Origin of the sequence: Salifodinibacter halophilus (assembly GCA_012999515.1) — a bacterium.
Taxonomy (GTDB): domain Bacteria; phylum Pseudomonadota; class Gammaproteobacteria; order Nevskiales; family Salinisphaeraceae; genus Salifodinibacter; species Salifodinibacter halophilus.
In genome coordinates, this window is sequence record JABEEB010000001.1 from 114,785 (window position 1) to 172,455 (window position 57,671).

The 57,671-nt window shown below is 59.2% G+C and carries 55 protein-coding genes and 2 tRNA genes (2 of these 57 running past the window's edge); 30 read left to right on the forward strand and 27 right to left on the reverse strand.

The window, feature by feature from the left end; all coding sequences use genetic code 11:
- A protein-coding gene (locus tag HKX41_00525; GenBank protein ID NNC22643.1) for a MurR/RpiR family transcriptional regulator crosses the window boundary here: on the forward strand, positions 1-81 show its end. Its footprint begins 786 nt before the window's first position; the window shows 81 of its 867 coding nt (coding positions 787-867); its start codon lies beyond the left edge, outside the window; it ends in the stop codon at positions 79-81.
- A gap of 88 nt (positions 82-169) precedes the next feature.
- Here the strand turns inward: HKX41_00525 and HKX41_00530 are convergent, their stop codons facing one another.
- The 5 genes from HKX41_00530 to HKX41_00550 form a co-directional block, all read right to left on the reverse strand.
- Positions 170-1,156, reverse strand: coding sequence for an electron transfer flavoprotein subunit alpha/FixB family protein (locus HKX41_00530; protein NNC22644.1), 987 nt, complete (start codon positions 1,154-1,156; stop codon positions 170-172).
- Positions 1,153-1,899 carry an electron transfer flavoprotein subunit beta/FixA family protein gene (locus HKX41_00535; protein ID NNC22645.1) on the reverse strand — a complete coding sequence of 249 codons (747 nt, stop codon included), beginning with the start codon at positions 1,897-1,899 and terminating at the stop codon, positions 1,153-1,155. Before HKX41_00535 ends, HKX41_00530 begins: the two co-directional genes overlap by 4 nt.
- A gap of 54 nt (positions 1,900-1,953) precedes the next feature.
- Positions 1,954-3,567, reverse strand: coding sequence for an electron transfer flavoprotein-ubiquinone oxidoreductase (locus HKX41_00540; GenBank protein ID NNC22646.1), 1,614 nt, complete (start codon positions 3,565-3,567; stop codon positions 1,954-1,956).
- 175 nt (positions 3,568-3,742) lie between these two features.
- A complete protein-coding gene (locus tag HKX41_00545; protein ID NNC22647.1) occupies positions 3,743-3,901 on the reverse strand; it encodes a YqaE/Pmp3 family membrane protein in 159 nt (52 codons plus the stop codon).
- Between the two features lie 207 nt (positions 3,902-4,108).
- Positions 4,109-5,527 (reverse strand): peptidoglycan DD-metalloendopeptidase family protein, encoded by a 1,419-nt coding sequence (locus HKX41_00550; protein NNC22648.1) that lies wholly within the window; start codon positions 5,525-5,527, stop codon positions 4,109-4,111.
- Positions 5,528-6,042: 515 nt separating this feature from the next.
- On the opposite strand from HKX41_00550, the gene HKX41_00555 reads away from it, so the two are divergent.
- The gene (locus tag HKX41_00555; protein NNC22649.1) at positions 6,043-6,945 is read left to right on the forward strand and encodes a hypothetical protein; all 903 of its coding nucleotides are present in this window, start codon (positions 6,043-6,045) and stop codon (positions 6,943-6,945) included.
- 9 nt (positions 6,946-6,954) lie between these two features.
- Here HKX41_00555 and HKX41_00560 read toward each other — a convergent pair whose 3' ends face one another.
- From HKX41_00560 to HKX41_00570, 3 genes are read right to left on the reverse strand one after another with little or no spacing between them, the layout of a single operon-like run.
- A complete protein-coding gene (locus HKX41_00560; GenBank protein ID NNC22650.1) occupies positions 6,955-7,656 on the reverse strand; it encodes an SDR family oxidoreductase in 702 nt (233 codons plus the stop codon).
- 4 nt (positions 7,657-7,660) lie between these two features.
- On the reverse strand, positions 7,661-8,143 hold the full coding sequence (locus tag HKX41_00565) for a peptidylprolyl isomerase (protein ID NNC22651.1): 483 nt from the start codon (positions 8,141-8,143) through the stop codon (positions 7,661-7,663).
- Positions 8,144-8,190: 47 nt separating this feature from the next.
- Positions 8,191-8,616, reverse strand: coding sequence for an OsmC family protein (locus HKX41_00570; protein ID NNC22652.1), 426 nt, complete (start codon positions 8,614-8,616; stop codon positions 8,191-8,193).
- A gap of 239 nt (positions 8,617-8,855) precedes the next feature.
- Between HKX41_00570 and HKX41_00575 the strand changes: the two genes are divergently transcribed.
- From HKX41_00575 to HKX41_00585, 3 genes are all read left to right on the forward strand, one after another.
- Positions 8,856-9,698: a sulfite exporter TauE/SafE family protein gene (locus HKX41_00575; protein ID NNC22653.1), complete on the forward strand. Its 843-nt coding sequence runs from the start codon at positions 8,856-8,858 to the stop codon at positions 9,696-9,698.
- 66 nt (positions 9,699-9,764) lie between these two features.
- Positions 9,765-11,459, forward strand: a complete 1,695-nt coding sequence (locus HKX41_00580) for an NAD-dependent malic enzyme (GenBank protein NNC22654.1) — start codon at positions 9,765-9,767, stop codon at positions 11,457-11,459.
- Positions 11,460-11,532: 73 nt separating this feature from the next.
- Positions 11,533-11,946: a DUF805 domain-containing protein gene (locus HKX41_00585; protein ID NNC22655.1), complete on the forward strand. Its 414-nt coding sequence runs from the start codon at positions 11,533-11,535 to the stop codon at positions 11,944-11,946.
- Positions 11,947-11,954: 8 nt separating this feature from the next.
- Here the strand turns inward: HKX41_00585 and HKX41_00590 are convergent, their stop codons facing one another.
- Together HKX41_00590 and mnmA are read right to left on the reverse strand one after the other, a co-directional pair.
- The gene (locus tag HKX41_00590; GenBank protein NNC22656.1) at positions 11,955-12,590 is read right to left on the reverse strand and encodes a DUF489 family protein; all 636 of its coding nucleotides are present in this window, start codon (positions 12,588-12,590) and stop codon (positions 11,955-11,957) included.
- A complete protein-coding gene (mnmA, locus tag HKX41_00595; GenBank protein ID NNC22657.1) occupies positions 12,587-13,717 on the reverse strand; it encodes a tRNA 2-thiouridine(34) synthase MnmA in 1,131 nt (376 codons plus the stop codon). The genes HKX41_00590 and mnmA overlap by 4 nt, the downstream gene beginning before the upstream one ends.
- Positions 13,718-13,989: 272 nt before the next feature.
- Here mnmA and fabD point away from each other — a divergent pair, with 272 nt between their 5' ends.
- The 13 genes from fabD (at position 13,990) to HKX41_00660 (ending at position 26,623) form a co-directional block, all read left to right on the forward strand.
- Entirely contained in the window at positions 13,990-14,916 is a 927-nt protein-coding gene (gene fabD, locus HKX41_00600) for an ACP S-malonyltransferase (GenBank protein ID NNC22658.1), read from the forward strand.
- 41 nt (positions 14,917-14,957) lie between these two features.
- Entirely contained in the window at positions 14,958-15,704 is a 747-nt protein-coding gene (gene fabG, locus HKX41_00605; protein ID NNC22659.1) for a 3-oxoacyl-ACP reductase FabG, read from the forward strand.
- A 110-nt stretch (positions 15,705-15,814) separates the two neighbouring features.
- On the forward strand, positions 15,815-16,054 hold the full coding sequence (gene acpP, locus HKX41_00610; protein NNC22660.1) for an acyl carrier protein: 240 nt from the start codon (positions 15,815-15,817) through the stop codon (positions 16,052-16,054).
- A gap of 74 nt (positions 16,055-16,128) precedes the next feature.
- A complete protein-coding gene (fabF, locus tag HKX41_00615; protein ID NNC22661.1) occupies positions 16,129-17,370 on the forward strand; it encodes a beta-ketoacyl-ACP synthase II in 1,242 nt (413 codons plus the stop codon).
- A 74-nt stretch (positions 17,371-17,444) separates the two neighbouring features.
- Entirely contained in the window at positions 17,445-18,779 is a 1,335-nt protein-coding gene (locus HKX41_00620) for an aminodeoxychorismate synthase component I (protein ID NNC22662.1), read from the forward strand.
- Positions 18,772-19,623: an aminodeoxychorismate lyase gene (gene pabC / locus HKX41_00625; GenBank protein NNC22663.1), complete on the forward strand. Its 852-nt coding sequence runs from the start codon at positions 18,772-18,774 to the stop codon at positions 19,621-19,623. Before HKX41_00620 ends, pabC begins: the two co-directional genes overlap by 8 nt.
- A complete protein-coding gene (gene mltG, locus HKX41_00630; protein ID NNC22664.1) occupies positions 19,616-20,647 on the forward strand; it encodes an endolytic transglycosylase MltG in 1,032 nt (343 codons plus the stop codon). The genes pabC and mltG overlap by 8 nt, the downstream gene beginning before the upstream one ends.
- Positions 20,644-21,294 carry a dTMP kinase gene (locus tag HKX41_00635; protein ID NNC22665.1) on the forward strand — a complete coding sequence of 217 codons (651 nt, stop codon included), beginning with the start codon at positions 20,644-20,646 and terminating at the stop codon, positions 21,292-21,294. The genes mltG and HKX41_00635 overlap by 4 nt, the downstream gene beginning before the upstream one ends.
- The gene (locus HKX41_00640; GenBank protein NNC22666.1) at positions 21,291-22,274 is read left to right on the forward strand and encodes a hypothetical protein; all 984 of its coding nucleotides are present in this window, start codon (positions 21,291-21,293) and stop codon (positions 22,272-22,274) included. The genes HKX41_00635 and HKX41_00640 overlap by 4 nt, the downstream gene beginning before the upstream one ends.
- A gap of 3 nt (positions 22,275-22,277) precedes the next feature.
- On the forward strand, positions 22,278-22,643 hold the full coding sequence (locus HKX41_00645; protein ID NNC22667.1) for a pilus assembly protein PilZ: 366 nt from the start codon (positions 22,278-22,280) through the stop codon (positions 22,641-22,643).
- A gap of 64 nt (positions 22,644-22,707) precedes the next feature.
- Entirely contained in the window at positions 22,708-24,516 is a 1,809-nt protein-coding gene (gene recQ, locus HKX41_00650; protein ID NNC22668.1) for a DNA helicase RecQ, read from the forward strand.
- A gap of 22 nt (positions 24,517-24,538) precedes the next feature.
- On the forward strand, positions 24,539-25,954 hold the full coding sequence (locus HKX41_00655; GenBank protein NNC22669.1) for an AarF/ABC1/UbiB kinase family protein: 1,416 nt from the start codon (positions 24,539-24,541) through the stop codon (positions 25,952-25,954).
- A 171-nt stretch (positions 25,955-26,125) separates the two neighbouring features.
- A complete protein-coding gene (locus tag HKX41_00660; protein ID NNC22670.1) occupies positions 26,126-26,623 on the forward strand; it encodes a DUF2505 domain-containing protein in 498 nt (165 codons plus the stop codon).
- 138 nt (positions 26,624-26,761) lie between these two features.
- On the opposite strand, the gene mutS is transcribed toward HKX41_00660, so the two are convergent.
- A complete protein-coding gene (gene mutS, locus HKX41_00665) occupies positions 26,762-29,356 on the reverse strand; it encodes a DNA mismatch repair protein MutS (protein ID NNC22671.1) in 2,595 nt (864 codons plus the stop codon).
- 93 nt (positions 29,357-29,449) lie between these two features.
- Here mutS and HKX41_00670 point away from each other — a divergent pair, with 93 nt between their 5' ends.
- The 8 genes from HKX41_00670 (at position 29,450) to HKX41_00705 (ending at position 36,443) form a co-directional block, all read left to right on the forward strand.
- Positions 29,450-29,956, forward strand: coding sequence for a CinA family protein (locus HKX41_00670; protein ID NNC22672.1), 507 nt, complete (start codon positions 29,450-29,452; stop codon positions 29,954-29,956).
- A 34-nt stretch (positions 29,957-29,990) separates the two neighbouring features.
- Positions 29,991-30,521: an RNA 2',3'-cyclic phosphodiesterase gene (gene thpR, locus HKX41_00675; GenBank protein NNC22673.1), complete on the forward strand. Its 531-nt coding sequence runs from the start codon at positions 29,991-29,993 to the stop codon at positions 30,519-30,521.
- Positions 30,522-30,582: 61 nt separating this feature from the next.
- Positions 30,583-31,665 carry a recombinase RecA gene (recA, locus tag HKX41_00680; GenBank protein NNC22674.1) on the forward strand — a complete coding sequence of 361 codons (1,083 nt, stop codon included), beginning with the start codon at positions 30,583-30,585 and terminating at the stop codon, positions 31,663-31,665.
- Entirely contained in the window at positions 31,640-32,128 is a 489-nt protein-coding gene (locus tag HKX41_00685) for a regulatory protein RecX (protein NNC22675.1), read from the forward strand. Before recA ends, HKX41_00685 begins: the two co-directional genes overlap by 26 nt.
- A gap of 93 nt (positions 32,129-32,221) precedes the next feature.
- Positions 32,222-34,831 (forward strand): alanine--tRNA ligase, encoded by a 2,610-nt coding sequence (alaS, locus tag HKX41_00690; GenBank protein NNC22676.1) that lies wholly within the window; start codon positions 32,222-32,224, stop codon positions 34,829-34,831.
- Between the two features lie 18 nt (positions 34,832-34,849).
- Positions 34,850-36,121: an aspartate kinase gene (locus HKX41_00695; protein NNC22677.1), complete on the forward strand. Its 1,272-nt coding sequence runs from the start codon at positions 34,850-34,852 to the stop codon at positions 36,119-36,121.
- Position 36,122: 1 nt separating this feature from the next.
- Entirely contained in the window at positions 36,123-36,308 is a 186-nt protein-coding gene (locus HKX41_00700) for a carbon storage regulator (protein ID NNC22678.1), read from the forward strand.
- A 42-nt stretch (positions 36,309-36,350) separates the two neighbouring features.
- Positions 36,351-36,443: transfer RNA gene (locus HKX41_00705), tRNA-Ser, on the forward strand.
- Positions 36,444-37,120: 677 nt separating this feature from the next.
- On the opposite strand, the gene HKX41_00710 is transcribed toward HKX41_00705, so the two are convergent.
- The 6 genes from HKX41_00710 to HKX41_00735 form a co-directional block, all read right to left on the reverse strand.
- Positions 37,121-37,597 carry a spore coat protein U domain-containing protein gene (locus tag HKX41_00710; GenBank protein ID NNC22679.1) on the reverse strand — a complete coding sequence of 159 codons (477 nt, stop codon included), beginning with the start codon at positions 37,595-37,597 and terminating at the stop codon, positions 37,121-37,123.
- Positions 37,594-38,592, reverse strand: a complete 999-nt coding sequence (locus HKX41_00715; protein NNC22680.1) for a fimbrial biogenesis outer membrane usher protein — start codon at positions 38,590-38,592, stop codon at positions 37,594-37,596. The genes HKX41_00710 and HKX41_00715 overlap by 4 nt, the downstream gene beginning before the upstream one ends.
- Before the next feature lie 102 nt (positions 38,593-38,694).
- A complete protein-coding gene (locus HKX41_00720) occupies positions 38,695-39,966 on the reverse strand; it encodes a fimbrial biogenesis outer membrane usher protein (protein NNC22681.1) in 1,272 nt (423 codons plus the stop codon).
- Positions 39,929-40,642, reverse strand: a complete 714-nt coding sequence (locus HKX41_00725) for a molecular chaperone (protein ID NNC22682.1) — start codon at positions 40,640-40,642, stop codon at positions 39,929-39,931. Before HKX41_00725 ends, HKX41_00720 begins: the two co-directional genes overlap by 38 nt.
- Positions 40,643-40,701: 59 nt before the next feature.
- Complete coding sequence (locus HKX41_00730; protein ID NNC22683.1) at positions 40,702-41,208, reverse strand: spore coat protein U domain-containing protein; 507 nt, start codon at positions 41,206-41,208, stop codon at positions 40,702-40,704.
- 344 nt (positions 41,209-41,552) lie between these two features.
- Positions 41,553-42,059, reverse strand: coding sequence for a fimbrial major subunit CsuA/B family protein (locus tag HKX41_00735; GenBank protein NNC22684.1), 507 nt, complete (start codon positions 42,057-42,059; stop codon positions 41,553-41,555).
- 531 nt (positions 42,060-42,590) lie between these two features.
- On the opposite strand from HKX41_00735, the gene HKX41_00740 reads away from it, so the two are divergent.
- From HKX41_00740 to HKX41_00755, 4 genes are all read left to right on the forward strand, one after another.
- Positions 42,591-42,667 (forward strand) — tRNA-Arg (locus HKX41_00740).
- A gap of 316 nt (positions 42,668-42,983) precedes the next feature.
- Positions 42,984-44,972: an acetoacetate--CoA ligase gene (locus tag HKX41_00745; protein NNC22685.1), complete on the forward strand. Its 1,989-nt coding sequence runs from the start codon at positions 42,984-42,986 to the stop codon at positions 44,970-44,972.
- Positions 44,973-45,317: 345 nt separating this feature from the next.
- The gene (locus HKX41_00750) at positions 45,318-46,265 is read left to right on the forward strand and encodes an ABC transporter substrate-binding protein (protein NNC22686.1); all 948 of its coding nucleotides are present in this window, start codon (positions 45,318-45,320) and stop codon (positions 46,263-46,265) included.
- Between the two features lie 125 nt (positions 46,266-46,390).
- A complete protein-coding gene (locus HKX41_00755; protein NNC22687.1) occupies positions 46,391-47,299 on the forward strand; it encodes a GlxA family transcriptional regulator in 909 nt (302 codons plus the stop codon).
- Here the strand turns inward: HKX41_00755 and HKX41_00760 are convergent.
- The 10 genes from HKX41_00760 to hutU all read right to left on the reverse strand — a co-directional run.
- Positions 47,296-47,748 (reverse strand): hypothetical protein, encoded by a 453-nt coding sequence (locus tag HKX41_00760; protein ID NNC22688.1) that lies wholly within the window; start codon positions 47,746-47,748, stop codon positions 47,296-47,298. The two genes, HKX41_00755 and HKX41_00760, sit on opposite strands and share 4 nt — an antisense overlap.
- A gap of 11 nt (positions 47,749-47,759) precedes the next feature.
- Positions 47,760-48,752: an L-carnitine dehydrogenase gene (locus HKX41_00765; protein NNC22689.1), complete on the reverse strand. Its 993-nt coding sequence runs from the start codon at positions 48,750-48,752 to the stop codon at positions 47,760-47,762.
- Complete coding sequence (locus HKX41_00770; protein ID NNC22690.1) at positions 48,749-49,657, reverse strand: 3-keto-5-aminohexanoate cleavage protein; 909 nt, start codon at positions 49,655-49,657, stop codon at positions 48,749-48,751. The genes HKX41_00765 and HKX41_00770 overlap by 4 nt, the downstream gene beginning before the upstream one ends.
- A gap of 462 nt (positions 49,658-50,119) precedes the next feature.
- A complete protein-coding gene (locus HKX41_00775) occupies positions 50,120-50,779 on the reverse strand; it encodes an amino acid ABC transporter permease (GenBank protein NNC22691.1) in 660 nt (219 codons plus the stop codon).
- A gap of 2 nt (positions 50,780-50,781) precedes the next feature.
- Entirely contained in the window at positions 50,782-51,543 is a 762-nt protein-coding gene (locus HKX41_00780) for an amino acid ABC transporter ATP-binding protein (protein ID NNC22692.1), read from the reverse strand.
- A gap of 14 nt (positions 51,544-51,557) precedes the next feature.
- Complete coding sequence (locus HKX41_00785) at positions 51,558-52,217, reverse strand: amino acid ABC transporter permease (protein NNC22693.1); 660 nt, start codon at positions 52,215-52,217, stop codon at positions 51,558-51,560.
- A 110-nt stretch (positions 52,218-52,327) separates the two neighbouring features.
- Positions 52,328-53,164 carry an amino acid ABC transporter substrate-binding protein gene (locus HKX41_00790; GenBank protein ID NNC22694.1) on the reverse strand — a complete coding sequence of 279 codons (837 nt, stop codon included), beginning with the start codon at positions 53,162-53,164 and terminating at the stop codon, positions 52,328-52,330.
- Positions 53,165-53,234: 70 nt separating this feature from the next.
- Complete coding sequence (hutH, locus tag HKX41_00795) at positions 53,235-54,770, reverse strand: histidine ammonia-lyase (GenBank protein ID NNC22695.1); 1,536 nt, start codon at positions 54,768-54,770, stop codon at positions 53,235-53,237.
- A gap of 203 nt (positions 54,771-54,973) precedes the next feature.
- Entirely contained in the window at positions 54,974-56,317 is a 1,344-nt protein-coding gene (locus HKX41_00800) for a YjiH family protein (GenBank protein NNC22696.1), read from the reverse strand.
- 26 nt (positions 56,318-56,343) lie between these two features.
- Positions 56,344-57,671, reverse strand: partial view of a urocanate hydratase gene (gene hutU / locus HKX41_00805; GenBank protein ID NNC22697.1) — the 3' portion only. It continues 370 nt past the right edge of the window; only the last 1,328 of its 1,698 coding nucleotides appear in the window; its start codon lies beyond the right edge, outside the window — the gene reads right to left on this strand; its stop codon occupies positions 56,344-56,346.

Consider the following 57,671-nt stretch of genomic DNA (forward strand, 5'->3'; position numbering starts at 1 on the left):
ATGTGCTTGGCACAAGCCATCGCCGTCGCCACCGGTTTGCGAATCGAAAGGCGCACCCATCCTGATGCGTCCAATCCGTAAGCCACGCCCGTCGACTGACGTTTGCTTCAAAAGGCTCGGTTAGAAGCCGTAAGTCACGACAAGAGTTCAGGGGCCTATCAGGCGGCCGTTAACCGACTTCGCATTGGGCCGTGGTGGCCGCCCCGAACGCGGTTTGAAGTCGTGGCAGCACTTCGAATAGGTCTGCCACGAGGCCAATATCCGCGATCTCGAAAATCGGTGCGTCAGGGTCGTTGTTGATGGCGACGATGGTGCCGGCGTCCTTGATGCCGGCCAGATGCTGGATGGCACCGGATACACCGAGCCCGATATATAGTGATGGCGCTATGATGCGCCCGGTCTGACCAACCTGGAATTCGTTGGGTGCGTAGTCCGCGTCGACGGCCGCGCGCGAGGCACCGACGGCTGCGCCGATGGCATCGGCGAACTCAAACACCCGTTCGAAGTTGGCGGCGCTACCGAGTCCTCGGCCGCCAACCACTACGCGATCGGCATTTTGCAAATCGGGGCGGTTGCCGCCGCTCGACTGACGCGTCACCACGCGCGCGTGCTCGGGCGGGGCGTTGGTCGGTTCCGGGGCGGCCGAAACACAGCCGGGCTGCTCGGTCGTGCCCGCTTCGGTGAATGACGCCGTGCGGATCGAGGCGACGATGCCGCTCGCTGAGGCGGCGCTGATATGTGCAGTCGCATTGCCGGCGTAGATTGGCCGACTGTAGCGCCAGGTGTCGAAGATTTCAGACAGGTCGGTGACCATCGGTCGCCCGAGGACAGCCGCGAGCCGCGGCAGGACATCCTTGCCGAACGTGGTGTTAGGACCCAGCACGTGGTGGTAGCCGTGCTCATTAACTAGCGGTGTCACGTGTGTGGCAACGCTGGTGGCTGTTGCTTGCTCAGGATCGAGGTCGGCTGTCGTCCAGACCTGCGTGACGCCGGCGAGTTGGGCGGCTTCAGTCGCGGGTGGCGCGTCCGGCGCGGCCGACACCCAGATATGGACAGCATTGGGCGTCAGGTGTGACGCGGCGGCCACTGTCTTGGCTGTGGCCGGATTCAAGTGATGGTGGTCGTGGTCGGCCACGACGAGGCTAGCCTGTGTCATAGCAGTTGGCGGGTTTCGAGTTCCGCGATCAGAGCATCGGTGTTGGCAACGCGCTGGCCGCCGGTGCGTGGGGGTGGGGCAGCCACACGTTCGAGTTCGAGTGCTGGTGCGTCGGCGACATCGAATTCGTCGATATGGCGGTGCTCGATGGCTTGTTTCTTGCCGCGCATGATATCGGGCAGGCGCAGATAACGCGGCTCGGCCAAGCGGAGATCGGCGGTAATCAGCGCGGGCAGATCGACATCCAGGGTTTCCAGTCCGCTGTCGAGTTCGCGTGTCACGCGGGCGTTGGTTGCCGTCAGTTCAATGGCCGAGGCAAAACTGGCCTGGGGCCAGCCGAGTTGTGCTGCGGTCATTGGGCCAGTCTGGCCGCAATCGTCGTCAATCGCCTGTTTGCCCATCAGGACCATGTCGGCGTTTTCAGCTTTGGCAACGGCGCTAATTACACGCGCGGCGGCTGGCGGTTGGACATCGTCTTCCGCGGCGATGTGGATCACGCGCCCGCAGCCGAAGGCCGCGGCGGTTTTTAGTTGTTCCGTGGCCGGCTCACTGCCGATCGTCACAGCAACCACTTCATCGACCTGGCCGTCGTCCTGCCAGCGAATGGCCTGTTCCAGCGCGATCTCGTCGAACGGATTGATGCTGTGTTTGATGCCGTCGGTAACCACGCCGCTACCGTCATCACGGATTTGGACGCGCACGTTGTAGTCGATGGTTCGCTTGAGAGCGACCAGTATTTTCATAATCGAAAACATGTTGACGTCGGTAGCCATCACGGCCCCGACGCGGGTGTTTACCTACAGATTGTAATAGTTAGGGCCAGCCCCGCCTTCGGGGACGACCCAATTGATGATCTGATACGGATCCTTAATGTCGCAGGCCTTGCAATGGACGCAATTAGCGGCGTTGATCTGTAACTGTGGTTGACCATTGTCATTGTCAACTACTTCGTAGACGCCGGCCGGGCAGAACGTCGTACACGGGTTGCCATATTCGTGCCGACAACGGGTCATGCAAATATCTGGCTCGAGGATCTGAAGGTGCACCGGCTGGTCTTCATCATGCTCAGTCTGTGCGTAATAGACCGATGATTCGCGCGTGACCGGTGGCAGTTCGCGCGTGTGATATTCGCGACGTTCGGCCGGCGTTTCGTCGTCGATTTCGGCCAGCGACTGCATTGCCCGCCAGTCGGCGTGGTTGGGCAACGTCCAGGGCGATCGTCCGCCGACCGCGGTTTCCCACGCAGCGTTGGCTAAGCCTGGCCATAGGCCATGCCGAAACCCTGGCCGGATGTTACGTACACTGTAGAGTTCCCGACCGACAGTGGAGTGACGCACGCTCGCGTCGAAGCCGTCGCTACCGACGTCGGCAGCCAGATGATCGCCGGCCAGCATGCCGGTGGTCATAGCAGTGTGCACGCCTTTGATTTTGGGCACATTCAGCGTGCCTGCAGCGTCGCCGATAAGGAGCGCTCCCGGCATCTCAGTGCAAGGCAGGGATTGCCAACCGCCTTCCGCCAGACTGCGATCGCCGGCCGCTACGATTTCGCCGCCGTCCAGCAGCCGTGACACGCTCGGGTGATGCTTGAACTGTTGAAAGAGTTCGAACGGATTGAGCCGCGGGTCGGCGTAATCCAGTCCGGCCACGAAACCCACCGCCACACGATCGTTGTCGAGGTGATAGATAAAACCGCCGCCGTAGGTTTCATTGGCCAACGGCCAGCCGATCGTGTGCACGGATGTCCCGGGTGTCGTACGACCGGTGGGTAATTGCCAGAGCTCCTTGAGACCGAGGCCGTAGGTCTGCGGGTCGGCGTCACGATCTAGCTCGAAGCGCTCGATAAGTTGTTTGCTGCAGTGGCCGCGACAGCCTTCGGCGAACAGGGTTAGTGGCGCGCGAATTTCCACGCCCGGTGCGAAGCCGGGCTTGGGTTGGCCATTTTTGTCCAGCCCCATGTCCGGTGTGCGAATGCCCGCAACCTGGCCGGCATCGTCCAACACGATATCGGCGGCCGGAAAGCCAGGGTAGATCTCCACGCCAAGTTGTTCGGCGCGTGTACCTAGCCAGGCTACGAAGCTGGCCAGTGAGACGATTATGTTGCCGTGATTTTTCTGCTGCGGCGGCGTCGGCAGGGGGATGCTGTGCTCGCGGGTGAGGTAGCGGAACCGATCTTCGGTCGCGTCAACGCAGACCGGCGGCGGGTTATTGCGCCAATCCGGCAGCAGTGTATCCAGCGGTTGGGTTTCGATGACGGCGCCGGATAGGGTATGCCCACCGATTTCGGCGGCCTTTTCCAAGACACAAACTTCTTTGTGCGGCGCGTTTTGCTTGGCGCGAATAGCCGCTGTCAGCCCGGCCGGGCCGGCCCCGACGACTACGGCGTCGTACTCGAGTACATCGCGCTCGCTCATGGGATCGACGGTGCGTTAGCGCTCATCCACCCATTATATCTGGTGCCGGTGTACGTCGATGTGGCGTGATGGCCAGAAAGTGCAACAAAGCCGGTTGAGCCGGCAATCATGTCGACCCTGAGTGGTTTTTCATCGACAAGGCAAGTGGATGCGTGGCGGCTGAGCGATGAACGTATCAGCGTGTGCCGATGATATAGGCAGCGTGTACTACGCCGGGAATATAGCCACAGATCGTCAGCAAAATGTTGATCCAGAACTGAAGGCCGAGGCCGACCTGCAGCAAAACGCCAAGCGGTGGCAGGAGTATCGAGAAAATGATGCGAACGAGGTCCACGACGCACTCAGTTGAAAAACGCGTGCTCAGCGTACCTGATGGTGGGCCTTATCGGGTACCCCGAGTGGCAACAGTGCCTTGGATGGCGTTTATGTCAGCGCTTATCGCAGCCGTGGTTGGAGCGGCTGTTTCGTCAACAGTGTTAACCGAGGCGATGGGCTCATGCAGCCAGCCACAACCGGTTGATCTGGGCACCAGAGACGTTGCTCAGCCACTTGTGCGGCAGAAGAGATTGATCCCAGTTTCGTTGGCGTTTGTAATGGCGGTTGGGTCGACTGAGAGCTGTCGACCGATGCCGACTTGTCGTTGACAGACCGGGCTTCGGTAATCCGTTGACTGCACGGCAACACGTTGATGCTCGGCCTGCTCCAGTTTGGCGACCAGTGGTTTGATGCGCGTTTTAAATTGCGCCAAGCGCGCCGTGGGCAGTTTCCGGCCGCCGGGCAGAGCCATGGTCATCGGATTATGTGGCGTGCCGTTTTTCCGAATTTCGAAGTGCAGGTGCGGCCCGGTTGTTCGGCCCGATTGGCCGACATAGCCGATGATTTGTCCTTGTTTGACGTGTTCGCCTTCCTGCAGACCTTTCGCGAAGCGATGCATGTGGGCATAGCGGGTGCTGTAGCCGCCGAAATCCTTGAGCTGGACGATGCGCCCGTAGCCGTTTTTCCAGCCTTTGTATTTGACCGTGCCATCGGCGGCCGCATGGATCGGTGTGCCAACGGCCGCGGCCATGTCAACGCCGTGATGCGGCTCGCGCTTGCCGGTCACTGGATTGACGCGCGACCGGCTAAACGGCGAGCTGATATGTGTGTAGTCGACAGGATGCCGGGAAATGGAGCGCTGCAATGAGCGCCCGTCGCGAGCGTAATAGCCCGTATCGCCGTCTGGCCCCGTAGCGCGGAATGCTGTTAGTTGATCCCCATTTGTGCGCAGGGTGGCGGCGATAACCGGACCGATGCTGAAGCGTTGACCGGCACTGTAGCGAGCCTGATACATGATGCTGAAGTGGTCGCCCGACTGGATATTTTTAGACAGGTTAAAGCGATGCTTGAAGATCTGTGTAAGCTGGTTAGCTACGCGTGCAGGTACCCGCGCCCGGGCCAGCGAATTGGCAAGTGACTGGCGCACTGTTCCGTGCGCGATCAGACGCCGCTTTGTGACGGGGATTTGCTGGATGCGGGCATTAAGATCGCCGTTCTTGCGTGTCAGTACCAGCGTTTTGTCTGAAGAAAGTTGGTAGCGCAGTCCCATCAGTTTGCCGCTCGAGTCGCGTTCGATGGCGACGCGGTCGCCGGGGTGCAGACGCTTTAAAGCCTTGGCTGCCGATCCGGCTGCCACGACGTCGTGCCATATGCCGCGTTCGAGGCCAGCTTGTTGCAACACGCTGGCAAGTGTGTCGCCTTGTTCGACCTTGATGCGCCGCCAGCGCGGCCCTTTGGCCGGGATCAGGCCGCTTGCCTTGCTAAGACGAAACCCGGAATCGCCAGTTGGGTGATTGTGGCGTTGGTTTTCGGACGTGGATTGGGATGGTGTTTCTGCATTCGTAGTGGCCGGTGCCAGCGAGGTATAAGTAACTGTGCAGCCCAAAAAAAGTAGTGCAAGCGCAGCTCGGCAGGTCGCCACCATGTATCGTCCTTACAAAAGCGCGCCGCGACGAGTGCCGTTGCGCGCCACACACCTGAAACAGCGTAGGAAATTAACATGAAATACGCATAAGGCACATGAATTGCAAGCAAGATGGAAATATTTTGTTATAAAAATAAATTTTTGATGCTTTATAAGGTTTGTCGAGCGCAGAATTGGTCGGGATTTTTTAAAGAAAGCTGGTAGTGGACCAGTGCTGCCTCGCTATGATCGAAAGACGATGAAGCTGGCAATAAGGCAAAGACAGGTATTGGCCACGTCTAGCCGGTTGCGGCGGCTGTATGGAATCGGGCCGAAGCAGTGTGGTTATTTGATAAAATTATTAAACCTTGTAGCTCGTATAACTTTCCGCTAGATATATGTTTCAACGATGCCAGTCTGATCGAGCTGCTGTCGCGGTTATTGTTGCGGCGATTTTGTGCGCCGCCGCTGTGGCAGGGGCAGGGGTTGCTGATACCAAAGAGACACCGGATATAGCCCCTGCCAAAGCCCAAAAGATGCTGGCTCGTATCCAGCCACGCGCCAAAGATGGCCATGCCAACGCGCAGTACAATCTGGGCGTCATGTACGCCAACGGCTATGGCGTGGAACAGAGCTGGGCTAAAGCACGCCAGTGGTACCGGAAAGCGGCTGAACAGCATCAGGCTAGGGCCGAACAGAATCTGGGCGTCATGTATGCCCAAGGGCGAGGCGTTGCGGCCGACAAGGCCGAAGCTGTGCACTGGTTTGGGCGCGCCGCTCGTGACGGCCAAGCGGCAGCGCAGAACAACTTAGCGGTTCTGTATGCCCGCGGCGACGGTGTGGACCAGGACCTTGGTCAAGCTGCGATCTGGGCAGTACGCGCCGTGCGCGGCGGCAACGCCGAGGCGAGCAATAATCTATCCCGTATCGTCGGGCGCTTGCCGCATCGTTATGTCGCCAGCAACGGGACCGCCATGCACTCATCGCCGGACGCTGAGACGCAAGTGAAAATGCGTTTAAAGCGGAATACAGCCGTGGCTAGGCTCGAATCCAAGCCGCGCTGGACGCGGGTGTTACTGCTCGATGGCCACCGGCTTGGCTGGATCAAAGCCAGAGCGCTGCGACAACAAAAAACCACTGAGCAGACTCATTCGGATGAGCTCAGTGCTAACGGCACGCAAGATCAGCAAGGACAACCGGCGCAGCCGAGTGCGGGCAAGCGAGGCCATGCTGTAAGCGGAGCGGCGGCGAAGCAGATCGTGGCGGCCGACTCAGTCAATGTGCATGGCGGGCCGGCACGTAGTGCGCCGGTCAAGTTCCAGGTTAGCGCTGGCGATCACGCCACCGTGAAACGTGCATGGCAGGGTTGGATGCTGGCGACGTTTTCCGGCGGTCGCGAAGGCTGGATTGCTGGCTTTTTGTTACAAAAGCGATCCTGACGGTGTCAGTCAGTTATCGAGCGGCGGTGTCGGACGCAGCAGTATCTCGTTGACGTCGACGTTGGCGGGTTGTGCCAGCGCATATAGCACGCTGTTGGCGACGTCGTCGTCGCTGAGTGCGTGCTCGGGACGGTTATCGAAGAAAGGCGTATCGACCATGCCGGGTTCGATCAGGGTGACGCGTACTCCACTGCCGCGGAGTTCCTCGCGCACACCGTAGCCAATCGCTGAGACAGCCCATTTCGACGCGCTATACATCGAGCCGGGGATAGTCGCGCGGCCGGCGGCCGAGCCCGTGATGAGCAGATGACCGCGGGTGGCTTTCAGCGCAGGGGCTGCCGCCTGAATCGTTAGCCCAACGCCGTAGACGTTGGTCATCAGCATGGTGTGCCACGCTTTGGGATCGGCGCCGCAGAAACCGCCCGGTGAACCACCGACGCCGGCGTTGGCAAACACAGCATCGATGCGGCCGAATGTGTCCTGTGTGGCAGCCACGAACGCGTTGATCGAGGTGGGATCGCTCACATCGCAGGCTTGCGCCAAGGCCACGGATGGCCCGCCGAGCTCGGCGGCCAACGTTTCGACCGCGTCGACGTGTCGGGCGCCGAGCGCGACGCAGTAGCCTTTTGAGACGGCCAGTCGAGCACTGGCCGCCCCAATTCCCGTCGAGCCGCCGGTTATTAGCAGAACCGGCGAATCGGCGGTGGTCAAGGTGTTACTCGCTATCGTTGGCAGCGGCCTCGGCGATATCGCCTTGTTCGATTTCGTCGCTGGTCGCTTGGCGTACGTCCGCCACAGTAACCACGAAGTTGAGGTTTTGGCCGGCAAGAACGTGGTTGCCGTCGACTGTGACCTGTTCGTCGCCGACTTCCTTGATCGTGACGATCATGTTGCCCGCGTCCGACTCAGCACGGAAGCTCATGCCGACTTCCAGGTTGTCGACACCTTCGAACGCGTCACGGCTGACGTTCTGGACCAGGTCCTCGTTGTATTGGCCGTAGCCTTCCTCGGGGGTCACGGTCGTTTCGACTTCGTCACCCGGCTCATGGCCGTCGAGGGATTTTTCCAAGCCCGGAATCAGGTTGCTGTGGCCGTGGAGGTAAGAAAGCGGTTGACCATCGGACTGGTCCACGACTTCACCGTCATCGCCGCGCAAAACATAGTGAATCGTCACGACGCTGTCTTGTTGGATTTCCATAGTTCTCGATATTTCCTTTGTGATTTAGGTAAGTTCGTCTGACGACGTTACGATTCAAGTGTCGCCGACAGCGTGATGGTGGCGCCTTCGAACAGACGGGACACAGGGCATGCATTTTTTGCCTCTTCGGCCAGCCGCATGAACGTGTCGTTGTCGATACCCGGCACTTTGCCACGCGTAGTAAGCGCGACCGTTTCGATGGTTGGCGTACCGCTGGTGGAGAATTCGACGTCGGCGTGTGTGTCGACGGCGTCCGGCGGATAGCCTTCACCGGCTAGCATGGCCGAGAACTGCATTGAATAGCAGCCGGCATGGGCTGCGCCGATAAGCTCTTCGGGATTGGTGCCGGCTCCGTTTTCGAATCGAGTGTCGAACGAGAACTGGCCTTCGAATGCGCCGCTACCAAGGCGCATATTGCCGTTGCCGGATTTTAGATCGCCCTGCCAGCGGGCGTCAGCGGTACGGGTAGGCATGCAGACTCCATTGTCCTTAGAGGATTAAATTGTACGCTATAGCCATCGGCTGCCGATGTATCGATCGACCGCGCTAACTAGGTGTTGGCGTCGAGCTAGCCGTGATTCAATAGGCGCGAAGTAAAACCGGTTATCGTGCGCCAATCGCACTTGTTGTGATGCGCCGCATTTGTCGGCACGCACTCGGGCATGATGGCGGTTATCTTATCTAGACATACGAACTGGGGTGCCGGCGTTCCATGATCATTACTCTCGGCATACTGGTGGGCCTCGCGCTTGGCTTGACCGGCGGTGGCGGTTCGATTTTCGCGGTGCCGCTGCTGGTCTATGTGGTCGGCATGCCTGTTCATGCCGCAATCGCTGTGTCGTTGGCGACCGTGGCTGTGACTTCTTTATTCGGCGCGGCGGAAGGTGTCAGCCGTGGGTTGGTCGAGATCCGCGCCGGTTTGATCGTTGCGGTCGCCGGCATGGTGACCGCGCCACTCGGTATTTTAGCCGGCGATTTCGTCGACGAGCGTTGGCTGCTTACCGCATTTGGGATGCTGACGATTATCGTCGCAGTCCGCATGGGGCGCGCCGCGCTGCGCAGTCCGGAAAACACAAATGCCGTGCGTAGTGCGCTGCAACGCGAGCCTGAAGGGCATGGTCTCGAACCGTGCCAGCGCGCAGACAGCAGCGAAGCCGGCGGTTTGCGGCTGCGGCCGCGCTGTGTCGCGCTGCTGGCCTCGATAGGTGGCGGCGTTGGTGTGATTTCTGGTTTTTTCGGTGTCGGCGGCGGGTTTCTGGTCGTGCCGTTTCTGGTGCGCCTGACACGGCTGGGTATGCATCGTGCTGTTGGCACGTCGCTGCTTGTTATCGGTTGCACCGGGATGTCGGGGCTGTTTTCGGCGCTGGTCGTTGGGCGCTCGCTGGATATGAATATTTTGTATCTGTTTCTCGGCGGCAGCCTTGTGGGTATGTTTCTCGGTCGCCGTGTGGCGCGCTATCTAGCCGGCGCCACGTTGCAACTATTGTTCGCAATCGCGCTCGTGGCGATCGGCGCTTTGATTTTGGTTACACGGGCGCACGGCGCACTCGGCTAAGCGGGTTGTCGGTGCAGAATCGCGATGGGTTATGCTCGCGGTATCTGTCGCAACCAGGCATTGATTATGGCGGATGATCGGTCGGCCGAGCGGCCTCTTTACGTACCTTACGCGGGTCCGACGCTCCTCGAGATGCCCCTTTTGAACAAAGGCAGCGCGTTCACGCACGAGGAACGCGACGATTTCAATCTGGTGGGGCTGCTGCCACAGAACGTCGAGACCATCGAGGAGCAGGTTGATCGCGCCTACCGGCAATATTGTCAGTGCGACTCTGATCTGGATAAGCACATCTATCTGCGCGGCATCCAGGATGACAATGAGACGATGTTTTTCCGGCTTTTGGAAAAACATCTTGAGGAGATGCTGCCGGTTATTTACACGCCCACGGTCGGGCAGGCGTGTCAGCGTTTTTCCGAGATCTATCGCAATCATCGGGGGCTGTTTATTTCTTATCCCGATCGCGAACGCATGGACGACATGATTCGCGCGGCGACCAAGGACAACGTCAAAGTCATTGTCGTCACAGACGGCGAACGTATCCTGGGCCTTGGCGACCAAGGGAGCGGTGGGATGAGTATTCCCATCGGCAAGCTGGCGCTGTACACGGTCTGTGGGGGTATCAGCCCGGCCTACACGCTGCCGATTGTTCTCGATGTCGGTACCGACAACCCCGATCTGCTCGCCGATCCTATGTATATGGGGTGGCGCCATAAACGCATCGACGAGGAACAATACAACGATTTCTTGGATCAGTTTGTGCAGGCTGTTAAGCGCCGTTGGCCCAGCGTGCTGCTTCAGTTCGAGGATTTCGATCAGCGCCACGCGCTTCCCTTGTTGGCGCGCTATCGCGATGAGCTGTGTTGTTTCAACGACGACATCCAGGGAACGGCAGCGGTGTGTGTCAGTTCGCTTCTAGCGGCCTGCAAGGCCAAATGTGCGTCGATCACCGAACAGACGATCGTGTTCGCGGGTGCCGGATCCGCAGGTTGCGGCATCGCCGAGCAAGTAGTCGTGGCCATGATGCGGGCTGGTTTGTCGGATGCTGATGCCCGACGCCGTATCTATATGGTCGACCGCGACGGACTGGTCACCGACGATATGAACGGGCTATCGGCATCACAACGTCGCTTCGCCCGGCCGCGCTCGGAAATCCTGGATTGGTCGCATGAAGTTGACGACGAGTTCCAACAGGTTGTGGCCAACGTCTGGCCGACGGTGCTGATTGGTGTGTCGGGGCAGGGTGGGCTGTTCTCGCAGGCCGTGGTCGAAACCATGGCCGAACACTGTGATGATCCGTTCATCATGCCGCTTTCCAACCCTAATTCGAATTCTGAAGCCGCCCCGGCTGATCTTTTGAACTGGACCGGTGGCCGGGCATTAATCGCGACAGGCAGCCCGTTCGATCCGGTGGAGTTTCAGGGGCGCTGGTTGCCAATAGCACAGTGCAATAATGCCTATATCTTTCCGAGTGTCGGCCTTGGCGTGGCGGCGGCGCGGGCCGGGCGCGTTACCGATAATATGTTGATGGCGGCTGCCGAGGAACTCGCCGAGCAGTCGCCACTCGGCCGTAGCGGCCAGGGGGCGCTGCTGCCGGAGTTGGGTGCGATACAGTCAGTGGCAACGGCGGTGGCCCGTGCCGTTGCCGGCCAAGCGCAAAGCGACGGTGTCGCACTGGCCACCAGCAGCGAGTATTTGGACGCCGAGGTGCGACGTTGTTTTTGGAAGCCGCGTTATCGTGGCTATCGCCGCTCGGCATTTTGAGCCGCATGCGAGCGCTACATCATGCGTTGGCTGCAACGCCTGGCAGCCATGTTTCCGACGGCACGGTCATGACATGAGTACGGCGTCACGCACACCTTGGGCGGCCTACGTTGCGGCCATGTGTCAGTACGGTGAAGTCACAGGCCGTGCCGACCGGCGTCAGTTCTGGGGGTTTGCCCTAATTGTTTTGTTGTGGTGGTTGGGCTTTTCGCTGGTCGGCAGCGCACTTGGTGTCACGCTTGAGTTGCCATTTCGCCCCGAGCCGCCACAAGCGCCGGTGCGTCTCGAGATACTCGGCACGCTTGCGGCGTTGCTCCATGTCGTGCCGTTTTGGTCAATCAGCAGCCGGCGTTTGCACGATGTGGGCCTGAGTGCTTGGTGGCTCATATTGGGGATCTTCCCATTGATTGGGCCGCTGATCCTGGCCGGTTTTTTCCTGTGGCCGGGTGATCGCCGGGAAAACGGCTATGGTTCGGTGCCGGAATGAGCTGGTGACTAACTAAACCGTGTATGGACGCGCTCCAACGCGGCCAGCAGCGCGCGCCGGCGTAGAAATAGACTTGGAAAACGGCCACCGCACTGGCGCCAGAGGATGCCGCAACGCACGGCTGCCAGTAATTGCAGGCGGACATAGGGCAGGATCTCGCTATCGCCGAGATAGTCGCGGTTGCCCTGTAAGACGATGCGTGGCCGCAATGGGCTGATGTTGTTCTGGTATGCCGTGTTGAGGATCGCCGTGGCGTTGGCCGGCGGCGCGACCTTGGCACGGTCGATGGCTACCGATAGATTGCTCAGCGTGCTGTCGTCGTGACGTAGCTTGCTGGCGAGTTTTAGCACCTGGCCGATATAGCGCGCGATGCGCTTGTCATCGTTTTTCGCACCGTTGTCGTTTTGCTTGCCCGTCAACTGACGCCGGACATAGGCCAGGCCGTCTTTTAAATTGCCGGTCTCGCCGAAGACTTCACCCACCGTCTCGGGGTTAGTGGCGAAAATAACCTGGCGCGCGACATAGTGGCGTGCCGCGTAGCCGCCGCCAGCCACGGCAAGTTCGTGCGCGTAGAGGGCGAACTGGCATACCCCCGCCAGCGCGAGTATTTGGTCACCTAATACGTCTTGTTGGGCATCATTCATACAGTGGCTCGACCCGGCGTTGTGTCAGTCTCGACGTGCTCGATCTCGGCTGCGCCGAGGCAGCGCTCGTGGTCGTAGAAAACGACGTATTGGCCTTCGGCGATCGAGCCCGGGGGGCGGTCGAAGGTTACGTTGAGCGCGTTGTTGGCAAGTGGTTCGACGCGACAAGCGACAGCTGCTTGGCGATAACGCACCTGGGCCGTGCATTTGAAGGCCCGGGTCGGCGCGTCGATCAACCAATCGCAAGCACTAGTGGTTAATTGTGTCGCGGTCAGTCGCGGATGGTCCGGTTCCTGGGTCACCCAGAGTGTATTGTCGGCCACGGTTTTGTCGGCGACAAACCAGGGACTGGGTTGGGCGCCGGCTACGCCGCCGAGCCCTAGGCCGCGACGTTGGCCCACGGTGTAGGCATGCAGGCCACGGTGTTCGCCGATCAATTGACCATCGAGGGCACCGCCACTGACTCGAATTGGGCCTGGGTCAGTGTTTAAGTAGTTGCGCAGGAAACCTTCGAAATCACGCTCGCCGATAAAACACACGCCAGTGCTGTCGGGTTTGGCGTGGACGTCGAAGCCGGCGGACCGCGCACGCTCGCGCACCTCGGATTTGACCATGTCGCCGAGCGGAAACAGTGTCCGGGCGAGCGTAGTCCGCGGCATCGCGGCCAGGAAATACGATTGATCTTTGCCAGGGTCGCGGCCGCGAAAAAGTGCCGGTTCGGCATCCGCGCTTCCCACACGGGCGTAGTGGCCGGTTGCCACGCGGTCGGCGCCAAGCCGCAATGCGTAGTCGAAAAAGACACCGAATTTGATTTCCCGGTTGCACAACACGTCCGGATTCGGCGTCCGGCCAGCCTGAAGCCGGTCGAGGAAATAGCTGAATACGCGCGCTTTGTAGTTGGCCGAAAAATCCGCACGGTGGAGTGGGATATCTAGCTGGCGGCACACAGCAGCGGCATCATCGAAATCGGCGGCGGCCTGGCAGCGTCCGGTTTCGTCCTCGTCCCAATTGAACATGAAAAGCGCTTCGACGTCGGCGCCGGATTCAACCAGCGTTAGCGCTGCAACAGCGGAATCCACGCCGCCCGATAGGCCGACGATGATCTTTTCGCGTGGTTGGGTAGTAATCGGCTCGGTGGCTCGGTTCAACGCGGGTTATCGTCTGACCGCATGGCGGTCGGATGGGTGTTACGTGTGATTATGAGTCACGTTCGACGAACCCGCCAAGCGTTGAAACAAGCGAAGGCGGATGGAGTGCTTGCAATCTTTTGCGCTGCAAGCCGCTAGCTTGATCGCGATCTACACCACGGACAAAGGTTGTATAGCGAAAGCCGCGCGCCTCGCGTATCCTGCGCGCCAATAACGCTTTGCGAGGAACATTAAAAACTTTGCAGTCCGTGATGCTATTCCCGGGCCAGGGGGCACAGTCCGTCGGCATGCTCGATGACTTGGCGTCGGACCATGCCGCTATTGGCCAGACACTTGATGAGGCCAGCCAGATACTCGATTACGATGTGGCCGCGCTTATTAGCGAAGGTCCCGCGTCGATCGTGGATCAGACGGTTTATACTCAGCCTTTGATGCTGGCGGCAGACGTGGCGATTTATCGTGCATGGCTGGCCGCCGGTGGGCAGAAGCCGTCATTCGTGGCCGGCCACAGCCTGGGTGAGTACGCCGCGCTCGTGGCTGCCGGCGCGTTGTCTTTTGTCGAGGCGCTGTCAGTTACGACACGGCGTGCGCAGGCAATGACCGACGCTGTCGCCGACGTGGAAGTCGCGATGGCTGCAGTCATTGGTCTCGACGACGCCAGCGTTGAAAGCGTCTGTAACAGCGCGGCTGAGGCGAGCGGTGAAATCGTTTCGCCGGCTAATTACAACGCACCGGGGCAGGTCGTTGTTGCGGGTCAGGCCGGTGCCGTGGAAAAAGCCTCAGAACAGGCACGCGAAGCCGGCGCGCGTATGGTGCGGCCAATTGCGGTCAGCGTGCCGTCACATTGCGCGCTGATGCGACCCGCGGTGGCCTCACTCGAGGCGGCGCTCGACGCGACCGAGCTGGCGACACCCGACATCACGGTGTTGCACAACGTCGATGCGGCATCGCGCAGCGAGCGTGCCGATATCCAGCGCGCACTCGTCGAACAACTCTGGCAGCCGGTGCGCTGGGTAGACTGCGTCGAGCGTATGCGTGACGCTGGCGCGAATATGTTTTACGAATGCGGTCCGGGGCGCGTGCTGGCCGGCCTGAACAAACGGATTGATAAGACACTGGACACAGTCTCGCTCGGCGATGCAAGCGCGTTCGACCGCGCTGTGCGTGAGACTGGCTGACGGACTCGAAAAGGGACGACAAGGTGAGAAACGCAACCAACTTGAGCCTCGATGGCCGTGTTGCGCTCGTTACGGGCGCGACGCGCGGTATTGGCGCGGCTATAAGTGACCGGCTGGCGGCCAATGGGGCGTGTGTGATCGGAACGGCGACGCGCGCAGAGGGCGCCGAGGCGATTGGTGCGCGCTTGGCTGACGCTGCTGCACCGGGCGCTGGTTACCAACTCGATGTTGCCGATCCGGCTAGTGTCGAGGCGTTGTTCAAACAGATCAAATCAGACATTGGTCTGCCGTCGATCGTGGTCAATAACGCCGCGGTAACGCACGATGATCTGGCGATGCGCATGTCGGAAGAGGACTGGTCCAGCGTAATCGAAGCGAATCTCAGTGGTGTTTATCGAGTCTCGAAAGCCGCGTTGCGCGGTCTTATGAAGGCCGAGAACGGTCGCATCGTCAACATTTCATCGGTTGTCGGCCAAACGGGCAATGCGGGCCAGATTAATTACAGCGCGGCCAAGGCTGGTCTGCTCGGTCTAACGCGCTCGTTGGCGCGGGAGGTTGGCTCGCGCGCGGTAACCGTGAACGCGGTCGCCCCGGGTTTTATCGATACCGATATGACGCAGGCGCTGGATGCAGCCACGCGTGAGCGCATGCTCGACCAGATCCCGCTGGGCCGCCTGGGCGCGGCTGACGAAGTCGCCGACGCGGTGTCGTTTCTGGCCTCACCGGCGGCTGGCTACATCACTGGCGAGACGTTGTCGGTCAATGGCGGCCTGGATATGGGCGGCTGATCTTGGCGGGCTTTGGCAAATTTATCTAGAATGACGCGCTGTTTTATGGCGGAATCCAGCAGTGCGCTGGTCAATGGGCAATATCCCTTGCGAATCGAAAGGAGAACGCAATGAGTAGTGTTGAAGAACGAGTGCAAAAAATCATCGCTGAGCAATTGTCGGTCAGCGACGATCAAGTGACGGGTAGCGCAGGCTTCGTGGATGACCTGGGCGCTGACTCACTGGACACGGTAGAACTCGTCATGGCGCTCGAAGAAGAGTTCGATATGGAAATACCCGACGAGGAAGCTGAAAAGATCACCACAGTTCAGCGTGCTATCGACTACATCAAGTCCAACGCGTCCCAATAGGTTTTATTCGATAGACTTTTCTCTTGGCCGATCGCTGCGCGCGGTCGGCGATAATGGATTCGCAGGGGCGTGAATTGAGACAAAAGCGCGTAGTCGTCACCGGTGTGGGGATGGTGTCGCCGGTTGGACTCGATGTTGAGTCGAGTTGGCGATCGTTGGTCGCCGGTCGCAGCGGCATTAGTACGATCGATACGTTCGATGTCGACAAGTTTCCAACACGGTTTGGTGGTCCGATCCGTGGTTTCGATCCGACCGACTATATGCCCGCGAAGTCGGTTAAGCGTTTTGATCCGTTTGTGCACTACGGTGTAGCGGCCTCGGTGCAAGCGCTCCGCGACAGCGGTTATCCATTGGATGAGGAACAAAACGACCGTGTCGGGGTTGCCGTCGGTTCCGGTATCGGTGGCATTGGGACGATCCATAACACTTGCGTGTCGTTTCATGATGCCGACTCCAACCCCAAGAAAGTGTCGCCTTTTTTCATCCCGAGCAGTATTGCCAACATGGCAGCGGGTCAGGTCTCGATCCAGCTTGGCTTGAATGGGCCCAATATTGCCGCGGTCTCAGCTTGTACCACCGGCGTTCATAACATCGGCCTGGCGGCTCGTATGATCGCGGCCGGTGATGCTGACGCCATGGTCGCCGGTGGCTGTGAAATGGCGGTCAACCCGATTGGGCTGGCCGGTTTTTGTGCGGCCAAAGCATTATCCTCGCGCAACGACGATCCGGCCGCAGCGAGCCGGCCGTGGGATGCCGATCGCGACGGGTTTGTGCTCTCCGATGGTGCCGGCGTCGTGATGTTGGAAGACATCGACAGTGCCCGTGCTCGCGCCGCGCCGATCTATGGCGAATTGGTCGGTTTTGGAATGAGTGCGGATGCACACCACATCACCATGCCGAGTGGGCACGGCGCCCGCCAGTGTATGAGCAACGCCATCCGCGATGCGGAAATCGATCCCGCGCGCATCGATTACATTAATGCGCACGGCACTTCGACGTCGGGCGGTGATGTGGTTGAAAGCGAGGCGATCGAATCGGTGCTTGGCGATGCCGCGCACGATGCAGCCGTGACTTCGACCAAGTCTATGACTGGCCATATGCTCGGCGCCGCCGGGTCGGCAGAGGCCATCTTTACATTGTTGGCGATGCGCGATCAGATCGCGCCACCGACCATCAATCTGGAGACACCGGACAAAGGCTGTCGTCTCGATTATGTTCCGGGTCAAGCACGCGACATGACCATCGACTACGCGTTGTCCAACTCGTTCGGTTTTGGTGGCACCAACGGTAGTCTGGTGTTTCGCCGCGTCTATTGACTCGCCTGGATCCTACTGACCACACCACGGCAACAGCGAGTGGCAACGATACGCGTGTGAAACAACGCGACGATATTAGTGTGCGTCGTGTAGCGGCCGATGGCATCGATCTCGCCGCGTTAGCGGCCGAACGCCCGGACCGTTATCCCTTCGTTTTCGAATCTAGCGCCGGCGCGGTCGCGCAGAGCCGCTATGACCTCGCACTCGCGTTTCCGGACGACGAAGTTACCGTCGATTCGCCGGTACGCGATGGCGCTGAATTTTTCGCACAACTCGGTACCGGGTGTGGCAACGTCGACTCGTTGCCCGGCGTGCCGTTTATCGGTGGCTGGTTTTTCTATCTCGGCTACGAAATGGCCGGGGCCGTCGAGCCGAGTCTGTCGCTACCGGCAACCGATTCGAGCATGTGGCCCGACGCGTTCGCGGTTCGCTGCCCGGCGGCTATTGTCCATGATAGACAAACCGGCGCCGTCGATCTGGTCTGTGAAACGCCGGACGACGGGCGGCTTGCGGCAATGGCTGCCGACGTGGCCGATACGCCGCCCCTTGAGGCGCCGTCTTCGATCGATGCCGAATGGCGCGAACAGCCGCCGTCTGACTATTGTGCGGCGGTCGACAAGGCCCGCGACTATATTCGCGCCGGTGACATTTTCCAGGCTAACCTGTCGCGCGCTTGGCACGGTCGACTGGCGCGTGAAACCGCACCGGCTGAACTGTATGCCGCTCTGCGTGCCGCCAATCCGGCGCCGTTTTCGGGGCTGTTGCAATGGCGTGACAATGCGCTGATCTCTACTTCGCCCGAACGTTTGACCTCGATCGACGATGGCATAATCCAGACGCGGCCGATTGCCGGCACACGGCCGCGGCGGCCGGATGTCGATCAAGACGCTGTCATCGCCGATCTGCTCGCGAATCCCAAGGAGCGTGCCGAGCACGTGATGTTGATCGACTTGGAGCGTAACGACCTGGGGCGTGTATGCACGCCTGGATCCGTTGCGGTCGATGAGCTTATGGTCGCCGAGTCTTATGCGCGCGTGCACCACATCGTGTCGAACATACGGGGCGCGCTGGCGCCGGAAGTTCGTTATGGCGATGCACTACGCGCGGTGTTCCCGGGCGGTACGATCACGGGGTGTCCCAAGGTGCGCTGCATGCAGATTATCGCCGAATTGGAAGCCGAGCCACGTGGGCCGTATACCGGCACTTTTGGTTATGTCAGCCGGTGTGGCCGACTGGATTCGAATATCGTCATTCGCTCGATCAGTCAGCGTGGGCGTGATCTCACACTTCGCACCGGGGGCGGTATCGTGGCCGACTCGAGCGCAGAGGCCGAATTGGCCGAAACCCGCGCCAAGGCCCGTGGTGTGTTGAACGCGTTCGCCGCGCATGGTGAATGGGTGGATGGGTAGCGAAGCCGACCGCCAAGCCGAACCGTCGGCTGGCGCATCAACATTAGTCGACGGGCATTGGTCCGACCGGATTCCGGCCGATGATCGGGGTCTAACCTATGCCGACGGCATATTTCGGACGCTGACCGTGGCGGCCGACAAGCCTATTGCCTGGCGTGCCCAGTATTGGCAACTCGCGGTCGATTGTTCGGCGCTGGGTCTGCAAGTGCCTGCTGAAGAAGACTTACGTGCCGATCTGGTGAAACTTTTCGCCGACTCAACCGGCGGTGTGGCGCGCATCACGGTGACCCGCAGCGGCGGCGGGCGTGGCTACGCACCACCCGCCGACGCCGGTATTCGTCGCATTGTTACGGCGTCGCCGTGGCCAGGGCACGCGGCGGACAATCAACCGCTGGATCTGTCCATATCGGATATCGCACTCGGCATTCAGCCGGCTCTGGCCGGGATCAAGCATCTCGGTCGGCTGGAGCAGGTGATCGCGCGCGCGGCGTGCCAGCGTGCCGGCGTGGCCGACCTGGCGATGTGTGACGCCGAAGGTTGGTTAGTCTGTACCACGATGCGTAATCTTTTGTTCGTGGATGCCGATGGCGGTGTAACCACACCGGCATTAACCCGCGCCGGCGTGGCGGGCGCGACACGTGCACGCTTGCTGGCTGAACTCGGCGATTCGGTCGCCGAAACAGATATTCGGCCGGGTGATCTCGACGGTTTTGTCGGCGCGATTGCGACCAACAGCGTCACTGGGGTGAGGCCGGTCACCCGTATCGGCGTCAAACATTTCTCTCAAAGCCAGGCTTTCGCCGAGCGTGCGACCGTGATGCTGGCACGAAGTGCTGATGCCTAAAAAACAGAAACGCCGCGGACAGATCTGGATCGTTGCCGGTGTCGCGGCTGTGCTCGCCGGCATCGTGCTGGCGCTGGTTGGCGGCGCGGGCTTTGATGCGTATCGCCTGCTCACCCGGTCGGCGGCGTTGGACAAGCCGGCGCTGATCAATGTCCCGCGCGGCGCCAACTGCGCCAGTGTATCGCAGCGTCTAAGCGATGCCGGTGTCTTCGCTGCAGCGCGGGCGCGTTGGTATTGGCGCGCATATGGCCGACTATCGGGCGAATGCAGTCGCATCAAAAGTGGCCACTATCGCGTCAAGCCGGAGCAGACGCCGCGCGCCGTACTGGCCGCTTTGGCTGCTGGGCAAACGGCGCGCACGCAACTCACGATCGTGCCGGGACGACGGTTCCAACAACTGTTACACAAAATCGAGCGCGATCCCGACATCAAGCACACGCTAGCCGACAAATCGCCGAAACAGGTTATGGCGGCACTTGGCCATGCGGACCGGACCCCGGAAGGCCGTTTTTTGCCGGATACGTATCGCTTCCCGGTGGGGACAACCGACCGTGCGCTTTTGCAACGCGCTTACCAGGCGATGAACGAATTCCTGGATGATGTGTGGCCGAAGCGCGCTGATAACGCCGTGGTTAAAACCCGGTATCAAGCGTTGATTCTGGCCTCGATCATCGAAAAGGAGACTGGTTTGGCGGCCGAACGTAGTCGGATTGCCGGTGTGTTTAGCCGCCGAATGCGTCGGCAAATGCGTCTGCAGAGCGACCCGACGGTCATCTACGGTCAGAAGCTATTCGATCAGGAACTCACGCGCGCTGATTTGGAACAGGACACGCCGTTTAACACCTACGCGCGCGCCGGCCTGCCGCCGACGCCGATCGCCACGCCGTCGCGCGCGGCGATCCGCGCCGCGCTGCATCCGGCGCCAGGGGATGCAATGTATTTCGTGGCCAAGGGGGGCGGCCGCCACGTGTTTTCCAAGACACTCGCCGGCCAGCGCGCGGCGATCCGGAAGTATCGAAAATGACGGAGACAAACGATCGCGAAGCGACGCCGCGCGGACGGTTTATCGCCCTGGAGGGCGGTGAAGGTGTGGGCAAAAGCACACAGGTCGCCGAAATCAGCGCTTGGCTGACCGCCCGTGGCTATGAAGTGGTCACTACCCGTGAACCCGGCGGCACGCCGCTTGGCGATGATATACGCGGTGTGTTGATGACCGATTACGCAACGACGATGCCGGCAACGAGCGAACTGAGTCTGGTCTATGCGGCGCGCGCGGCACACCTGGCCGAAGTTATCGAGCCGGCGCTAGCCCGTGGCGCATGGGTTGTCTGCGATCGGTTCAACGATGCCAGCTATGCCTATCAGGGCGCCGGTCGGGGGCTGGGCGAGTCCACGGTCGATGCATTCGACCGGGCCGTTGTCGGCGACCGACAGCCAGATCTGGTTTTTATTTTCGACCTGTTGCCCGCTGATGGCCAGGCCCGTGTCGAGCTGCGCGATCACCGTAACCGTTTCGATAATCAACGTTTGGTGTTCCATGAGCACGTGCGCCGGGCCTATCTCGCGCGGGCCGAAGCTGCGCCCGAGCGCTACTGCGTCGTCGATGCCAATGGATCGGCCGAGGCGGTAACCACCGCGGTGACAGAAAAACTGGCCGAGTGGGTCCCATGAGTCAGACACCGGCCGGAACGTTGCCCTGGCAGCAGACGATTCGGCGACAAATGGCCGAGGCGATTGCGGTCGGTCGCTTCGGGCAGGCGGTGTTGTTCACAGCCACGCCCGGGGTTGGTGTCGACCGGCTGGTCAACGACGTCTGCATGGCGTTGTTGTGTCGTCAGCCAGAGTCCGTGGGCTACGCTTGCGGCGCGTGTGCTGGCTGCCGATTATATGCTGCCGGCACGCATCCGGATCTTACGACCCTGGTCCCGGCCGAGGTTGGCGGTGAAATCAAGGTCGACCAGGTGCGTGCGTTTGCCAATACACTCCGGTTGACGCCGCAATATCCAATGGGGCGGCTTGGCTGGATCGCACCACTGGAGCGGTTAAACCGAAGCGCAGCCAACAGTGCGCTCAAGATCATCGAAGAACCGCCCGTCGGTAGCATAATCGTGGCGGTCAGCGAGCGGCCGTCGGCCATTCCGCCGACGATTGTCAGTCGCTTCACGGTCTGGCGCTTGGCGCCACCGACATCGGAAGCCGGACGCGACTGGCTGGACCAGCAGGGTTTGGCGTCCGCTGCGGTCGATCGTGACAGTCTGCGTGCACCACTCGCCGTGGCCGAGCGCGCGGATACCGATTCCACCGCGTGGCTCGAGCGCTGGGATGCGGATCTGGCACGCCTTTTGAGTGGGCGTGCCAGTGTGTCCGGCGTGGCCGAGCGGGCGAGTGATGCTGCGCCCGCCTTCTGGCTCGACTGGTTGGCCCGACGCGTTAACGCCATACTGGAACATCGACTCGGCGTTACCGATGGTGTCGACTTGCCGCCGCGTCTGGCTGCGCTGACCGAAACTGGGGCACTGGCCGACTGGCAGGCGCTCGCCGAACGGGTCGCCGAAACGGGGCGTTTTCGCTACAGCAACGCCGATTGGCAACTCGTCATGGAGTCGGTACTGTTGCGAATCGAGGCAATGGGTCGGCAGTCGAACCGATAACCGATGGCTGTTCAATCGAACATTTCCGATAGCTGTGGCGTCATCCACGTGGACATTGCCGACCAGAATGAACTGTTCGAGGCATATATGCCGTTTATCCAGAACGGTGGCGTGTTCGTACCGCGCAGCGAGGTTGCCGGGCAAAGCTATACACTCGGCGATGAGCTCTTTGTGTTTCTGCAATTGTTGTTCGAAAACGAGCGCCTGCCGGTGACTGGCAAGATTTGCTACATAGCGCCGCATGGCGGGCAGTCGCCGGCGGGCGTCGGCGTCCAGTTCCTGGCTAAGGATGCTGGTCAAACCCAGGCGCGTATCGAGGCCTTGCTCGCCGAGCAGCCTCATGTGACGCGTCCAACCAAAACGCTGTAGCTCGGCGATTGACTGAACGCGTGACAGACCGCGATGGATATTACAGTGGTCGCGTGACCATCTGATGGACGACGCGACGCACACCGAGCCGGGGGCGATCCTCGAGCGCGTTTTCGGCTTTTCCGAGTTTCGCGGTCGGCAGGCCGAGATCGTCGACACGATTGTCGGCGGCGACGATGCGTTCGTGTTGATGCCGACGGGCGGTGGTAAGTCGCTCTGCTATCAGATTCCCGCACTGGCGCGCACCGGTGTTGGGGTTGTGGTTTCGCCCTTGATCGCACTGATGAATGATCAGGTCAGCGCTCTGGCTACGCTGGGCGTGCGCGCCGAAGCACTGCACTCGGGCCTGGATAGCGCACGCCGCACTGAGATCGAATCGGCGATGCTGGCCGGTACGATCGATTTGGTTTATATCGCCCCTGAGCGCCTGATGAGCCAACGCATGCTGGCGCTCATCGCGGATGCACCGATTGCCCTGTTCGCTATCGACGAAGCGCACTGTGTATCGCAGTGGGGCCATGATTTTCGGCCGGAATACCGGCGTTTGGCCGAACTGGCGGATCGTTTCCCCGCGGCACCGCGGATTGCGTTGACGGCGACAGCCGATCCCACCACGCGTGACGAAATCGTTGAGCGCCTGCGGTTGGCCAATGCACCGCTCTATATCCATAGTTTCGACCGGCCGAACATTACTTACCGCGTTAATGAGCGTGGCAACGCCCGCGCCCAATTATTGTCGTTTATCCGCGACGAGCATCTCGGCGAGGCGGGTATCGTCTATTGCTTGTCACGCCGCAAGGCTGAAGAGACAGCCGATTGGCTGGCCGGCCGCGGCGTCGATGCGCTGGCCTACCACGCCGGGTTATCGGCTGAGGTCCGCCGCACCAATCAGCAGCGATTTCTGCGCGAGGACGGTGTGGTGATTTGCGCGACCATTGCTTTCGGCATGGGGATCGATAAACCCGACGTGCGTTTTGTCGCCCATCTCGATCTGCCGGCTAGTATCGAAGCCTACTATCAGGAGACTGGCCGCGCCGGTCGCGACGGCTATCCGGCCGATGCCTGGATGGTCTATGGCCTAAATGATGTCGTTCAGCGTCGGCGCATGATCGAGCAAGGCGAGGCTGTGGAAGCCCGCAAACAGATTGAGCGCCACAAACTCGATGCCATGCTGGCCTATTGCGAGCAGGTCAGTTGTCGGCGGATTGCGCTACTTGCGTATTTCGGCGAAACCCGGGATCAGCCCTGCGGCAACTGCGACACTTGTTTGTCGCCGTTAGCCACTGTGGATGCCACGCGGGAAGCGCGGATGATGCTCTCGGCCGTCTATCGAACCGGTCAGCGCTACGGTTTCGGTCTGGTCATCGATCATTTGCGCGGCGCGGTTGGTGATGATCCGCGCCAAGCGAATTTCAAAAAGGAATCGACGTTTGGTATAGGCACTCACCTGAGTACGCGGCGCTGGCGTGCGGTCGCCCGTTACCTGATCGCGCATGGTTATCTCTACGCTGATCCCGAGCGCAGCGGTGGTCTGCGGCTTGCGGGTGAATCGCGGGCGGTACTCCGCGGCGAGCGTCGGGTCGAACTCGCACTGGATCGTGGTCAGCAGAAATCGGGGAATCGCAAAGCCGATAAGCCGCCGATTGAGCTGGAAGACGAGCCATTGTGGGAAGCTTTGCGCACCCGGCGGCGTGAACTGGCCGACCGCGACGACGTGCCGGCTTATGTCGTGTGTAGCGACGCGACACTCGCCCACATTGCGCGCCAACGCCCGACCGACATCGGCGAATTGGTAGAAGTGCCTGGCATCGGCGATCACAAGGCGTCCCGCTATGGTCGTGCCATCCTCGATGTCGTGGCTGGGCAGCGCTGACGCGCCTGCTAAACTGACCAGCATGCCGGAGTACGACCGCGACAAACGCCGCAAGCCGCTCCGGCTCAAGACCGGCGCGTTTGACCGTAATGCCGCTATGGCGCGGGTGGGCATGGTGGCCGGCGCACAGTTTGCACGCCATTCGGTGGGCAACCTGTTCCGCTCGCGTGATGAGCGCAACCAGCGCAACCGTGATTTCTACATACGCCAGGCTGAGTATTTGGCGAGTGAGCTCGGCAAACTCAAAGGCAGTGTGATGAAGGTCGGCCAGATGCTGTCGGTCTATGGCCAGTACTTCATGCCGCCGGAAGCAGTCGAAGTGTTGAAAGGACTGCAGGATGACACGCCGCCGGTGGCCTGGTCGGAGCTGGAACCACTGGTGCGCCAACGCCTGGGCAGTGAACGTTACGCTGAACTCGACATTAACCCTGAGCCGTTGGCGGCGGCTTCACTGGGGCAGGTGCATCGCGCAACGCGACGCGCTGATGGTGCCCAGCTTTGTATCAAGGTCCAGTATCCGGGATTGGCTGAGGCCATTGATAGCGATATTCGTACGCTGACCAACATCATCCGGCTCGCGCGTCTGGTGCCGCGCGGTATCGAACTTGGCGTCATCATGGAAGAAGTTCGCGAGATGGTCTATCGCGAAGTCGACTATGACCGCGAACGTCAATTGACCGCGGAGTTCTCGACGCGTTTGGCCGCCGACGAGCGATTCGTGGTGCCGGCGGTCTATCCTGAATATTGTTCCGAGGCTGTATTAACCACGAGCTATGAGCCGGCCGAACACATCCAGAGCGAAGCTGTGCAGTCGCTTGCGCAATCACGACGCGATGCGCTCGGTGCTGCGGCGCTGGAGTTGTTCTTTCTCGAGTTTTTTGAATGGGGGATGGTGCAAACCGACCCGCATTTCGGCAATTATAAGGTCCGCGTCGACGAACACGGCGATGCCGATCGCTTGGTGCTGATCGACTTCGGTGCGACACGCGAATTCGCCCCACGTTTTCTGCACGCTTACTACGACACCGTCGCTGGCGCGTTGGCGCGTGACCAGGCGCGGCTCGTCGACGGCGCTATTGGTATTCAGCTACTCCGCCGGGATTCGCCGCAGGCGGTTTTCGATTCATTCGCCAGTGTCGGTTACCTTATCGTCGAGCCGTTTCGTGACGACGCGCCGGTCGAGTTGTTAACCGCCGACGACGCTTACTGTTGGGGCGAATCCGATCTGCCGGACCGTGTGTCGAAAGCCATCTCCGAGGCTGCGATCTCGCGTTGGTTCCGTATTCCGCCACGCGAGATCGTGTTTTTGCACCGGCGGCTCGGCGGCGTGTTTGTGTTGCTTGCGGTTCTCGGTGCCGAGCTCGCCAGCCGTGATTTGCTGGTCGACTATCTTTATACCGCGCTCGGCGAAATCGATAAGGAACAGTGCGAAGACTGAGCGGTCAGGCGACATTCAGTCGAAATGCCGTTACTGAACGTGGCATGACGCAAAGAAGTGAATGTTACTAACCTAAGCCATTAGGCCGTGCTGCTTCAGGCCATTTTATATTTCGGCGTTGTCCTCATTTATTTCTTTTGTTCGTTCAATTTCTAGAATTATCCGGCATCAATGAAGTTTCAAGACCGTTTCGCTTTCGATCATCCGGTGGCGCGGATGATGCATGTATTTACCGATGTTGATTATTACCGCCGGAAATATGACCGGTTGGGCGGTAACCCAGCGATCGAGTCGAGCGCCGACGATGGCGACCGATTTGAAATCGTTGTTCGCCATGAGCTGGATACGAGTGGCTCGAAAATTCCGGATCTTCTACGCAAACGTATCGGTGATCGGCTCAATCTGCGACAGCAGGAGATATGGACACGCTCAAACCGGACCGGCCGGGTGCATATCGATGTCGTCGGTGCGCCGGCCTCGGCCGAACTCGTTCTGCATTTGCGAGATGCCGGTGATGGCGCCGAGCTGCATCTCGACTTCGATATTGAGGTCGCGATTCCTCTGGTTGGCTCGCGTGTGGAAAAGGGCATCGCGGGGCCGATCACGCGCCACATGCACAAGGATCTGCGCCTGACGAACAAGATGGCAGCCGATTATATGGATGTCTGACCAACTCCTGGCAGCCGCTCATATCGGCTGGCGGTTAGTCACGGCGGTGCCGGTGCTGTCGGTCATCCCCGCTTCTGCGGCGTGAGGATCGCACGCCGCGAGACCGGCCGGGTGTCGTTCACGCGCCCAGGTCAGTGTCTAGCGGGACCCGTCGATCATCGATCGCAGCCGATAGACCAGGTCGAGTGCGGCGCGGGGAGTTAGCTCGTCGCAGTCGGTTTCGGCGAGTGTGTCGTGGACTGGATCCGGCACCGGCTCGGGTGGGTTTTCGTGGTCGGGCGCCGGGCTGTCGAACAGACCGAGCTGTGGTGTTTGTTCAGTCACCCGGCTTTGTTCGAGGCGTTCCAACGTCTTGCGCGCGGAGGCTAGTACTGGGCGCGGCAGTCCGGCCAGGGCGGCAACCTGCAGCCCGAAACTCCGTGACGCGGCGCCGTCGCGGACGGCGTGTAGGAATACGATTCGGTCTTCGCCGTCGGCAGTATATTCGGCGACTTCGACGTGTGCGTTGCGAGCGTGGGGCCAAGCCTCGGCGGCTTCGGTCAGTTCGAAGTAGTGGGTGGCGAAAAGCGTCAGGCTCTGGTTGCGTTGCAGCAGGCGTTCACCAACGGCGCGGGCCAGCGCCAGGCCGTCGTAGGTCGAGGTGCCGCGGCCGATTTCGTCGAGTAGCACCAGCGACTTCGGCGAGGCATGGTGGAGGATATGCGCGGTTTCGCTCATCTCCACCATGAACGTCGACTGCCCAGCGGCCAGATCATCGCCGGCGCCGATGCGGGTAAAGATGCGGTCGATTGGACCGATGCGCGCCGCATCGGCGGGCACGAAGCTACCGATGTGGGCCAGTACCACGATCAGCGCGGTCTGGCGCATATAGGTCGATTTGCCGCCCATGTTGGGGCCGGTAATCAGCAGCAGTGGATTGTCCGGGTCGAGCGTGGTGTCGTTGGCCACGAACGCTTCGCGGGTCGCTTGTTCGACAATTGGGTGGCGGCCGCCGCGGATGTCGATGCCAGGTTCAGGGCTTAATTCCGGCGCACGCCAACCGTGATCAGCGGCCGCGCGGGCCAGGGCATTGACCGCGTCGACATCCGCCAGGGCCGCGGCGACGGTGTGGAGACGGTCGACGTACGCATTGCAGGCGGCAATGATTTGATCGAAACAGTCTTTCTCGCGTGCTAGCGCACGTTCACGCGCTGAAAGGATGCGGTCCTCGAACTGCTTCAACTCGGGCGTGATATAGCGCTCGACTTGTTTGAGGGTTTGACGGCGCTGGAAATCGGCCGGCGCATTGTGGGCCTGGGCGCGGCTCATTTCGATGTAATAGCCGTGGACGCGGTTGTAACCGACTTTCAGCGTGTCGACGCCGGCGCGCTCGCGGGCATTGGCCTCCAGTTCGCTCAGATAGGTGTCGGTATGGCGCGTCAGATCACGCGCCTCGTCGAGTTCGGTATCGAAACCGTCAGCGATGACGCCACCATCACGGATTGTGACCGGCGGTTCGGTAATCACAGCGGATGCAAGATACTCAGCCAGATCGCTTAGCGGTTCGATGGCGGTATCGCGGTCTGCGAGATATGGCGAATCAATAGTGGCCAGGCGGGTTTTCAGGGCCGGGAGTTGGGCTAACGTGTTGGCCAACCCGGCCAAATCGCGTGGACGGGCGGTGGCCAGGGCGATCCGGGTGGCGATACGCTCAACATCGGCCAAGGGAGCGAGTGCGTCCGCGAGTTCGCTTGTGCCGGCGCTGATAAGGGCGCCCACGGCTTGGTGTCGTGCGGCTAGCGTCTCGAAATCGGTCAATGGCTCGGCCAGCCAGCGCCTGAGGCCGCGCGCGCCCATCGCAGTTGCGCTGCGGTCGATGAGTCCGATAAGGCTGGCCGACTGGGTCGCGTCGCGCCCGGCATCGAGCGCGAGGTGGCGGCGCGTGGCCGAGTCCAGGATCAGCGTGTCGTCGATCCGGTAGGTGCGCATGGCGCGCAGATGTGCGAGCGCGCTGCCCTGTGTGGAACGGACATAGGCTAAAAGGGCGCCGGCTGCGGCTATAGCGCGTGGCAGATTAGTACACCCAAAGGCATCTAGTCCGGCGACCTCGAAGTGTTCAGTTAGTCGTCGGCGCGCGCTAACGGCGTCGAAAAGCCAGGGTGGCTGCTCCGTAATCGTGGTCTGCTGCGAGCCGCCGGGCTGTGGCGTGCCTTCGGCGATCACAACTTCGGTTGGTGCCAGACGCGCCAGTTCGGCGTCGAGATCGGCCGCGTCGGTGACTTCGGTAACTGCGAAATCGCCCCGGGCCAGTTCGATTACGGCGATCCCGATGGCGCGTTTTGCCTCGGCGACGGCGACGATGCGGTTCGTGCTGCGCGCATCGAGTAAGGCATCGTCGGTAACTGTGCCGGGGGTTACCACGCGCACGACTTCGCGCCGCACCGGCCCTTTGGTATTGCCGGGTGCTTCCATCTGTTCACAGATGGCGACCGACTCACCACGTTCGATCAGCTTGGCGAGATACTGGTCCGCCGCATGGAAGGGCACACCGGCCATTGGTACGCGCTCGCCGGCCGATTCACCTCGGGCCGTAAGCGTGATGTCCAGAATCCCCGCGGCACGCTCGGCATCGTCGTAAAACAGCTCGTAGAAATCGCCCATGCGGTAGAACAGCAGCATGTGCGGATAATCGGCTTTGACGGCCCAATATTGGCGCATCATCGGTGTGTGTTCGCGCGGATCGGCGCTCGCCATGGCGGCTTTCGTACTAGAGGCTTAGGCGCTGATTGTAGCGGTGTGAGGCCCGTGGTCGCAGGCGCATGGCGAATAAAATGGCAAACTAGCGCCATGAGCTCCGATAACGACGACGCAATCGCTGGCCTCGTCGCGCGCGTGGCCGGTAGCCTCGAAGCCCGTGGTGAGTCGCTGGTGGCGGCTGAATCTTGTACCGGCGGCTTGATCGCAGCGGCCTGTACCGACCGCGCGGGTAGCTCGGTCTGGTTCGACCGGGGGTTTGTGACTTATGCGGATGACGCCAAAATGGATTGTCTAAGCGTGGCCAAAGACACGATAGTCACCCACGGCGCAGTCAGCGAGACGGTGGTGCGTGCCATGTGCACCGGTGCGCTGGCGGCCAGCACCGCCGATTGGAGTGTCGCGGTCTCCGGGATTGCCGGGCCGGGCGGTGGCAGCAACGACAAGCCAGTCGGTACTGTGGTCATAGGCTGGCAGCGCCGGGGCGAAGCACCTGAGGCCTTGGTGTACCACTTTGACGGCGATCGTGGTGCGGTTCGCAGCGCCAGCGTGTGCAAGGCGCTAGCCGGCCTGGAGCGGCGGCTGGCTGTCGCTGAGTGACGCGCCGTGTTGATCCGGCGTTAGTTCTCAACCGATGACTGCAACAACGAGCAAGCGTAGTAGCGAGGACCGGCAGCGGGTCTTTTTCGCACTTTGGCCGGATGCCGCGACTGCGCGTGCGTTGGCCGAGCGTGTTGGTGAACTCGGTATCCAGGGCCGCGCGGTAGCGCCTGAAAGACTGCACCTGACCTTGGCGTTCTACGGTGCTTGTGATGTGGCGACGCGTGACGCGCTGTTCGAGCGCGCCGCAACGGTCGAAGGGGACGCGTTCGAGATGGTTTTTGATCGTGTCGGTTATTTTGGCCGCTCGCGCGCGGTCTGGCTCGGGGCGAGCTCGCCACCACGCGCCGTGTTTGAACTGGCGGCATCACTCGTCGATCGTCAGCGTATTGATCCACCCGCGTTTAAACCGCATATCACGTTACAGCGGCGCGCCGAGCGGCCGGATACGGATTCGATTACGCCGGTGCATGCTGCATTCGATAGTTTTACCTTGACCGTCAGCGGCGACCACGGTCGACCGGGGTCTTACCAGCACCTCGGACGTTGGCCGTTGGGCGTGTGAAACACGGTCGAGTTCGATAGGCTAACCAGCCACGACAACGCGCAGAGCCGGAAAAAGATATATGGACGAAGATCGCAAAAAAGCACTTGCGGGGGCGTTATCCCAGATCGAGCGCCAGTTTGGCAAAGGGTCGGTCATGCGCATGGGCGACGTCGAGCGCTCGAATGTGCCCAGTATTTCGAGTGGCTCACTGTCGCTGGACGTCGCACTCGGTGTGGGTGGTTACCCGCGCGGTCGTGTCGTCGAGGTGTTCGGGCCGGAATCCTCGGGTAAGACCACGCTGACGCTTCAGGCCATCGCAGAGGCGCAGAAAGACGGCGGCACGGCGGCGTTCATTGATGCCGAGCATGCGCTGGATCCGACTTATGCCGAGGCACTCGGCGTGGATATCGACAATCTGCTCGTCAGCCAGCCGGATACTGGGGAGCAAGCCCTGGAAATCGCCGACATGCTGGTCCGCTCGGCCGCAGTGGATATCGTCGTCGTCGACTCGGTGGCCGCATTGACGCCGAAAGCCGAAATCGAAGGCGAGATGGGCGATTCGCACGTCGGCCTCCAGGCACGGTTGATGAGTCAAGCGCTTAGAAAGTTGACTTCGAACATCCAACGCACCGGCACCACGGTGATGTTCATCAACCAGATCCGCATGAAAATCGGTGTGACGTTCGGTTCGCCGGAAACCACCACGGGCGGGAATGCGCTGAAGTTCTATGCTTCGGTGCGAGTCGATATCCGCCGTATCGGTTCGGTGAAAAAGGGCGATGAGGCGATCGGCAATGAAACCCGTGTCAAAGTCGTCAAAAACAAGGTGGCACCACCGTTCAAAAAAGCGGAATTCGAAATTCTGTACGGCGAGGGCAGTTCGCGCGAGGGCGAATTGGTTGAGCTGGGCGTAGCCAATAAGCTAGTCGACAAATCCGGCTCCTGGTATTCCTACAACGGCGATCGCGTCGGCCAGGGCAAAGAAAACGCGCGGGCGTTTTTCAAGAACAATCCCGAGATTGCGGGAGGACTGGAAAAACAACTGCGTGAATTGCTGATGCCGAGCAGCAAGCCACAGGAAGAAGGCGCCGACAACGTTGAACAAACAACGGCCTCGGCCGACAGTGGTTCACCTGATGAGCAAGACGGCGGACACACCTGACAGCGACACAGATGACGATACGGCCGCCGAGCGATTGGCGGTCCGTAAACGCGCCATGGACCTTTTGGCGCGGCGTGAGCATGCGTGTACTGAATTAGCGGGCAAGTTAAAAAAGCGTGGTCATGCAAGCGATGACATCGACGCTGTTCTCGCCGATCTGACGGCCGAAGACCTGCTTTCAGATGCCCGCTATGCAGAAGCACTCGTCGCCAGCAGAGCGAGTCGAGGTACAGGCCCGGTGCGTATCCGGGCCGAACTGCAAGCAGCCGGCGTGAGCGAAGCCGATATCCGGGCGGCTCTCGACGCTGCTGAAGTCGATTGGCTGGACGTGGCTGAAGCGGCCCGCCGCAAACGTTTCGGCGCCGACATCGCCGATGATTACCCGAGCCGGGCAAAGCAAATGCGTTTTTTGCAGCGTCGTGGCTTCGATATGGATCAGATCGCGGCGGTTTGCGGCAACTAATGGGTGGCGCGGCTCAGGCTAGGGATGGTGAGACGCTTTTTGCTACACTAAACAGTTGCTTTGTCGAGGGTGTTATCGGAGACGCACCGCATGATGACCACGAACGCGCTGCGCGCGTGCTTTATCGAATTTTTTGAGCGCTATGACCACCGTTTCGTGGCCTCGAGCAGTCTCGTGCCGGCTTCCGATCCGACGCTGTTGTTCACCAACGCCGGCATGGTGCCGTTCAAGGAGACATTTCTCGGCCGTGAGCCGCGCGACTATGTGCGCGCGGTTACCAGCCAACGCTGCGTGCGTGCCGGCGGCAAGCACAACGATCTCGAAAATGTGGGCTACACAGCCCGCCATCACACGTTTTTCGAGATGCTCGGCAACTTCAGCTTTGGCGACTATTTCAAGCGCGAGGCCATCCAGCGCTCTTGGCAGTTTTTAACCGATGAACTCGGGCTGCCACCGGAAAGGCTATTTGTCACGGTTTACGAGCAGGACGAAGAAGCCGCCGATATATGGCTGAGCGAAATCGGTATCGATAGCGAGCGTTTCGCCCGCATCGGCGCGGCCGATAACTTCTGGCAAATGGGCGATACCGGGCCTTGTGGTCCGTGCTCGGAAATCTTCTATGACCACGGCCCCGACGTGCCGGGCGGACCGCCGGGTAGCCCGGACGAAGACGGTGATCGCTTTGTCGAGGTCTGGAACCTCGTGTTCATGCAGTACGACCGCAGCGAGGACGGCACGCTTGCGGCTCTGCCGAGCCCATCGATTGATACCGGCATGGGCCTCGAACGTATGGCCGCGGTCATGCAAGGCACACCCGATAATTACGCCACCGACGTTTTCCAGCATTTGATAAGCGCCGGTGCCGGCGCGTTGGGGGTGACGGTCGACGCCGATAACGAGGCTTCGCTTAAAGTTATCGCCGATCATATCCGCGCTACGGCATTTCTGATTACCGACGGCGTCATGCCGTCCAAGGAAGGTCGGGGCAATGTGCTGCGCCGGATCATGCGCCGTGCCCTGCGCCACGGTTATAGTCTCGGTACCGAGGAGCCGTTTTTCTATCGGTTGGTGCCCACGCTCGTCGAATTGATGGGCGACGCGTTTCCCGAGCTTGCCCGCAGCCAAGCGCAGATCGAATCGGTGGTTCATCAGGAAGAACAGCGCTTTGCGGCCACGCTAGCCAACGGCATGCGTCTGCTTGAAAACGCAATCTCTGCCATGGATGGCACCGAGATCCCGGGTGAAACCGTTTTCAAACTCTACGATACCTACGGTTTCCCGGTTGACCTAACCAACGATATCGCCCGCGAACGTGGCTTGTCGTTGGATATGGCTGGTTTTGAGTCGCAGATGACCGCGCAGCGCGAGCGTGCGCGGGCAGCCAGTCAGTTCAATGCGGATGCGCCGACCGAAGTCGGCGACTTAACCGCAACCGATTTTCTGGGCTACGAACAGGATCAGACGAGAACGCAGGTTATAGCGACACTCGTCGATGACGAATATGTCGACGCTCTCACCCCAGGCCAGCGTGGCGTTGTTGTGTTGGATGCCACGCCGTTCTACGGCGAGGCCGGCGGTCAGGTTGGTGATACGGGCGTGATTGAAACCGCCGATGCGCGATTCGTGGTCGTCGACACTCAGAAGCGCGACGGCGTGTACATGCATATCGGGGACGTCGAATCGGGTCAGTTCGGCGTCGGCGACGACGTGACTGCCACGATCGATGCCGAGCGCCGGCGGGCGATCGAGCAAAATCACACCGCCACGCATCTGCTGCATGCGGCGCTTAGAGAAATTCTGGGCACCCACGTCCAGCAGAAAGGCTCGCTGGTCGCACCCGACCGGCTGCGGTTCGACTTTGCACATTACGCCCCGGTTGGACAAGACGAAGCGGCGCGTATCGAGGCCCGCGTTAACGAACAGATCCGTGCCAATATCCCCGGCGAGTTCGAAATCATGTCGTACGATGCGGCGATTGCACAGGGTGCGTTGGCGTTTTTCGACGAAAAATATGGCGACACAGTCCGTGTGGTTCGATTTTCTGACTACTCGGTAGAGCTATGCGGCGGTACGCACGTTGCCGCCAGTGGCACGCTCGGGCTGGCGACGATCGCCGATCAACGGGGCGTGGCCGCCGGTGTTCGGCGTATCGAAGTCGTTACGGGCGCCGAAGCTTTGGCCGAGCAGCAGCGCCTGGCCGCACGTCAGAACCGAATTGCCGCGCGGCTGAAAGCCACGCCCGACGAAATCGAGACCAAACTGGATCAGACGCTGGCCCACAACGCCGAACTCGGGGCGCAACTCGACGCAGCGAAGCAAAAACTTGCTGCGGGTACCAGCGCTGAACTGGCCGCCGACGCGCAGTCGATCGGTGATATCAATCTGGTCGCTCAACATCTGGAAGGCGCTGATCGGCAACGCTTGCGCGAAACCGTCGACACTCTTAAGCAACGGCTCGACAATGCCGTGGTCGTGCTCGGCTCGGCGAGTGAGGGCAAAGTGGCGTTAACCGCCGGTGTGGCCGACCCGGAACGCGCTGGTGTAGCAGCTGGCGATCTGGTCAATTTTGTGGCCAGTCAGGTTGGTGGCAAAGGCGGCGGGCGGCCCGACATGGCCCAGGCCGGCGGCAATCAACCTGAAAAACTCGACGACGCGCTGGCCGCCGTGACGGCGTGGATTGAGACGAACGCCGTCGAAGCCTGACAAAGACAGCAACCGCATATGGCACTCATCGTCCAGAAATATGGCGGCTCGTCCGTCAGCACGACGGCTAAGATTCGCGAGATCGCGACCAAGATCAAAGGGTTTCACGATCAGGGCGACGAGGTCGTGGTCGTGGTCTCGGCCATGGGCGGCGAGACCGACCGGCTCCAGGGGTTGGCCCAAGAGTTGGAACAGGCGCCTTCGCCGCGCGAAATGGACGTGCTGTTGTCGACGGGCGAGCAAGTCACAATTGCTATGCTGGCCATGGCGTTAGAACAGGCTGGTACGCCAGCGCAATCGTTTACAGGTTGGCAGATTCCGATCACGGCCAATGACGAGCACGCCAAAGCACGCATCGAGAACATTGAGCCGGATGCGCTGCGTTCGGCACTGGATGCCGGCCGTGTGCCGGTTGTGGCCGGTTTTCAGGGCGTGACCAAGGACAATGCGATCACCACCCTCGGCCGTGGTGGATCGGATACGACGGCCGTCGGGCTGGCTACTGCGCTAGAAGCCGACGAATGCCAGATCTATACTGATGTCGATGGTGTTTACACCACCGACCCGCGCATCGTGGCGGGTGCCCGGCGACTCGATCGCATCACGTTCGAAGAGATGCTGGAGATGGCCAGCCTTGGCTCACGCGTGCTGCAGATCCGCGCCGTGGAATTCGCCGGCAAATACAACGTACCGCTTCGGGTTTGTTCGACCTTCGACGACGGGCCCGGCACGCTCATCACCCTGGAGGACGACGTGGAAGAACCAATTATCTCCGGCATCGCCTTCACGCAGGACGAAGCCCAGCTCACCGTGCTCGGTGTTCCCGATCAACCCGGCGTGGCTTATTCGCTGCTTGGGCCGATCGGCGAGAACAACATCGAAGTCGACATGATCCTGCAAAATGTCTCGGAGTTGACCGACGGCGCGCCACTGACCGACTTCACGTTCACGGTACACAACGCTGACTACGAAGCCGCTAAACGGTTGTTGGAAGGCGCGGCAGCGGAGCTGGGCGCGCGTGAAGTTTCCGGCGAATCCGGCGTGGCCAAGGTGTCGATGGTCGGCGTCGGCATGCGTTCGCACGCCAACGTAGCGTCGCGCATGTTCAAGGCGCTCGCGCGCGAGAACATCAACCTGCGCATGATTTCGACGACCGAGATCAAGATATCCATCGTGGTCGAAACCAAGTACGTCGAACTAGCGGTGCGCGCGTTGCACCACGAATTCGAACTTGACCAACCGCCCCAGCAGGTCGACAGTGAATTGACGCCTGCCGGCGAGCAAGATTGACATGCTCGTATTGTCCGCGGAACCGGGCGAAACGGTCGATATCGGCGACGAAATCCGCGTGCGCGTGATCGCCACCGAGGCCGGGCGAGTTCGCCTCGGCGTCGAGGCTCCCGCCGAATTGGAGTCGCGCGTTGTACAGGGTGGGCCGAGCGAAAACCCAAAATCCTCGTCGACCACGGGCGAATAAGGTTTACGTTGCGCGGGTACGCCGGTACCATTTGTCAGCATCGGAGAGGTGGCCGAGTGGTCGAAGGCGCTCCCCTGCTAAGGGAGTAAGGGGTTTGTAGCCCCTTCGAGGGTTCGAATCCCTCCCTCTCCGCCAATAAAAGATATACAAAATCCGCAACCGATATTGGTTCGCGCAGGCCGCCTTGGCGGCGACAAGGCTATATGGTGCCCGCTCACGTCGCTTGGACGACAACGCGTGCTCTTGCTGGCATAAGCGAGTAATTCGCCCGCTAGGCACCCCCTACATAGGGCACCAGACCCACGTTGGTTAATATAAGCCCAGCCTGTCCGGGATGGGCACGCCGAAAACTGGCCAGGCCAACGATTGTTAAGTATCCAGTTGATGGTGGGCGCTAAAACTTCAAGCGCTGCGTCGATCTGTCGGCTTCGATGTACCGACGCTGCCAGAGACTGGTGGCCTTAACGGCTTGTTTGTCCGCTAGTCGATGCGGCCGCCGGGCTTATCCGGACTTGCCTGACGACTCGCCGTGCCCCGGATGAGGTCAAATATGCTGCGCCAGGCTCCCGGGTTGATTTGGTCTCGAGGCGTGTGTATTCGTTTCCTAGTGGGAGTGCCCGCCCGGCGTGGGTTTATGGGTAGGCATGCCTAGAATGCTGTCGCTCCCATAGCATCAAATTTATCGGCAAAGTCGATATAAATCGCTAGGCGGGGTGAATAGGGCGGCAACATTGCGCTAATGCGCGCTCCGAATACAGAGCTCTCGATCCGGTCGAGCGTCGCCAAGCGGCGTGTAAGCCGCGGGAGTGATTTCAGTTTTTCAACGATATGATTACGGTAATCGTGTCTTCGTACGAGCCGACTCCCACATTCTGGCCACCGAATATCCGGCCGTAGAGCGTGAAAGTTTTGGAGGCGTCTTCCTCAATAGGCATGCTGCCGCTTTTTCTCAATGGGCCGTAGCCCCATATGTTGTTGCGTGCGGACGTTTTATAGACATTGTAGTTCAGCTTGTCGGATGCGGATCCTCTGTTGAGCCAGCGATTCTGATAGCTGTCACCGTTAGCAGTGCGCACCGCTATATCATAGTTGATAGTCGTCGGGGACTGGGTATTGTGGCAGCTGAAGGTGGCTCTGCCAGTGCTGTCCTTGTTCCCTGTCGATGCGTCGTAGGCGCTGAATATAAGGTCGTTTGAGTCGACGCTGCAGTCTATCGCTGGTGCCGCCGGCATGGACCAGAGCCCGGCACAACCGAACAGCAGCATGACTAGTGTCTGTCGTTTCATCATTCCATCTCCCGACAGGTCAGCGGTCCGATATGGGGGACCGCCCCGGGATTATCCGGCATCTTCGCAGTGAATCGGCAACGATGGTCATCCCATTGGGCAATGAGGTGGTTGTCCTGCTTAAGGTCGGTAACCCAGACTTCGCCGCGGCGCGCGACTGGGAATCGTTGCTGGTCGTCGACGCGGCGCACAGTTGCCCCCGCGGGTAGCGGCTCGCCGTTGGGGCGGTGCACTGTGAGCAATGCGCCGTGTGGTGAGCCAACGTCGAACTTGACTAATACGCCCCGGCGGTAGCCTGGCACGATCGTCTTATTGCGCTTATCGAGGCGCGCGTCGAGTGGCAGGTCGGCCTGCTCGAAGCTTAGGCGATTGTCCTCGAATGACCGGAGGTCTGGGATCAACGCGGCGCCGTTAGCATTGGTCTCTGCGACCGGGTGGTTGTCGTTGTAGATGGTGACGTCTGGATAATCACCCACCTCGACCACGCCGAAGCTGTCATCGATTTGTCGGCTCAGGAAAGCGTGGTCGCTAGTGAAAGCGACGCCGCCCGACGCATTGAGTCGATAGGCGGTGCTGCCCCGGTAGCGGGTGGCTGCGGCGCGGTATTCGCCGTATGGCGTGCGTGCTGTAACCCGGCCACGGCCGCGATCGGGGCGGCCGTGGCCGTCCGTTGCGGCGACTCGGTAGCCGACGCCCGAGCCACGTGGCAGGTTGCGCTGGACTTCGATGCGGTTGCGACTGCTGTCTGAGGTTCGGTCGTAACTGGTGCTGACACTGGTGCGTGACCCTAGCGGCAGGCTCAGAGTTAGAGCAACGGAGGTTGTCTGGTCATCAAGATTTTGCGATGCGAAAAAGCTGAGTGCAACGTCGCGAAACAAGCGTGTGCTATAGGAAGCATTAAGCAACTCGGTGCTGGTTCTGTCGCGGCGATCGATATCGGTATAGCTCAGACCGATAGAGCCGACGTGCGGCACGCGCCCGCCAATGTTGGCGTGCACGATTTGTCGCGGTGCGGATTCGTCACGACGCAACCCGAGTTGGCGGAAGTCGGCGGTCGTGTATGTGGTGCGCGCGCCGAAATTGAAATATCGACTCCGGCGCTAGAAACCGATTTGCATTAGTGAGCCGTTGCCGGCATGGCTGCTGTGGCTGCCGGCGACAGCGGCGGTGATAACGCCGAGTCGCGGATCGGGCAACCAAGCACTGCTGATACCCGCGGTTTGTTGGTCTTCTAGCGCTTCCAGTCGAAAGCCGCTTGTAAGGGTTTGCGACAAGCCGAGGCGGTGGGTGGCGGAGGCGAAGCCGCGACCGTAGTCGTTACTCTTGCGTGAGTAATTTTCACGGATGGCGCCAGCCTCGTAGGTGTAGTCGTGCAGGCCGGATTGTAATAAAGATTGGCTGGCGTAGAAGGAACGCGTCAGGACGCGTTCGCGGCCGAGCACATCGGTCGTTACGACTTGGACCTGATTGGCGCCAGTGGTGACCGGGATGTCACGGACCGAGAACGGGCCGGCTCCAACTTGACTGCCGCCGCGGCGGCGGTCGTTGGCGAAAACCTCGACCGTCGAGGGCACTGTCGCCTCGCCGCTGACCGCGGGGCGCGGGTAGGTTGTGAAATCCGGTCGGGTGTCGAAGTTGGTGCCCCATTGGATGCCGGCGTACTGCACGGTGCGGCCCCAGCTACCTGCGTGTGAGAATGTATCTCCCAGGGTAAGTGTGCGCATCGAGCCTGGTTCGTCGTGGCGTAGCGTGGTGTTTAACCGTACGACGCCGTCGTTGCGGTGGCGGTTGCGCGCTAGCAGGGTCGTGGTGGCAACACCCCAGCTGTTGAATCCGCCGAACTCGAATGTTCCGCTTGTATTGTTCGTGCCAGCCTCGCGGCCTTCGAACAGCAGGTCGTAGTTGATAAAGCCACCGGTCGTGCTATTTCGCGGGGCCGTGTAATCATCTGCGTCGAGATCCACGTGTGTGTCCGCGAATCGGTCTACGCCGGCCTGGATCACGAGTGTCTGCGTGGATTCGTCGATCGACCAGTCCAGGTTGCCGAATGCGTCGAGCGGGTAATAGATCTGACCGTTGTGCTTGGTCGGCGCGACACCATCCGGTAGCGTTAATCCCCAGCGCTTCAAGGCAGCAGCGGGCACGAGTAACTTGTCCGACGCCGTCTGCAGCATGCGTGTGGCCGAATCGAATGGCTGATCGTTGACCCGGGCAGTAAGCAGCCGCAGCGTAGTGTCCTTTATACCCGCTGTTGCGTCACTGGTACGCGCACTGGCATAGGTGCTCGTTGTGCTCACCAATAGCGCCAGGATCAGGATGCGCAGCGCTTGTTTACTACAGAGTGCTTGGTTCGATAGTAGCTTGCCGCTCACCGTTTCGGTCCTGGGCCGTGACGTTGTACGGCGGGGTGCTTGTTGTTGGTACATCGAGGGTCCAGTAGCGGCGGCTTCCCGGCAGGACGTAGCGCGATTTTTGGCTTTGGGCGGCTACGCTGCCGCCGGTGCTCAGCGTCAGGTGTTGGATCTTGACGTGGGCGTTGCCGTTATTGATGGCCTCGACGCGTAGATGGCCATCAGCCAGGCGTTTGGCCTTCCAGGTCAGATTTGGTTCGCGATCACCGGTTGGCTCGATGAACACTGGAATGCCAAAGCGAAGTGCTACACGAATACCGTCCGGGCTGTTCGTGCCTTTGCCGTCGGACGCCGATGACTTGTTGCCGGGGGTTTTAGGCGACTGTGCCAGGAATACACGGAAGGCCTGTTCAGTTGAGCTCTGACTCGCGTTGCGTAGACCAATGCGCACGATCTGGTGTTTGCCCGGCGCCACCGAGAAAACCGGCGGGGTTACGACGAGCGCCTTGGTTGATTGGTAGTGGGATTCGTTATTGCGGATGTGCCAATCATGGGCTGACGCCTGCATAACGACCTTATGCTCGCCCCGGTTGGTGACAGTCAGCGCCGCGATGGCGCTGCTGTCATCAAGGGTGATCAGCACCGGGTTGACCGAAAGTGTGGAGGCGGACGCCGCGCTGGCGAGCAGCCACAGCACGAGGCCAGCGAGCCATCGGGTCGAGCCGCGAGGGCTTAGCCGGAGTGTCATAGCGCGCCTTAGAAACTGATGGTTACATTAACGGCGTCACTATATTGCCCCGTGGGCACGAATTGGCCGGCCGGGATCTTCCCGTAGACGGTGTGTGTATCTCCCTCGGGGGTGTCCGAGGCGGTGCCTGTAACCGTGTTCTCGCTATCGATGTCTTGCCAGATCGTGTCGCGCGCTTCAGAGGTATACAGCTCGTAACTCAGATAATTGCCGTTAACGTGCATGGCGCGACTCGTGGCGTCGCTGTTGCCGCCGTTTTCACCTGCATCCAGGCCGATCTCGTACTCTGTGCCCTCGGTGCAGGACGGGCTAATGACGGTCTCAGCTGTTGTGGCATCGCTATTATTCGGACTGTATTTACCGAAACGCAAATCCGTGGCTGAGATGGTGCACGAGGGATTGACCTGAGCGAAGACATTCAGGGTCGTGGTGTCATTTGCAGCTAAGGCAGATACGGCGTAGGCGCTGCTCGCAGCAACAATGAGTACGGCAGGTAGCTTAAGGTGATTTGACATGGATTCATCTCCCTTTGTCTTGTGATTCAAGGTGCTCACATGTCGGATCAGGCCGAATGTGGCAAACATCGTTTTCTATCTTTGTGGCTAAATCACTAGCTGGGTTGAGCCTATTTGACCGGAATATATTGTTCAAGGGGGTGATTTATTTAGGGCAGTAGATGGTGGACACGTATAAAATCTCGTCTGGCCGGCTCCAGGCTTGCAAAGCCGCCACATGGGTCATGTTGATCTGTAGTCGGCTGATCTATACTAGGAATTCACGCTGGCATGTGAGCGTGCCGGTTTTAACGGCCGATGAGCCACCGGTGCTGGCCGGGTATCCGAGCCCGCCCCACGCGCCCTTAGAACTTTAGGGTCACATTGACGGTGTCGCTGTATTGCCCCGGAGTTATGAATTGGCGGGGCGGTATTTGCCCGTAGACGACATGTCGATCGGAGCTGGCTTGGGCGGTGTTCTTCGCCGTGCTGTCACTACCGATGTCTTTCCAGACTGTGTTGTATGCATTAGTAAGATAGAGTTCGTAACTTAGATAGTGGCCATTGCCATCGCTCATGGCGCGAGTTGTGCGCTCGCTATGGCTGCTATTTTTTCCTGCACCCAGGCCAAGCTCGTACTCTGTACCTTTGGTGCAGCTCGCGTTAATCGAGGTCCGGGAATGGTGTGGCGAGCTGTCATTCGGGGCGTAGATTTGGAAGCGTATAGGTATCGACGCATAGACAGTGCACGTGGGGTCGACCCGAGCGCTGACGTTCATGGTTGAGCTTTCCGTTGCAGCCAGGGCAGAGCCTGCGCAGATGCTGCTCGCAGCAGAAATCAGTATGGCAGGCGCCTGTAAATGGCTTTTCATGGATCATTCTCCCTTGTCGTGTAAGTCTGGCATTCGCCAGTTTGTAGTTGGGCGTTTCGCGCGCCTAGGTCGTCTGGTCACGTCTCCAACCTCGATCCGCGTAGCAGCCAGATTGCTATTTCGCGACCCTGATGGGTCCGGCCGATTATCAGATATATCAGGCTGATATATTTCCATTATAACATGTGTTAGACGCCAGTTGCAATAGTGCAGTCAGGTACGTGGCGGACTGATAGCAGCCACCATTAAACGATCAATGCGCCGCTACTGGGTGGCGTGCCCGCAGTAATGAATAATTTGCTGGCATGGCACTTACCGAATACCGAAATGAGTCTGCTACACTATGTCGCGTTACGCGGCCTTTGGGTTTTTCGGCACTCGCCAAACAGCGGAATGCCCATACCCGAGCGACTGTCAGACACATGTAGCTCGCCCCACCTGCAGCAGGCAAAGGCGCTAGCTACAAGTCTTTAGGTCAGGTACAATTCGGTTTCCGAACGGCCAGCGGCCGTATGGTCAAATCGAAGCAAGGCGCCTGTAGCTCAGCAGGATAGAGCACGTGGCTACGAACCACGGGGTCGGGGGTTCGAATCCTCCCGGGCGCACCATCTCCATTAGCATCAGTCAATCGCGCCTTAGTTCGTCAAACCGTTGGCGTTAGACGAGACAAGCCCCATCACGCGATTACGGCAGTGACACCGTGAAGCATTACTTCGCAGAAGTGCGTTGCGTGCCGATATCAGGTTTGTCGGAGCCGCACTATCTTGCGAAGTGGCCAGCTGAAGTGCACCCAGTTTCCAATATAGCGGGTTTGGGGTATTTGCATCACATGGCGGTTTATGCCTTGATGCGTACTACCCCTAGGATGGCGATCGTCCATCGTCGGTTGATGTGGACCCAATCGCCCTGCTTAACGGTTCTATCATGTGTGCGGATCCAGAATCTACGATTGTCTATCAACCTTCACGCGAAACTATAGCCAATAGCCAGTTGGCTGATTATCTGCGTTGGCTCGTGGCGCGTGACGATGCACCCAATTTTGATATTGATGATTATCACGGTTTGCATGCTTGGTCGATAGACGATCCGGCGGCGTTTTGGGATAGCCTCTGGGATTATTTTGACTTCATCGGCGAACGGGGCGCGGGTGAGGTGCTCAGTACGTATGGGATGCCCGGTGCCCGCTGGTTCACCGGTGCTCGCCTGAACTACGCCGAGAATATGCTGCGCGAAGCCAGCCACGGCGATCCTGAGCGTACGGCGATTGTGTCACTTTCAGAGGCCCGGCAACGGGTGACGCTTAGTTATGGTGACCTCTGGGCACAGGTGGGCGCATTCCAAGCATTTCTGGAATCAATCGGCGTTGGCCCAGGCGATCGTGTGGTGGGCGTGGTCGCGCATACGCACGAACCGATGGTTGCGCTGCTGGCTTGTGCCAGCATTGGCGCGATCTGGTCATCGGCCTCCCCGGATTTCGGTGTTTCGGGCATCGTTGACCGTTTTGCTCAGATCGAACCCAGCGTTTTAATTACGGTCGATGGCTATCGCTATGGTGGTAAGGCGTTCGACTGGCTCGGTCGCCTTAGTGAACTGTGGGCGCGTATCCCGTCGATAGAACATGTGGTGGTGACTGACAACACGGGGCAAGCGCAGGCATTGCCCGATGATGCTGCAGTTACCGGTTGGACTGAGGCGCTCGCGGCACATCACGGCACGGCGCCAGTTTTTAATCGCGGACCGTTCGATCGGCCGATCTATATCATGTTCTCATCGGGTACCACCGGTGTACCCAAATGCATTGTGCATGCTGCCGGTGGCATGCTGATTCAGCATGCCAAGGAACAGATGCTGCACGGCGATATTGGTCGTGATGACGTGTTTTTCTACTTCACCACCTGCGGTTGGATGATGTGGAATTGGCATGTTTCTGGGCTTTTCACCGGTGCTCGGCTCGTAACCTACGATGGCAGCCCCGGGTATCCGGATTTGGACGCTTTGTGGTCGTTAGTCGAACGCGAAAACGTCACATGTTTTGGGACCAGCGCGAAATGGCTGGGAGCGTGCCGCAATGCCGGAATAGCACCATGCGACGACCATGATCTGGGTGCGTTGCGCGTGATCTTTTCGACCGGCTCACCGTTACTGGATGCCGATTACGACTGGGTTTATACGCACGTGAAATCCGATATTTTGCTCGGCTCTATTTCCGGTGGAACGGATATCGTGGCCAGTTTTGTCGGTTGTTGTCCGATACTTCCGGTGCGGCGTGGCGAGATTCAGTGTCGCTTACTGGGTGTGGCTGCCCAAGCCTTCGACGACGACGGTCAAGCGGTGATTGGCGAGCAAGGTGAATTGGTCTGTACGCAACCGCTTCCGTCCATGCCTGTGGGCTTCTGGGGCGATCCCGACGGGGCACGTTACCGCCAATCGTACTTCGATCGTTTTCCCGGCATCTGGGCACACGGCGATAACATCGCTTTTACCGAAACCGGCGGTGCTGTGATTTATGGGCGTTCTGACGCCACACTCAATATCGGTGGTGTGCGCATCGGCACGGCTGAAATCTATCGCCAGATCGAGCCGATGGTTGAGGTTGCAGATTGTTTGGTCGCCGCGCAAACAGTTGGTGAAGATGATCGCATGGTGATGCTGGTTGCGCCTGTCGAAGGACATGTCGTTGACGATGCGCTGCGCGATGCAATCCGCAAACGCTTGCGCGAGCAGGCCAGCCCCCGGCATGTGCCGAAGCTGATCGTGGAAGTGGCGGCATTGCCTTATACGTACAGCGGCAAGAAAGTCGAGCTTGCGGTAGCACATGTGCTTAACGGCCGCGAGGTTAGCAACGTCAGTGCGATCCGCAATCCTGAATCGTTGACCGAGGTTGCCGAGAAGTCGGATCTATGCTGCGCGTGAGTCATCCCCGGCGTTTCATCTGACGGACTGCGGCTGGCCTAGTCGAAGATTGGTCGGCCAACGCGACAGTGCGGGCGTTGGCGGCTTGTTGATGAACAAGGCCTTATGCCGCTGCCTACTGGCCGTTGATGCATCGACTCTAAGGTTGTCCACTTATGGTCTCGGTGAGCGATCCGAGGTGTGGTTTTCGACGACCCATTGAATCCACTGAGTCCCTAACTGATGGCCCTTCGGGGCGTTATGTCTTATTAAGTCATGGGGTCGTCGTAAAACGTCAAGTTTCCTCTGCGTACCACGGCATGATCGAAAAAGAGAATCGATATGCGTATAGAGAGGAGTGATCGTATGAGCAACCAACTGACGATGCGTCTTGTGCACACGATGATTGGCCCACTTATGGCCTTATTTTTAAGCGCTTTTGCATTGACGTCGAATGCGCAAGTTTTCCGGCTTGGTGTGCCGCCGTGGCCCGGCGTTCAAGTTAAATCTGAAGTGGCCGTCGAAATCCTGCAAATCCTGGGTTACCAGGCCAAGCAAGATCAACTAAGTGTGCCGATCATCTTCCATAGTCTGACCACCGATAGTTTGGATATTTATCTGGGTGGCTGGGTGCCCCAGGAAAAAAACAAGATCGAGAAGTACACGCAACAAGGTAAGATCATCAAACTCACGACTAACACCACCGATGCGCTCATAGGCCTTGCGGTGCCAGAGTACATGGCCAAGCGAGGTGTGAAATCGATGGCGGATCTAAAACGCTATGCCGACAAATTCGACCATAAGATTTATGGCATCGAGCGTGGCAGCGGTATCAACAAGTCGATCCAGAGCGCCATCGACCAAGATCGCCACGATCTGGGCGATTGGGATCTGGTGCAGACCGGTACAGGCGCGATGCTTGCTCAAGTCAAACGCGCGATCAGCAAGAAAAAACCGGTTGTGTTTTTTGCGTGGCGGCCGCATTGGATGAATGTTTCTTTCAACATACATTATCTGACCGTTGATGAACCAAGCGATATCGCCCACTCGTCGGCGGCCGTCTATACACTCGTGTCCAAGGAGTTGCCGCAGAAAGCGCCGAATGTGACCCGTTTTCTAAAGCAAATGCACGTTGATTCGACCGTTCAAAGTCAGTGGGTCCACGCGTATAGCCGTGAAAACGACAAATTGACGGCTGTTTCGCACAATTGGATCAAGAATAATATGGACGTGGTTTCGCAATGGCTGGATGGCGTCAAAACTGCTGACGGCAAACCGGCACTGCCGGCCGTACGTGCTGCTTTCGGCACCTGAGCGATGCGCCGACGCTTTGATCTCTACCATTGCTCCATACGTCAATGCGTGATTAACGAGTGAATTTGGATTATCAAGGCCGTTCGCCGCAGCCAATTGGTTATCTGTTAGTCGATGGTTTTTCCATGATGGCGTTCGTTTCGGCCACCGAACCGTTACGGATTGCTAATCGTATAGCGGGTCAAGCGCTATTTCGTTCTTATGTGATCAGTGTTGATGGTGTCTCAGCCACCGGCTCGAATGGCATGCGCTTGCTCGCGGACTACGGTGTCGCGGATCACATGACACTGCCGAGTCTGGCCGTTTGTAGTGGTTTTTTACCGCAGGAAACGCCGCCGCCTGCAGTGACTCGTTGGCTTATGGAGTTGGATCGGGCCGGCTGCGTTCTCGGTGGGCTGGATACAGGTTGTATCTGGCTCGCGGCGGCCGGCCTAATGGATGACGCGCGAGTCACACTACATTGGGAAAGTTTGCCCAGTTTTCGTGAGCGTTTTCCGGCGATCGACGCTGTCGAATCACTCTACGAAATCAGTGCGCGACGGTTTTCCTGCGCCGGCGGTGCTGCGGCTATGAGTCTGACGCTGGAGATGATTGCGCGCAGCCATGGTCGAACGCTGGCGGCGGCGGTTTCGGAACAACTCATTCACGATCAGGCCCGGGCGGCTGACTCGGGGCAGCGTCAGTCTCTGGCTAAGCGTCTGAGCACGCACCATCCGGCGGTGGTCAAAGCTGCTGCCTTGATGGAAACCAATATCGAGGAGCCGTTGACCATGCCGGCCATTGCCAGGCAAGTGGGTGTCTCGCCTCGTCAGATGCAAAGGCTGTTCTCTGACGAGTTAGGAGCGACACCCAATGCTTGGTATCTGCAGCTACGTTTAGCGCGTGCTAGACAGTTTATTATCGACACCGCACTGACGTTGACCGAGGTGATGATTGCCTGTGGTTTTAATTCACAGGCGACGTTTTCGCGCGCCTATCGCTCGGCTTATGGGCGCACACCCAGCGCTGAGCGCAAGAATTCGAAATCCCATTAACGCCGTCGGATGCCGACGTGCCGGCCAGCCTGATCCGGCCAGTTGTCCGGATCAAGCGGGCCGAGGCGGTCAACGGCCCAGTCGACCGTCTCGGGCAGCGCGGTTGGGCGTTCGCTCGAGAGAGCCATGGCCATAAGCATCTGTTCGCTGGTCGCAATCAGTTGATCGGCGCTGTTTTTCAACCGAAAGAATACGTGCAACCGCTTAGCGTCACGATCCAATATCTCAATAGATGTGGTTAGCGCTTCATCTTCGCGTGCTTGTGCGAGATAGCATAAATGGGTTTCGAGCGTGAATAACGTGACTTGATGCTCGCGCCGCCCGGATTCATCCAGGCCAATCGCATCCGCAAATGCCTCGACGGCCATCGAAAAGACGCGCGCGTATTCGGCATCGTTCATGTGCCCGTTGTAATCCACCCATGCGGGAGCGACTCGCGTTGTCAGCATGTCGGTTGCCATCAGATGCGGCCGGGCAGGCCTTCGGCTTCTGGCCAGTATTGTTCGACCAGCGCCATCAAATCGGTCAAGAACGCATCACGGCGTTCTTCCAACTGGGCGACGGATCGTCCTGCGGCTTGGTGCTCGCAGCCTTCGACCACACGGTCAACCAAACCGTCAGTCAACTCGGGGGCCTCAAGCTTCGTCCAGGGCAATTTCAAGGCTGGCCCGAACTGTTCGAGCATATGTCGCATACCGGCTTCGCCGCCGGCTAGATGGAATGTTAAAAATGTTCCCATCAGCGACCACCGAAGGCCTGCGCCATAAACTACGGCGGCATCGATTTCCTCGGTCGTGGCGATACCGTCATTAACCAGATGTAGCGCCTCACGCCATAGCGCTTCCATAAGTCGGTCGGCGATATGGCCTTCAATCTCCCGACGTACGACCAAAGGCCGCATGCAAAGACCACGGAAAAGGGCCTGCGCTTTCGCGATGATATCCGGCGTGGTGTGTTCGTTGCCCACGATTTCCACGAGTGGTAGCAGATACACTGGGTTGAAGGGATGCGCGACAAACAGACGCGACGGGGCGTGCTCGCAATACCTCGCCAGCTCGGTTGGTTTGATGCCTGAAGTCGAAGAACCGATAAGCGTTTGCGGTGGCGCCGCACGATCGATATCGGCCAGCACGCGCTGTTTAAGTTCGGTGCGTTCGGGCACGCTCTCCTGTACCCAATCAGCGTCTGCCACGGCCTCAGTCAGATCATCGGTGACCCGCCAAGCGTTACGATCGGCGTTGGTAGACAGGCCACGCTTGGTTAACGAAGGCCACGCAATTTCGATCGTCTCGGATAACCGCTGGGCGGCCATGTCGGTATCCGTATCGAAAGCGACAACCTCGGCCCCTGCAGCCAGTGCGCGCACTGCCCAACCGCAGCCGATCACACCAGTGCCGATGATTCCTATGCGTGCCGGCGTATCCAGCGGCTTATCATGGGATGCCTCGGTCATGCCGATTCCGAGGTCGCGCCTTTGAGACCGAGGTGATCGCGAGTGGTTTGTGGACTCATCACGGCACCGCCGAGCGCTTCGATGATGCTGACTGCTTTGGCGACCAGTCCAGCGTTGTCGGCTTTGACGCCCTTGGAAAGATATAGATTGTCCTCAAGGCCGACGCGGCAGTGGCCATCGGCAAGCATGGCTTGAGCGACCATGGGCATTTGTAAGCGGCCGACACCAAATGCCGCCCAATGCGCGTGGGTGGGGAGGCGGTCGCGCATGGTTAACAGCGTGGTGGGGTCCGCTTCGGCGCCCCAGGGAATGCCAAGGCAGAGCTGGAAAAGGGGGTCATTATCAATCAGGCCTTCGGCAAGCAATTGGCGAGCAAACCAAATGTGACCGAGATCGAAGCATTCCAGCTCGGGTTTGACGCCGGCTTTCTGGACTAACGCAGCATGCTCGCGCAGCCATTCGCCACTATTCAAATACACCATGTCGCCGAAGTTGAGGCTGCCACAATCCAATGTGCAGATTTCCGGCGTGAGTGCTTCAATGGGGGCGTGCCGTTCCGAAGCCGTCTGCAGATCACTGCCGGCTGCGGCCCGAATCTCGCGATTTTCGTAATCGCCGATCAATTCAGGAAACAGATCGCCACCACCGCCGGCCGTGAAGTTGAGAACCACATCGGTGTCAGCATCACGTACTCGGTCCACAATCTCCCGAAAGTAGTCGGTCTTATGACTGATACCGCCGGTCTCAGTATTGCGCACGTGAATATGTGCAATGCTGGCGCCGGCTTTAGCCGAGGCGATACAGGATTCGGCGATCGCGGCCGGTGTAATTGGCACGTTCGCATTTTTAGGTGGTGTGTCACCGGCGCCGGTGACGGCGCAGGTCAAGATGACGTCCGAGTTCATGAAAAGATTGTCGTGGCAAGCGTTGAACTAATTATCGCTGCCCGCTGACCATTATTTTTGACTAAAAACGACAAACAAGAAATTTTTAACGACATGGTTTGGGGTGGTGTTTAAAAGGGTGCATATCGTCCGAAACACCCACGATGCTCGGTGATCGCGAGCTGAATGCGCCCGATTACTAGAGGTCTCGGGGCCGTTGGAGCCACCCGGAGTGCTCTGACTCTACTTGTTTACGTGGTGACGAGCGCGCGGGCCTTATGCTTGGCTCGTAAGGCCGACTTAACAATTGGCCTATCCCAAGGCGAGGGTGCTTGGCTGGAATTGCTGCTCGGGGATCAGCCAGCGCTGGATCCGCATGGGAGGTCGATGTTTACTGCCGGTGCGATATCAACCGCATCCAGCATATCGAGTGAATCGTCTATGCCAGCAGAGGGCGAGCGCTATTTGCTGATCGCCGATTTTTTATTGCCGCAGCGCATATCGCCTTTCGAGCACACCGCATGCGGAGGTGACAATGCTGACAATAATGACGTACATGATCGCTGCTACCAGGAAAATCTGAAAATAGGAAAATGACGTCGCAGCAATCGTTTTGGCTTGCCCCATAAGCTCGGATACACCGATAGTAAAAGCGATTGATGTGTATTTGAGCTCCAGGATCACTTCGTTTGTCCACTGTGGCAGCGCGATGCGAAAGGACTGAGGCAAAACGATGAATAAAATAGCCTGTCTGCGGCTCAAGCCTATAGCGCGCGCCGCTGACATCTGCCCGCTGCGCACGGCGCCGATGCCACCGCGAAAATATTCGGCCTGATAAGCCGAGGTGTTCAGACCAATAGCCCAGGTGGCTGCCCATAACGGGCTTAGAACAATGCCGATGTTGGGTAGCCCCATATAGATGATAAACATCTGGGCCAGCATCGGCGTGCCACGGAATATTTCGATATAAGCCGTCGCCAGCAGGCGAACGGGGCGATTGCCATAGGTACGGCCGATCGCCAGGAGCCAACCGAAGAAAAAGCCGCCCGTAACACCGATAACCCAGATGAACAGGGTTAATTCTGTGCCCTTGAGCAGGGCGGGTAAGTGCTGCCAGGCAAACTGGAAAAACGAGGCCAGCATTATTACTTTTCCTCGGCCGCGATCTCCCCGGCAGCTGCAAGACCCTGAATGAACTCGCGGGTTCGTGGCTGGCTGGGTTCCTCGAATATCTGTCGGGTGCTGCCTTCTTCGTACACCCGACCATCGACCATGAACAGCACGTCATCGGCAACGGCTTGGATAAAGGCCATTTCGTGGGAAACGATGATCATCGTCATCCCGGATTGCACGAGCTCACGCATCACCCGCAGGACTTCACCAACCGATTCCGGATCCAAAGCTGAGGTGGGCTCGTCGAACAACATGATATCTGGATTCATCGCCAGTGCCCGCGCAATGGCAGCACGCTGTTGCTGGCCACCGGAGAGCTCGGCCGGATAGGCATCCAGCTTGTCTTTCAGGCCGACGCGGTCGAGTTCGCGTATGGCGATTTCGTCCGCCTGCTCTCGGCCTATCCGCTTAACTTTGCGAAGCCCGAGCGTGACGTTATGTCGGATCGTTAAATGTGTAAATAGATTGAAATCCTGGAAAACGAATCCAATTCGGGACCGGATTTGGTTCAGATCGGTTTTTTTGTCCGCCAGGCACGTCTCATTTAGATAAATCTGGCCGCTATCAATGGGCGTCATCCCGTTGAGACAGCGAATCAACGTGCTTTTACCCGCGCCCGATGGGCCCATGATGCCCTTGACTTCGCATTCGCCTATGGTGAAAGAGACGTCTGCCAGTACCGGCTCATTGTCATAGGTTTTGGTTAAGTTATCGGCTCGCATTAGACATGGCATCGGGATGGATTCCTTCAGGTATGTTCAAAACCGGGTATGGCCAGTTTTCGCTTGAGGATGCTCAAGGCTCTGGTCGTTAACAGGCTAACGATCAGGTACATAGCCGCGGCTGTGACATAAATCGATAAGGTATGACCGTAGTTGGCAGATATGGTGTAGGAAGCATGGCGCATCAATTCAACAACGCCGATGGTGTATGCCAGCGATGTATCTTTGAGTTCGGAGAGTGCTTCATTAGTCCAGGGCCCGATTGCCTGGCGAAGCGCTTGGGGCATGATGACGAAACAAATAGACGCAGGTTGGGATAGCCCGATCGAACGCGCTGCCGTCATTTGCCCAGTTGGTACCGATTGAATAGCACCGCGAAATATCTGTGATTGATAGGATGCAGTACGTAATCCCAGTGCTAAAACGGCAGCCGGGAATGACGGAATATTATAAAAACTCGATATGCCGTAATAAAAAAGAAAAAGTAGGACAACCGCCGGAACAGCTCGAAAGAAACGTTCAAATAGAGTTGCCAGAAGCGGCGCGCCATAGCGCCCGTAGACTTGCATTAAAGCGAGCCCAGGGCCGATAACAAGCCCAAGGGCCAGCATGCTGATGGCCAATGCGACGGTGATGCCCAGGCCTTCGAGCAAATAAGGCAAGCTGTTGACAATCAGTTGCGCCATAGCACAGCTCCGGTGCGCAGGACAGCGGCTTGAACATAAAGTTGCAACACGTGCGGAAGTGCCCTATGTATTCAAGCCGCTGCCAAGTCACACGGCGGTTTTATCTCCGATTATTGGGCTAGCCCGGGTATGGGTTTTTGATATGAAGGGATATCGCTGGGCATTGAACCCGGCACCTTGGTAATCGACGCGTCAGGCAGGTATTGGTGGATGATCTCTGCCCATTTTTCTGATTCATATAGCTGGACTTCCGCCTTGTTCAGCAAGCCCAACAACTTCTTGTCGCCTTTGCGTACGCCCAGGGCATAAACCTGGGGTGGGTGGGACTTGACCGTCCCGGCAATGCGAATCTTGTCGGAATGGTGTTTTTGGAAGCCATGTGCGGGTGTCTCATCCGAGATGTAACTGTCCAGGCGCCCGCTTATCAAATCCCGCACGCCGGTGGTGCCCGCCGAGTAGGTATGGACGTCAATATCCACCCCGTTCGCCTTGAGACTGTCTTGCAACCATTGGCGTACGGTCGTACCCGATTGTGTGCCCACACGAGCACCGCAACAAAGCGCGGTGACAATATTGGTATCTGATCCTTTTCTGACCAGAACATCCATATTCACTTGCCACCAGGGCACGGTGAAAGCGATTTTTTGAGCGCGTTTTTTCGAAACAGTGAGTGCTGTTGCGACAACGTCGATTTTTTCAGCCCGCAGAGCAGGTATCAAAGACTCAAATGGCAGTGATTTAAATTTGACGTCAAAGTCCTGTTGCTTGGCCATGGTGCGCAATGCATCGGGTGCGATACCTTCGTACTCACCATTTTCGACATACGCCCACGGCGCATAGGCTGGCTCGATGCCGACCACGACAGTTTTTGCGCTTGCCAGAATCGGCAACATCGCGATCAAACAGGCGATATAAAAAAGCCCTAGTTTTTGGGGTTTTGAGATCATAATCCTCCCTCCTGTGATAGCACTCAATCAGCCCTCATAAAATAGCCTATGCGCGCCGGTGATGCTGGGTTCAAGTCTGGCTTGGCAGTAACTGGTCGGGCATGAAACGGCTAAGCAGGCGCTGATCGAGCAGCGCTGTGGCTGCTTCGATATCAGGCGCGAAAAAACGGTCCTCGGCATAATAGTCGACGTGTTCGCGCAACAAGCCACGGGCCTGCTCCAATATTGGCGTGGAGTGCAGGCCATCTCGAAAATCCAACCCCTGACAGGCTGCTAGCCATTCAATGGCGATTGTACTGCGTACATTGGCGGCCATCTCCCAAAGGCGCTTGCCCGCGGCCGGGGCCATGGAGACATGATCTTCCTGATTGGCCGAGGTTGGCAGGCTGTCCACGCTGTGCGGATGGGCCATTGCCTTGTTCTCGCTGGCGGCGGCCGCGGCCGTGACCTGCGCGATCATAAACCCGGAGTTCACCCCGCCGTTTGCCACCAGAAATGGTGGTAGCTGCGACATATGGGTGTCCATCATCAGTGAGATACGTCGTTCGGTAAGGGCACCGATCTCGGCGATGGCCAGGGCGATATTATCGGCGGCCATCGCCACTGGTTCGGCGTGGAAGTTGCCGCCGGACAAGATGTTGTAGTCATCGGCAAAGACCAGCGGGTTATCGGACACGGCGTTGGCTTCGACAGCCAGTATACTGGCGGTATGCCGGATTTGAGTCAGGCAGGCCCCCATGACTTGCGGCTGACAGCGCAGCGAATAAGGATCCTGGACCTGGTCGCAATCGATATGCGAATCCCCGATTGGACTGTGCTCACCGAGTAGATGCCGATAAGCAGCGGCTGCATCGATTTGACCCTGTTGGCCGCGAATCGCATGAATCCGGGCATCGAACGGTGCCCGCGAGCTCAGGGTCGCCTCGACACTGAGCGCGCCGCAGACCGTGGCTGCTGCATACAGATCCTCGGCCTCGAACAGACCGCGCAGCGCGTAGGCAGTCGACACCTGGGTGCCGTTGAGTAGTGCCAGCCCTTCTTTGGGGCCTAGCGCCATCGGTTCCAAGCCGGCGATTTCGAGCGCGCGCTCGGCGTCGACCCATTCTCCCTGATAACGGGCTTGGCCTTGCCCGAGTAGTACGGCGCTCATATGGGCCAGTGGGGCTAGATCGCCGGATGCGCCACACGAACCTTTCGCCGGAATACGGGGGTAGACTTCAGCATTGATCAGGGCCAGAAGCGCATCGATCACGGCCCGCCGGACACCGGAAAAGCCCCGTGCAAGGCTATTGACCTTGAGCACCATGGTCAGCCGGACTAGGGCGTCGTCGATTGGCTCACCGATACCAGTGGCGTGCGAGACCACCAGCGAGCGTTGCAGTTCTTCGAGTTGCTCTTTTTCGATACGAGTCTGAGCGAGTAGACCGAAGCCGGTGTTGATGCCATAGGCTGTGCGATCTTCGGCAAGCACTTGGTCGACACAGTCGACGCCACGTTGAATGGCGTCGTCGGCGTTGTCCGGGAGAGCAACCTGCAACGGCATCTCGAAAACCTGGCGGGACTGCGCCAGAGTCATCTGGCCGGGAGAAAGTGTCAGGGTTGTCATACGTGACTCCTAGGAGGCTCAAGCTTCATCGCCTCGAGGGCGGCATGGGGATCGCCGGTCAGGAACCGAATGGTCAGCTTCGGTGCCATTGGGTGTCCATTCGGCGCTTTGCGTGAAAGATAGGGTGGGGCAGCGCGCCGTTGGGTGTCTTCTGGTTCGATTGACGGGGCAACTGCATCGCCACTTCACTGCGCTGTGTATTGTTAGAAAATCAGATGCGCGGCGATCGCAACGAGCGGCAAAGCGATCAGGGTTCGGATGATAAAGATCAGCACCAACTCCCAGACCGAGAGTGGGATATCGGCTTCGAGGATGGCATTGGCGCTCTCCGTGAAAAAGATGAGTTGTACCGTCGACAGCGTGCATACAAAGAAGATGCTCATCGGGTCAGCCTGTGTGCCGGAAATGATAATTGCTGGCAAGGCGATTTCGGCGATGGATATGAGGATTGTGGGTGCAATGGCGCCGGCATCAGGTAGCTGTAATACTGCTAGCGGATACTCGAAAGCGGCGCCTAGATAATTGAAGACCGGGGTATAAGTGGCCACCACCAGCGATAGCGTGGCAATCGCAATGACATAAGCCACAATCTTTTGCGCGAAAGTAATCGCATCCCATAAGGCTTTTTTGAAGGTGGCGAGCCCAGTGGCCGCGGCGCGCCTGGATGCCGCTTGGCAGGCGCGCACCAGGATATGTTGTGACGCGTGTTCTTGCGTTGTGTTTGCAGCATCTTCCCGATTGTCGATATAGATATCCCGCTTGCGGGACAGCGGTGGGATGCGACTCGTAACGATGGCGGTCAGAAAGATAATAATGAACGAGGTGACGATCATATGCGGCAGATATTCAAGAATGCCGCCGATCGAACATAAAAGCGCGAAGAAGCCGATGCTCACAACACTAAAACTGGTGGCGATAGTGGCCGCTTCCCGTTGTGTGTATTGGCCGTCCTTGTAGAACTGGTTGGTGATGAAAACGCCGACTGCGGGTGAAGCAACGAACGAGGCGACGGCGTCCACGGCAGCGCGGCCGGGCACTCGGTAAAGTACGCGCATGCTGGGTTCCATCAGCGTGCCGATGAACTCCGGGAAACCGAACGCCATTAAAAAAACCACCAGGAATCCGGCGACGGAAACTGTTAGAAGGACGCTGCTGCCGAGTTTGAGCGCCATGCCGCCCACATCTTTATCGAGCAGCCAATCGGGGCCGATGTGGAGGACAAGCAGCGTCGCGAATATGGCGGCCAGGATGAAGATACCGCCAGTGATATAGCCGTCCTTATGGTGGTATTCCTTGAGCCTGGTATGGGCGGTGAACTGAGATGCGAGCCATGTCACGCATAACAGCATGACGACGCCGACCGTGGTGTATTGCAGGCCGTCGCCCAGCATATGTTTGATCCCATCAATCAGGCTGACCAATGGGATTTGGGTATCCCCCGAGGCAGTCGGGAACGGGATGAAGAACAGACACACGCCGATCAGGCTGCCCACCAATGCCTTGAAGGGCGCATGGCCCACCGTGTTTAATCGGTCTTGTTCACCCATATACGCTCCGCCAGTTGTGGGTTGCGTTAATCGATCATCGGGAGATCAAGGTTGTTGTCTCGGGCTGATTCAATCGCGGTGTCATAGCCGGCATCAGCGTGGCGCATCACGCCCGAGCCGGGGTCGTTCCACAACACGCGCGCCAGCCGGGCATCAGCGGCATCGCTGCCATCGCAGACAATGACCTGGCCGGCATGTTGGGCATAGCCCATGCCGACGCCACCGCCATGATGTAGTGACACCCAGGTCGCGCCGCTGGCGGTGTTAAGCAAGGCATTGAGCATCGGCCAGTCGGAGACTGCGTCGCTGCCGTCGCGCATGGATTCGGTTTCGCGATTCGGACTGGCTACCGAGCCGGAATCCAAATGGTCACGGCCGATCACGACCGGGGCGCTCAGCTCGCCGTTTTTATACATCTCGTTAAAGGCTCGGCCCAGCCGGGCTCGATGCTCGAGTCCGACCCAGCAGATACGCGCTGGCAAACCTTGGAAGCTGATGCGTTCGCGCGCCATATCCAGCCAATTGTGCAAATGGCTATCGTCGGGGATCAGCTCTTTGACTTTGGCATCGGTCTTGTAGATATCTTCCGGCTCACCGGACAGCGCGGCCCAGCGGAAGGGGCCGATGCCGCGGCAGAACAATGGCCGAATATAGGCCGGCACGAAGCCGGGAAAGTCGAAGGCGTTGTCGAGTCCGGCCTCGTAGGCCATCTGGCGGAGATTGTTGCCGTAATCAAAGGTGGGGACACCCTGTGCCTGGAAACCGAGCATGGCCCGCACATGGACGGCCATCGATTCCTTGGCCGCCTGGGTGACCACCTTCGGTTCGTGTTTGCCACGCTCGACATACTCATCCCAGCTCCAGCCAGCGGGTAAGTAGCCATTCAGAGGGTCGTGCGCGCTGGTTTGGTCGGTGACCATGTCCGGGGTGATCCCGCGTTGGACCATGGCCGGCAGTATGTCGGCGGCATTGGCGCATAGACCGATGGACACCGCCTGGCTGTTGGCGGTGTATTGTTTGATGCGTGCCAGCGCGTCGTCTAGATCCTCGGCCTGTTCGTCTAGGTAGCGGGTGCGTAGCCGGAAATCGATGCGTGACTGTTGGCATTCGATAACGAGCGAGCAAGCCCCGGCCAGCGTGGCAGCCAGCGGCTGAGCGCCACCCATTCCACCTAATCCAGCGGTGAGAATCCAGCGTCCGGCGAGTTGGCCGTCATAATGCTGGCGGCCGGCTTCCACGAACGTTTCATACGTACCCTGGATGATGCCCTGGGAGGCGATATAGATCCATGAGCCGGCCGTCATCTGGCCGAACATCATCAGCCCTTGCCGATCGAGCTCATTGAAATGCGCCC

Bases quoted from the DNA above. Each gene is read 5' to 3' on its own strand.
- HKX41_00710 (NNC22679.1), bottom strand. From the start codon at position 37,597: ATGATGAAACGACAGACACTAGTCATGCTGCTGTTCGGTTGTGCCGGG.
- HKX41_00660 (NNC22670.1), top strand. From the start codon at position 26,126: ATGAAGTTTCAAGACCGTTTCGCTTTCGATCATCCGGTGGCGCGGATG.
- HKX41_00775 (NNC22691.1), bottom strand. From the start codon at position 50,779: ATGCTGGCCTCGTTTTTCCAGTTTGCCTGGCAGCACTTACCCGCCCTG.
- HKX41_00540 (NNC22646.1), bottom strand. From the start codon at position 3,567: ATGAGCGAGCGCGATGTACTCGAGTACGACGCCGTAGTCGTCGGGGCC.
- HKX41_00765 (NNC22689.1), bottom strand. From the start codon at position 48,752: ATGACCGAGGCATCCCATGATAAGCCGCTGGATACGCCGGCACGCATA.
- HKX41_00760 (NNC22688.1), bottom strand. From the start codon at position 47,748: ATGCTGACAACGCGAGTCGCTCCCGCATGGGTGGATTACAACGGGCAC.
- HKX41_00700 (NNC22678.1), top strand. From the start codon at position 36,123: ATGCTCGTATTGTCCGCGGAACCGGGCGAAACGGTCGATATCGGCGAC.
- HKX41_00590 (NNC22656.1), bottom strand. From the start codon at position 12,590: ATGAATGATGCCCAACAAGACGTATTAGGTGACCAAATACTCGCGCTG.
- recQ (NNC22668.1), top strand. From the start codon at position 22,708: ATGGACGACGCGACGCACACCGAGCCGGGGGCGATCCTCGAGCGCGTT.
- HKX41_00800 (NNC22696.1), bottom strand. From the start codon at position 56,317: ATGGGTGAACAAGACCGATTAAACACGGTGGGCCATGCGCCCTTCAAG.
- HKX41_00565 (NNC22651.1), bottom strand. From the start codon at position 8,143: ATGGAAATCCAACAAGACAGCGTCGTGACGATTCACTATGTTTTGCGC.
- HKX41_00550 (NNC22648.1), bottom strand. From the start codon at position 5,527: ATGGTGGCGACCTGCCGAGCTGCGCTTGCACTACTTTTTTTGGGCTGC.
- HKX41_00640 (NNC22666.1), top strand. From the start codon at position 21,291: ATGAGTCAGACACCGGCCGGAACGTTGCCCTGGCAGCAGACGATTCGG.
- HKX41_00780 (NNC22692.1), bottom strand. From the start codon at position 51,543: ATGCCATGTCTAATGCGAGCCGATAACTTAACCAAAACCTATGACAAT.
- recA (NNC22674.1), top strand. From the start codon at position 30,583: ATGGACGAAGATCGCAAAAAAGCACTTGCGGGGGCGTTATCCCAGATC.
- HKX41_00530 (NNC22644.1), bottom strand. From the start codon at position 1,156: ATGACACAGGCTAGCCTCGTCGTGGCCGACCACGACCACCATCACTTG.
- pabC (NNC22663.1), top strand. From the start codon at position 18,772: ATGGGTAGCGAAGCCGACCGCCAAGCCGAACCGTCGGCTGGCGCATCA.
- HKX41_00585 (NNC22655.1), top strand. From the start codon at position 11,533: ATGAGTACGGCGTCACGCACACCTTGGGCGGCCTACGTTGCGGCCATG.
- HKX41_00645 (NNC22667.1), top strand. From the start codon at position 22,278: ATGGCTGTTCAATCGAACATTTCCGATAGCTGTGGCGTCATCCACGTG.
- HKX41_00735 (NNC22684.1), bottom strand. From the start codon at position 42,059: ATGAAAAGCCATTTACAGGCGCCTGCCATACTGATTTCTGCTGCGAGC.
- HKX41_00730 (NNC22683.1), bottom strand. From the start codon at position 41,208: ATGTCAAATCACCTTAAGCTACCTGCCGTACTCATTGTTGCTGCGAGC.
- HKX41_00535 (NNC22645.1), bottom strand. From the start codon at position 1,899: ATGAAAATACTGGTCGCTCTCAAGCGAACCATCGACTACAACGTGCGC.
- alaS (NNC22676.1), top strand. From the start codon at position 32,222: ATGACCACGAACGCGCTGCGCGCGTGCTTTATCGAATTTTTTGAGCGC.
- HKX41_00580 (NNC22654.1), top strand. From the start codon at position 9,765: ATGGCGGATGATCGGTCGGCCGAGCGGCCTCTTTACGTACCTTACGCG.
- HKX41_00570 (NNC22652.1), bottom strand. From the start codon at position 8,616: ATGCCTACCCGTACCGCTGACGCCCGCTGGCAGGGCGATCTAAAATCC.
- HKX41_00555 (NNC22649.1), top strand. From the start codon at position 6,043: ATGCTGGCTCGTATCCAGCCACGCGCCAAAGATGGCCATGCCAACGCG.
- fabD (NNC22658.1), top strand. From the start codon at position 13,990: ATGCTATTCCCGGGCCAGGGGGCACAGTCCGTCGGCATGCTCGATGAC.
- HKX41_00745 (NNC22685.1), top strand. From the start codon at position 42,984: ATGTGTGCGGATCCAGAATCTACGATTGTCTATCAACCTTCACGCGAA.
- HKX41_00635 (NNC22665.1), top strand. From the start codon at position 20,644: ATGACGGAGACAAACGATCGCGAAGCGACGCCGCGCGGACGGTTTATC.
- HKX41_00655 (NNC22669.1), top strand. From the start codon at position 24,539: ATGCCGGAGTACGACCGCGACAAACGCCGCAAGCCGCTCCGGCTCAAG.
- HKX41_00770 (NNC22690.1), bottom strand. From the start codon at position 49,657: ATGAACTCGGACGTCATCTTGACCTGCGCCGTCACCGGCGCCGGTGAC.
- thpR (NNC22673.1), top strand. From the start codon at position 29,991: ATGACTGCAACAACGAGCAAGCGTAGTAGCGAGGACCGGCAGCGGGTC.
- HKX41_00670 (NNC22672.1), top strand. From the start codon at position 29,450: ATGAGCTCCGATAACGACGACGCAATCGCTGGCCTCGTCGCGCGCGTG.
- HKX41_00785 (NNC22693.1), bottom strand. From the start codon at position 52,217: ATGGCGCAACTGATTGTCAACAGCTTGCCTTATTTGCTCGAAGGCCTG.
- HKX41_00750 (NNC22686.1), top strand. From the start codon at position 45,318: ATGAGCAACCAACTGACGATGCGTCTTGTGCACACGATGATTGGCCCA.
- HKX41_00685 (NNC22675.1), top strand. From the start codon at position 31,640: ATGAGCAAGACGGCGGACACACCTGACAGCGACACAGATGACGATACG.
- HKX41_00755 (NNC22687.1), top strand. From the start codon at position 46,391: ATGATGGCGTTCGTTTCGGCCACCGAACCGTTACGGATTGCTAATCGT.
- mltG (NNC22664.1), top strand. From the start codon at position 19,616: ATGCCTAAAAAACAGAAACGCCGCGGACAGATCTGGATCGTTGCCGGT.
- hutH (NNC22695.1), bottom strand. From the start codon at position 54,770: ATGACAACCCTGACACTTTCTCCCGGCCAGATGACTCTGGCGCAGTCC.
- mutS (NNC22671.1), bottom strand. From the start codon at position 29,356: ATGGCGAGCGCCGATCCGCGCGAACACACACCGATGATGCGCCAATAT.
- HKX41_00695 (NNC22677.1), top strand. From the start codon at position 34,850: ATGGCACTCATCGTCCAGAAATATGGCGGCTCGTCCGTCAGCACGACG.
- HKX41_00575 (NNC22653.1), top strand. From the start codon at position 8,856: ATGATCATTACTCTCGGCATACTGGTGGGCCTCGCGCTTGGCTTGACC.
- acpP (NNC22660.1), top strand. From the start codon at position 15,815: ATGAGTAGTGTTGAAGAACGAGTGCAAAAAATCATCGCTGAGCAATTG.
- HKX41_00790 (NNC22694.1), bottom strand. From the start codon at position 53,164: ATGATCTCAAAACCCCAAAAACTAGGGCTTTTTTATATCGCCTGTTTG.